The organism is Mycolicibacter sinensis, from assembly GCF_001667375.1.
In the GTDB taxonomy this organism is placed as follows: domain Bacteria; phylum Actinomycetota; class Actinomycetes; order Mycobacteriales; family Mycobacteriaceae; genus Mycobacterium; species Mycobacterium sinense_A.
Map to the genome: position 1 here is coordinate 1 of NZ_LZIN01000071.1, position 56,064 is coordinate 56,064.

Consider the following 56,064-nt stretch of genomic DNA (forward strand, 5'->3'; position numbering starts at 1 on the left):
GGGTCAAGTGCACCAGGTCCGGCCGGTCGGCGGCGAGCGCGGCCGCCGCCTCCTCGAGGGCGACCCGACCGGTTCCGTGCGGCGGCCGCCTACGCCCGCGGCAAACCGGGGGCCCGGGCACCCCCCCGGGGGGGCCGGGCGCCCCGGGGGGGGGGGGGGGGGGGGGGGGGGGGGGTGGGCCGGGGTGCGGGGGGGGGGGGGGCCGCCCCCCCCCCCGGCCCCCCCCCCCCCCGCACTCAGCCATCGGCTGCTACGGCTGCCACCAGGGCCGCAGTGGCAGGCCGCCGTCGTCGCCCCGCTCGTCGACCTTGACGGCCAGCACGTGGTGCAGCTGGAAAAGGTTGCGCTCGAAACCCAGCACCGAAGCGGCCATGTACAGCCCCCACACCTTGGCCCGTCCCAAGCCGACCTCGGCCACGGCCTCGTCCCAGTGGTCGACCAGGTTCTGACTCCAGGCGCGCAGCGTCTTGGCGTAGTGGTGCCGGAAGTCCTCTTCGTGCACCACCTCGAAACCGGTCTGCTGGACCTGGGTGATGATGCGGCCCGCCCCGGTGATCTCCCCGTCCGGGAAGACATAGCGGTCGGTGAAGGCGTCACCCTTGTAGGTCGAGTTGTCCGGCAACGTGATGCAGTGGTTGAGCAGCAGACCGCCGGGCCGGAGCTTGTCCTTGAGCGACCGGAAGTACACCGGGTAATTCTTCACCCCGATGTGTTCGGTCAGCCCGATAGACGAGATGGCGTCGAAACCGGTCTCCGGCACGTCGCGGTAGTCGCAGTGCCGTACCTCGGCGAGATCGGAGAGACCCTCTTCGGCGATCGCCTGCTGGGCCCACGCGACCTGTTCGGCTGACAGCGTGGCGCCGATCGCGTGCACGCCGCGGCGCGCCGCGTACCGCACCATGCCGCCCCACCCGCAGCCGACATCGAGCAGCCGGTCGCCGGCCTTGAGTCGCAGCTTGTCGAAGATCAGCCGGTACTTGTTCTCCTGCGCTTCCTCCAGGGTCGCGTCCGCGCTCGGGTAGATGGCGCAGGTGTAGGTCATCGACGGACCCAGCACCCACTCGTAGAAGGTGTTCGACACGTCGTAGTGGTGATGAATCGCGTCGGCGTCACGCGCTTTGGAATGGCGCAGGCCGGCCGCGGCGCGACGACGCCACTTGGCCGGCGCTTCCTCCGCAGGCGCCGCGATCGGCCGCAGATGCTTGAGACCGATCGAGCGGACGATGTTGAGCAGCGTCTGCGGCGACGGCTGGGTGAACTCGAGATCCGCCAGGGCGTTCAGCACTTCGTAGGGATTGCCCGGGTGCACGCCGCGCAGTTCCAGATCACCGGTGATGTAGGACCGGGCTATCCCGAGCTGACCGAGTGAGGTGGCCAAGTAGGTGGTGGCCCGCGGCGTGAGCAACTCCACGCCGAGCGGGGCGTCCTCGGGCCCGACGCTGCTGCCGTCGTAAGCGGTGATCCTGATCGGGGGCTCGCCGCCGCCGGCGAGCGCCAGCAAGATCTCGGCCAAGCCCATTTTTCCGGTCGTGCTGCGGGTGTGTTCCTTGTTGATCGTGGTCGTCACTAGCTGGCACCGCCTATGCGTCTCGAAAAACGAAGAGGGGTCCGCACGCGGTCTGGACGGGTGGGCGGCGCCGAGTCGAATCGGACCCGTCCTCCCCCTCAGCGCAGGCTACTGCCCAAACCGGCAATCCGCGCATCGTATTCGCTACGAAATCTGAAATAGCCGGATACCGGCACCGCTGATGACGAATAGCAGCCCGACGTGCTGTTTTGTGATACTTCTGGCAGACAAATTCATTTGCCAGGACGTCAATTTCCACCAATAAAAGCTAATTGAACATAATTTGAGACCGTCATCGGTCAATCCGGCTAAGACTTAGGTCCGCGCAGGTTTGGCGCGCTAGTCCGCCGCTGTCACCGCCACCAACGCCTCGGCGAAGGCCGCCAAGTCCGTCTCGGTGGTGTCGACGTGCGGCGAGATCCGCAGCACCGGCCCGGTCAGCTCCAGCGGTGCGCGTTCGACGCCGGCGGCGGTGGCGACGATCCGGTGCTCGGCGATCAGGGCGGAGCGCACCGCCACCGGGTCGGCACCGTCGGTCGGCGCCAGCGTGGTGATCGCGCTCGGCTCGTCGACCGGCTCGACCACCCGCCAGCCCGCCAACCCCGCCAGCGCCTGCCGGCTCAGCGAGCCGACCTCGGCCAATCGGGCCCGCACGGCCGCCGGCCCGGCTGCCAGATACTCCCCGAGAGCAGCTGAAAACCCCACCTGCGCAGCAACATTCTCGTCACCGGCTTCCGGCCCGGGCACCAGCAGACCGGCCAGTTCGGGCCGTACCGCCAGCGCCCCGACGCCCCGCGGGCCGGCCAGCCACTTACGTGAGGAGGAATAGACGACATCGGCGCCGACGGCGCAGTCGATCTGGCCCAGCGCCTGGGCGGCGTCGATCACCAGCGGCACCCCCGCTTCCGCGCACACCCCGACCAGGTCGGCCAGCGGGTGCACCAGCCCCCGGTGACTGCTGACCGGGGTCAAGTGCACCAGGTCCGGCCGGTCGGCGGCGAGCGCGGCCGCCGCCTCCTCGAGCATCACCCGACCGGTTCCGTCCGCCGGCAGCATCCGCCGGCGGAAACCGTGCGCCGCGATCAGCGCCAGGTTGGGCCCGTACTCGCCGGGTAGGCAGGCCAGCGTGCGACCGGCGGGCCATCGGGACAACAGGAGATCCAGCGCATGCCGCGAGCCGGTGGTGAACACCACTTCGGCGGCGGCCATTCCGGTCAGCGCGGCGAACGCGGCCCGCCCGGCGTCGAGCACCGGTGCGGCGGCTTCGGCGGCGACATAACCGCCGACCTCGGCTTCGTGGCGGGCGTGTTGCGCGGCGGCCGCCATCGCGGTGTAGCTCTGCCGCGAACAGGCGGCGCTGTCCAAGTGCAACCCGGCGACCGGCGGGCGCGCCGCGCGCCAGCGGTCGGCGAGGCTCATTTGGCCGCGAGGGACAGACCGAAATCGCCCGCCGCGTCGGTCCACCACCGCCGGCTCTGCAGCCCTGCGGCGGCCAACTCGGCGGCCACCTGCTCGCGCCGGAACTTGCACGACACCTCGGTCAGCATCTCCTCGCCGGCCGCGAAGTCGACGGCCAGGTCCAGTTCACCGATGGTGACGTGCTGATCGCTACCGGCCCGAAGCCACATCTCGATGCGCTGCTCCGCCGGATTCCACCGCGCGACATGGGCGAAGGCGTCCAGGTCGAAGTCGGCGTCGAGCTCCCGGTTGACCACGGCGAGCACGTTGCGGTTGAACGCCGCGGTGACGCCGGCGGCGTCGTCGTAGGCGCGCACCAGCCGTGCGGTGTCCTTGACCAGATCGGTGCCCAGCAGCAGCCCGTCGCCATCGTGCATCGCCGCGGCGAGGGCCGCCAGGAACTCCGCGCGCGGCCCGGGAGTCAGGTTGCCGATGGTGGAGCCCAGAAACACGAACAGCCGTCTGCCCCCGTCGGGGATCTGCGTCAGATGGTGTTCGAAATCGCCGCAGACGGCGTCCACCTGAACCCCGGGGTAGTCCCCGGCGATGGCCGCCCCGGCCGTTTCCAGCACGCCGGCATCGACGTCGAACGGAATGAACCGGCGCAGTGAACCGTTGGCGTGCAGCGCATCCAGCAGCATCCGGGTTTTCTCCGAGGTGCCGCTGCCCAGCTCGACCAGGGTGTCGGCACCGGACAGCTGCACCACCTCCGCGGAGTGATCACGCAGGATCTCCGCCTCGGCGCGGGTCGGGTAGTACTCGGGCAACCGGGTGATCTGGTCGAACAGCTCGCTGCCGACCTTGTCATAGAACCATTTGGGCGGCAGTGATTTCGGAGTCTGACGTAGGCCGTGGCGAACATCGGTGCGCAGCGCGGTGCGGGCGGCGTTGGCCGCCAGGTGGTTGGACAGTGAGACGCTCATCGGATCACCTCCAACGCGGTGACGCTGACCTCGCCGTCATGGGCGTCGACCAGGTGCCGGTCGGGTATGTCCACCCACCGCGGGTCGTCGTCGTAGGGTTCGCTGGCCAGTAGCACGCCGTCGGCGCTGTGCAGCATCGACAAGGTGTCCCCCCAGGTCGTCGCCAGCAGCCGGGAGCCGTTGGCGGCCAGTATGTTCAGCCGGGCCTGCGGGTCGGCCGCACCGATCTCGGCGACCAGCTCGCCGAGTGAACCAACACCGCGCTCAAAGACAGACGCGGCCAGTATCGCGCTGTCACAAACGGATTCGGCTCCAGAGCAGGTCGGCAATACCGCGGTGTTCACCACGCCGTTGTGCGACAGCAACCAGTTGCCGTCCGTGAACGGGGCGGCGGCACTGGCCTCGATCGGCATACCGACGGTGGCCGAGCGCACCGCGGCCACCACGCAGTGGCTCGACAATGCCGGAGCCACCGACGCGAACGAGGCATCGCCCCACAACGGCGACGCGCTACGCCACCGGCGCGGCACCGCGCCGTCGAAAAACCCCGCCCCCCACCCGTCGGCGTTGAGCAACCCGTGCTGCTGGCGGCGCGGCGCGTAGGACTGCACCAACAGCCCGCCCGGCGGTTCCAGAATCAACTCGGCCAGCGATCGCGGCCGGCCCAGCCAGCCCAGGTGCCGGCACATCAGGCGTCCCAGGCCAGTCGCACGCCGGCGAAGATCTGCCGCCGGTAGGGGTGATCCCAGTTGCGGAAGCTCGGCCGCAGGATCTCGGGCGCGACCGCCCACGAGCCGCCCCGCAGCACCCGATAGTCGCCGCCGAAGAACGGTTCCGAGTAGCGCTGGTAGATCATCGGCGCAAAGCCCGGCCACGGCTGCAGCGCCGAACTCGTCCACTCCCAGACGTCACCGAGCATCTGCTGCGCCCCGTAGGCCGACGCGCCGTTCGGATACGCCCCGACCGGAGCCGGGCGCAGCGCCGCGCCGCCGAGGTTGGCCAGCTCGGCCGTCGCCTCACCCTCGCCCCACGGGTGGCGGCGTCGGGCGCCGGCGCCGGGGTCCCAGGCGCAGGCCTTCTCCCATTCGATCTCGGTGGGCAGCCGGGCGCCGGCCCACGAGGCGTACGCCTGCGCCTCGAAGTAGCTGACATGCTGCACCGGTTCGTCGTCGGGAAGGTCCTCGACGCGGCCGAACCGGGTCCGGGAGGCGTGGTCGGGACTCCAGAATTGCGGCGCGCTCAGGCCGGCCTGCTCCCGGTGGTTCCAGCCTCGCTCGGTCCACCACCGGGGCTGCCGGTAGCCGCCGTCGTCGATGAACGCTCGCCATTCGCGGTTGGTCACCGGTACCCGGCCGATCCGGAACGCTGCCACCTCGACGCGGTGGGCCGGCCGCTCGTTGTCGAGCGCGAACGGCTCATCGGTGAGGTCGACGCCGAGCAGAAATTCGCCGGCGGGCACCAGAACCGAGGTCCCGGCCAGCTCGGGCCGACCGGCCGGCAGCGGTAGCCCCGCATCGAGCAGCGGCGCGCCGGTGCGCAGGTTCAGTGCCTGCAGCATGGTCTCGTCGTGCTGGTGTTCATGGCTGAGCACCAGACCGAACACGAAGCCGCCCTGGAACTCGCCGAATTCATCGGGGAGGGCGTCCAGTTCGTCGAAGACCTGGGATCGCACTGTGGCGCAATACTTCCGGGCCTGTTCCGGGCTCAGCAGCGGCAGGTCGACGCGGCTGGCCCGGGGATGGACGAACGCGTCATAGAGGCCCTCGACGTCGGCCGGCAGCGTGCCGGGCCGGGCCGGATCCCCGCCGCGCAGCAGCCACAGTTCCTCCTGCTGACCGATATGGGCCAGGTCCCACACCAGCGGGCTCATCAACGGGTCGTACTGGCGGTGCAGTTCGGTGTCATCGAAGTCGACGAGCGCCAGGGTGCGCTCGCGCGCACGGGTCAGGTCGCGAGTCAGCGTCTCCGGTGTGCTCACGACTGCCCTCGCGCCAGCCGGGCCACCATCGCCGGGACACCGGTGCGGCCCACCTCGTCGGCGACGTCGTCGGCTGGGCAGCGGGCTCGTTCGGCCAGCCCGAGCAGCCGGTCCATCCCGGCCCGCAGCGGCGCCGGCGCCTGATCGGCCACCAACTCCAGGCACCGGCGCGCGGCCTTGTGCAGGCGCGGGTCGGCCAGGCCGATCCGGGCGGCGACGTCCCAGGCGGTCGCGACGGGCTCGACGGCGTCGGCGGCGGCGTCGGCGGCGACCGGGTCGTCGAGCAGGGTCGCCAAGGTGAAGACGAGCGCCGGCCACAGTGCGTCACCAACGCTGTCGAGGTAGCGGATCTCCAGCCATCCGCGTGGGCGCACCGGCGGAAACAGGGTGGTCAGGTGGTAGTCGAGGTCTTTGACGCCGGCGCGACGGCCGCCCAGCAGTACCCGCCCGTCGGCCCAGTCGGCGAACGGCACGTAACGGCTGACCGGGCTGGCCTCCGGGGCATGCACCAGCATCACCGGCGCCTTCAGCGCGTACCGCGTCCAGTCCGCGGCGGGATCGGTGCCGTCCAGCCCCAGGACGGGGCCGCAGCGCGCCGAGTCCAGCCGGCTCCACACCCGTTGCCGGGTGGAGCGCCAGCCGGAGAATTCCCCGCCCAACAGCGGGGAGTTCGCGGCGATCGCGACCATGGTCGGGCCCAGCGCGTGCGCCAGCTGCACCCGGTCGGACCAGCCCGACCGCGGTCCGGCATCGAGGTTGAGCTGCACCGAGGCCGTCGACGTCATCATCGCCGCGCCGGCCGAGCCGGTGTGGCTGGCGGCGAAGAACTGCTCCATCGCCGCGTAGCGCGCGCCGGGGTTGACCCGACTCGCCGGCCGCAGCGGGTCGGCGCCGAGGGGCACCAGGCCCAGGCCGGCGGCGGCGAACGCCGAGCGCAGTACCGCTTGGTCGGCGGCCATCGCCTCGATCGCGGCGAGGGCACCCGGCAGCGGCGGGCCGGACAGCTCCACCGCGCCACCGGGTTCCACGGTGACCCGACTGCCGCCCGGCAACGCCGGCAGCGACGCCAGCACCTCGCCGATCTCGTTCCAACCGGGGCGGCGCAGCGGATCGGCCGGATCGAAGCAGTGCGCCTCGATCTCCAGGCCCACCCGGCCCAGCGGTGCATCGGTGAGGCAGCGGACAGCGATGTATTCGGCGGCTTCGGCGGCCCCGCGAAGTTCGGCCTCGTCGGGGCGCGGGTCATCGGCGCGGGACAGTGGTGTCGCCGCGACGAGCCCCATATATCAACCCCTCCGCCTGTTGACTTCCCCGACGCTACCGGAGTCGCCCGACAAGTTGACCGCCGTTTACTGGCCCAGGGAGTTCTGCATCGCCCCGGCCAGCACGTTCACCGCCGGCCCGGCGTTGCCGGACTGGCAGACCTTGGCCTGTAACAGCACGTTGGCCCGCAGGCGGGTCTGGTTGAAACAGCGGCGGTCGGTATCGGCCTCCTGCTTGGTCCAGCCGGCGTCGGCCGCGGCGGCCGGCCCGCCCTCGAACACCCACACCTGCGTGGCGCCGTTGTCCAGGTGCATCGCGGTGGTGCGTCCCGAGCACCCGGCGGTGCGGTCGGTCGCCCGGTGGAAGGCCCGCTCCGCAGCGGCCTCGGTGGCGAACACCCCGACCGCCTGTTTGACGAAGTGGGTCTGGTCGGTGGCCGAGGTCTGGGTGACCGCACTGTTGTAGGAGGCCAGGTCGGGATCGTTGTAGACCTCGGGCAGGCCGATGTCGGCCCAGTTGTTGCAGGCCGGGTCGTCGACCCAGAACGACTGGAACGGCGTCCCGGACACGCCTTCCCACCCCATCGGGGCGCCGACGACGTTGCCGACTGATCCTTTCGGCAGGACGGCATAGGACACCACGCCCGGGTCGGAGGGCCGTGCCGCGACCGCCGGGGCAGCTACGAGCCCCAGACCGGTCGCCACCACCAACGCCGCGGCGGCCCGCACGCTACACCGTCGCCGACACGATGAAGTCGGCGTTGCCGCGGGTGACGCGCGAGTACGGGCACACCTCGTGGGCCTGCGCCATCAGGTCGTCGGCGATGGCCTGCGACAGCCCCGGCAGATTCCCGATGATGGTTCCGGTCAGGCCGAAATCCTCGGTGGCGGTGTCCTTACCCAGGGCGACCTGGACGGTGACGTTGGTGGCGTCGTCCAGCGCGACGGCGGACCGGCGCGCCATCAGGCGCAGCGCGCCCAGGAAACACGCCGCGTAGCCCGCGGAGAACAACTCCTCGGGGTTGGTGCCCTCACCGCTGCCGCCCAGCTCGCGGGGCGGGCGGGTGTCCAGGTCGATGCGGCCGGTCGCGGAGCGGACGTGGCCGTCGCGACCACCGCCGGTCGCGGTCGACTCGGTGGCGAAAACTACGTTGATACTCATGGCTCGATCATGCCAGGACGGCGGCCCGCCCGTCAGGCAAGGTTGGCCCGCACCCCCGCCTCCACGGCGCGACCCAGGTCCGGATCGACGTTGTGCCAGTACTCGAACACCCGCGACAGCACCGGCTCCCGAACCCCGTTGGAAACATGTCCAATAATGTTGTCGGCCAGTCGCTTTCGTTGTTCATCATCGTAGACGTGTCGAACCAGGGTCCCGGCCTGGCCGAAGTCGTCGTCGTCTTCGCGCAGTGTGTACGCCGCGCGCACCATGTCACCGTCGGCGTGCCAGCGCACCTCGGCGGCGCGGGCCGGGTCGGCCACCGGCCCGCCGACCGAGTTCGGCGCGTATACCGGGTCACTCGCATTGCGGAACCGCATGGCGCCGTCCTTGGAGTAGGCGCGCACCTCCGTCTTCGGCGCATTGACCGGCAACTGGTTGTAGTTGGTCCCGATCCGGGCACGGTGGGCGTCGGCGTAGGAGAAGCCGCGGGCCAGCAGCATCTTGTCGGGGCTCAGTCCGGTGCCGGGCACGGTGTTGCTGGGCTCGAACGCCGCCTGCTCGATCTCGGTGTGGTAGTCGGACACGTTGCGGTCCAGCGTGAAGCGTCCGACGTCGATCAGCGGATAGTCGGCGTGCGGCCACACTTTGGTGAGATCGAACGGGTTGAGCCGGTAGGTCTTCGCCTGCTCGAACGGCATGATCTGTACCTTCACCGCCCAGCTGGGGTAGGCGCCGCGTTCGATCGCGTCGTACAGATCGCGCTGGTGGTAGTCGGCGTCGGCGCCAGCGAGCCGATCCCCCTCGTCCTGGGTGAGGCACTCGACGCCCTGATCGCTGATGAAGTGGTACTTGACCCAGAAGATCTCGCCGGCGGCATTGACCCAGCTGTAGGTGTGGCTGCCGTAGCCGTTCATGTGCCGCCAGGATTTCGGCAGGCCCCGGTCACCCATCAGATAGGTCACCTGATGCGCCGATTCCGGGGTGTGCGTCCAGAAGTCCCACTGCATGTGGTGGTCGCGCAGATTGCTTGCCGCCAGACGTTTTTGGGACCGGATGAAATGCTGGAACTTCATCGGGTCGCGGAAGAAGAAGATCGGGGTGTTGTTGCCGACGATGTCGAAGTTGCCCTCGGAGGTGTAGAACTTGAGCGCAAAGCCCCGCACGTCGCGCCAGGTGTCGGGGCTGCCGCGCTCGCCCGCAACGGTGGAGAACCGGATCAGCAGTTCGGTTTCGGCGCCCGGCGCGAACACCGCGGCGCGGGTGTAGGCGCTGACGTCCGCCGTCACCTCGAAGCGACCGAATGCGCCGCCGCCCTTGGCGTGCGGCTGGCGTTCCGGCGTGCGCTCCCGGTTGAACATCGCCATCTGCTCGAGCAGGTAGTGGTCCTGCAGCAGGATCGGGCCGTCCGGACCGATCGTCAGCGACTCGCTGTCACTCGGCGCCGGGGCACCGGCCTCAGTGGTGGTGTGGTGCTCGGTCATCGGTGTATCTCCATTTCAGATTGGCACACCCGGAGAGACCCGCGCGAATCCCCTTGGGATCGTGGGGCGTTGGTGTTCTGGGAACGACTAACGGTGCGGCGGGGGCGGCGGGCCGCCCGGCCCGCCCGGCCCGTTACCGGGACCGGCGGGACGGAAACCGGGCCAACCCGGTTCGTTGCCCGGACCGGCGGGCCCGAAGCCCGGGCCCATCGGCGGACCGTGATGCATCATGCATGGCCCGTGACGGTGTCCGTGCCAACCGCTATCGCTGAGGTAGGTGCCTGCGCAGAAGATCACCGCGGCGACGAACACGGTCCCGGCGATGATCACCACCCATGCTGCTGCCTGAAACAGCCGGTTCGGTTTGGCCGGTGGCGGCGGTGGCGGTGGCGGTGGGGACGCCGGCTCGGGGGCGGGTGTCTCGGTCATATCGGGTAATCATGCCGGAGAACCACGCCAGCCGCCCCCCTTTCAGGCGGCGGCTGGTTTGCTGGTGGCCGGATCGGCTACCGGCCGGGCGGGGGCGCCGGCTACTGGGTGACCGACGGCGGCAGCTCGCCGGGCCCCGGTCGTTCCGGACCCGGCCTCATCGGGCCCGGCCCGCGGTGCGGGCCCTGGTGGAACCCCTGGTGGAACATCGCCCCGTGGTGGGGCCCGTGGTGTTTGTGGTGGCAGTGGTGACCACGCATGCCGCCGCTGGCATACACGCCGGCGAAGAAGATCGACGAGACGATGAAGACGATCCCGGCGACGATCGCGACCCAGGCGGCGAGCCGGTAGACCCAGTACGGCTTCGGCTCGACCGGGCCGGGCGGCACCGCCGGGGGCCGGGTGGTTCCAGGTGTTTCACTCATGGTTGACATGGTGCGCCAGTAATCGCCGGGCCTCGCTAGGTGCCGGCTATGTGTCCGCTATGAACTTAAGGCGCTGACCAGGGCTTGAACGGGTTGACCGCGAACTGGATCACCCGGTACGGCGCCCGGTGACGCGGCTCGGTGTTCCACTGGCTGATGAACACCCGCAGCTCGTCCAGCGTCGAGCCCGGTGAGATGTAGCCGCCGTAGGGCTGGGCCAGCCGGTTGTCGAACGGCGAGGGCAGGGTCTCGACGGGCACCGGCGCGTCCGGCCACTCAGTGTGCTGCACCACCGTGGTCACCGGGGCGGTGCCTAGCCCGGTCGGCTCGTAGGCCACCCGGACTTCCATGTTCCCGGTGGTGCCGTTGAAGTAAGACAGCACCGGCTTGCCGTCGACCTGGCGCAGGCTCAGCTCGCCGATCTGGTCGTTCCACAACGGCGTGGGTTTGTGCCCCCAGCCTTTGTCGGCCGCCCAGCCCTGCCAGGCCGACCGGTCGGTGAACGCCTCCGGGGTGACCCGGTACAGCGTCACCGCCGCGCTGCGGTCAAAGTTGTTGGCGACGAGGTACACCCAGCCGGTGACCGAGTCCGGTGTCGGAACCGGGTCGTAGTAGCCGCTGATCTGGGATTGGCCGAAATTCTGATAGGAGGCCGGTCGCACCGAACCCGGTACCGTCTGCCAACCCGGTTGCACCGGATCGGCTTTCACCAGACGCGAGGTCTGGGGCACCAGCATCGTGGCGGTGGTCACCATCAGGTAGTTGGTCCGGTTGATCGAGACGATCCCGGCCGGCAGCTGCGTGCTGCCGGCCGGTGACGGGTCGGCCAGCAGCGGTCTGTCCACCCCGATCACCCCGGTGTAGCGCACCCCGGCGGGGTCGTCGACCGAGTCCGGATCGAGCCGCAACGCGATCGGGGAATACCAGCCGCCGAACCCGACACCTTGGCCGGCGAAGCTGTCCCCGCAGATCTGCAGCACCGCAGTGGGGAACTCCATGAACTCGCACAGGTCAGTCGCGCCGATGCCGTAATCGCCGGTGAGCGTGCCGGTTCCAGCGCTCGGCCCGATCCGGACCACCTGACCCTCGGCCAGCGGCCACAGCATCGGACGCGGGATCGGCGCGGGCGGTTCGGCATGTGCGGGCGGGCAGACCAACAGCGCGACGGCTCCCATCGAGCGTGCAACCATTGCGAAACTCCGCGCGGATTTTCGCAGCCGGTGCACGTTCGGCGCCTCGGGGCCGGGTCAGGCCGCGGAAGACGCAGCCAGCAGCTCGGCGATCTGAATCGTGTTGAGCGCGGCACCTTTACGCAGGTTATCTCCGGAGACGAACAACGCCAGGCCGCGCCCGTCGGGCGCGCCGGGGTCGACCCGGATCCGGCCCACCAGGGAGTCGTCGGCGCCGGCGGCGGCCAGCGGGGTGGGCACGTCGGTCAGCGTCACACCCGGTGCGGCCTTGAGCAGCTCGGTGGCCCGCTCCGGCGAGATCGGCCGGGCGAACTCGGCATTGATCGACAGCGAGTGCCCGGTGAACACCGGCACCCGAACGCAGGTACCACTGACCAAAAGGTCTGGAATACCGAGGATTTTGCGGCTCTCGGACCGCAGCTTCTGGTCCTCGTCGGTTTCCCCGGAACCGTCGTCGACGTAGCTGCCGGCCAGGGCGACCACGTTGAACGCGATCGGCGCGACGTAGGTGTTCGGCGCCGGGAAGTCGACCGCGCCGCCGTGGTGCACCAGCTGCTCGGCGCCGTCGGCGACCGCGCGCACCTGCCCGGCCAACTCCTGCACTCCGGCCACGCCGCTGCCCGAAACCGCCTGGTAGGTCGACACGATCAGCCGGGTCAGGCCCGCCTCGTCGTGCAGCGGCTTGAGCACCGGCATCGCGGCCATCGTGGTGCAGTTCGGGTTGGCGATGATGCCCTTCTTCAACGACACCCCGCGCACATCCCGGTCGAAGTTCACCTCCGAGACCACCAACGGCACGTCGGGGTCTTTGCGCCAGGCCGAGGAGTTGTCGATCACCGTCACCCCGGCGGCGGCGAAGCGCGGCGCCTGCACCTTCGACATCGCCCCGCCGGCGGAGAACAGTGCGATGTCCAGCCCGGTCGGGTCGGCGGTCTCGGCGTCCTCGACCTCGATCTCGGCGCCGCGGAACTCCAGCTTGCGCCCGGCCGAGCGCGCCGAGGCGAAGAACCGCAGCTGATCGACGGGGAAGTTGCGTTGTTCCAGCAGGTTGCGCATCACCTGGCCGACTTGGCCGGTGGCACCGACTACGCCTAATGCGACCATCTCAGCGCCCCGTCCCGGCGTACACCGTCGCCTGCTCGTCGCCGCCGAGGCCGAACGCCTCATGCAGCGAGACCACGGCCTTGTCCAGGTCCGATTCGGCCACCAGCACCGAGATCCGGATCTCCGAGGTGGAGATCAGGTCGATGTTGACGCCGTTGTCGGCCAGCGTCTCGCAGAAGGTGGCCGTGACGCCCGGGTGGCTGCGCATCCCGGCACCGATCAGCGACACCTTGCCGACATGGTCGTCGTAGAGCACCTCGGTGAAGCCGATCTCGGTCTTGCGGGACTCCAGCATCGCCACCGCGCCGGGCCCGCTGTCACGCGGGCAGGTGAAGGTGATGTCGGTCTTGCCGCCCTCGACCTTGGAGACGTTCTGCAAAACCATGTCGATGTTGATGTCGGCGTCGGCAACGGCACGGAAGATCTTCGCCGCGTAGCCGGGCAGGTCGGGGATGCCGACCACGGTCACCTTGGCTTCGCTCTTGTCGTGGGCAACTCCGGTCAGGAGGGCGTCTTCCATGGGGATGTCCTTGATCGATCCGGAAACGATGGTGCCGGGCTTGTCCGAGTAGGAGGACCGGACGTGAATAGGCAGGTGGTAGCGGCGGGCGTACTCCACGCAGCGCAGCATCAGCACCTTGGCGCCGCACGCGGCCAGTTCGAGCATCTCCTCGAAGGTGACCTTGTCCAGCTTCTGGGCGTTGGGCACGATGCGCGGGTCGGCGCTGAAGATGCCGTCGACGTCGGTGTAGATCTCGCAGACGTCGGCGTTGAGCGCGGCGGCCAACGCCACCGCGGTGGTGTCCGAACCGCCGCGGCCCAACGTGGTGACGTCTTTGGTGTCCTGGCTGACGCCCTGGAAGCCGGCGACCATCACCACCTGGTTCTCCCCGAGCGCGGCCTGCAGCCGACCCGGGGTGACATCGATGATCTTGGCCTTGCCGTGCACGCCGGTGGTGATCACCCCGGCCTGCGAGCCGGTGAACGAGCGGGCCTGGCAGCCCAGCTCCTCGACGGCCATCGCCACCAGGGCGTTGGAGATCCGCTCGCCGGCGGTGAGCAACATGTCCAGCTCTCGGGCCGGTGGGGACGAGCAGACCTGCTGGGCCAGCTCCAGCAGGTCATCGGTGGTGTCGCCCATCGCCGAACAGACCACGACGACGTCGTCGCCGACGTTCTTAGTCTCGACGATGCGCTCGGCGACGCGGCGGACCCGGTCGGCGTCGGCCACCGACGATCCGCCGTATTTCTGCACGACGAGCGCCACGGCTGTCCCTTCTACGTCCACGGGGTTTTGGGCCGACAATCAGGATACGGGGTCGGCCTCGCCGCGCTCACGCCAGCAGGATGGCGGCTTCACTACCGGCGCGGCTTCGCCCGACCATAGTCTGCCGTTTTCACGTGGCGCCTTTGCCGCGCTAAACTGGCCGACGTGCAGCGGGTGCTCCTTCTCGGACGCCGCGACGGGGTCTGATCCAGACCGGCCTCCCGTCGCGGGTGTTCGCGATGCGCCGGTCTTCAGGTCCCTCTGACAATCCCGGAGCAATCACCGTGACTACTTTCTCCAGCGCCGACTCCTTCACTTCGGGGCGCCCCATCACCAAGCCCGCCGGCCCGCCCAGCCCCGGCCAGCCCCCGTGGAATCAGCAGCGCGGTTCGGCGATGCCGGTGCAGCGCTACCGCAGCTTCGCCGAAGAAGTCGAGTCCGTCACCCTCAAAGACCGCACCTGGCCTGACACCGTCATCGACAAGGCACCGCTGTGGTGCGCGGTGGACCTGCGCGACGGCAACCAGGCGCTGATCGACCCCATGAGCCCGGCCCGCAAACGCCGCATGTTCGACCTGCTGGTGGCCATGGGCTACAAGGAGATCGAGGTCGGCTTCCCGTCGGCCAGCCAGACCGACTTCGACTTCGTCCGCGCGATCATCGAGTCCGGCGCGATTCCGGACGACGTCACCATCCAGGTGCTGACCCAGTGCCGCGACGAGCTGATCGAGCGCACCTTCGACGCGTGCGACGGCGCCAAGAACGTGATCGTGCACTTCTACAACTCCACCTCGGTTCTGCAGCGCCGGGTGGTGTTCAAAGCCGACCGGGCCGCGGTGCTGCAGATCGCCGTCCACGGGGCACGCAAATGCCTGGAGGAACAGGCCAAGCATCCGGGCACCCGGTGGCGCTACGAGTACTCCCCGGAGTCCTACACCGGCACCGAGCTGGAGTACGCCAAGGAGGTCTGCGACGCCGTCGGCGACGTGATCGAGCCGACTCCGGACAACCCGATCATCTTCAACCTGCCGGCCACCGTGGAGATGGCCACCCCGAACGTTTACGCCGACTCGATCGAGTGGATGCACCGCAACCTGAAGCGGCGCGACTCCGTCATCCTGAGCTTGCACCCGCACAATGACCGCGGAACTGCCGTCGCCGCAGCCGAATTGGGTTACCAGGCCGGGGCGGACCGGATCGAGGGCTGCCTGTTCGGCAACGGCGAACGCACCGGCAACGTCTGCCTGGTGACGCTCGGGCTCAACCTGTTCTCCCGTGGGGTGGACCCGCAGATCGACTTCTCCAACATCGACGAGATCCGCCGCACCGTGGAGTACTGCAACCAGCTCAACGTTCCCGAGCGCCACCCCTACGGCGGCGACCTGGTTTATACGGCGTTCTCCGGCAGCCACCAGGACGCCATCAACAAGGGCCTGGACCAGATGAAGGTCGACGCGGATGCCGCCGACTCCGACGTCGACGACATGCTCTGGCAGGTCCCGTACCTGCCGATCGACCCGCGCGATGTGGGCCGCACGTATGAGGCGGTGATCCGGGTCAACTCGCAGTCCGGCAAGGGCGGCGTGGCCTACGTGATGAAGACCGACCACGGGCTGGTGCTGCCGAGGCGGCTGCAGATCGAATTCTCCAAGGTGATCCAGCACCTGACCGACGGCGAAGGCGGCGAGGTCACCCCGAAGGAGATGTGGGACGCGTTCGCCGACGAGTACCTGAATCCGGTGCGGCCGCTGGAGCGGGTGCGGCAGCGGGTGATCGCCGCCGAGACCGACGACGGCACCGACCGCATCGAGGCCACGGTCTTGGTCGACGGGGTGGAGACCGAGATCGCCGGCGCCGGCAACGGCCCGCTGGCCGCGTTCGTCGACGCGCTGGCCCAGGTCGACGTGGATGTGCGCGTGCTGGACTACTCCGAGCACGCGATGAGCGCCGGCGAGGAAGCTCAGGCCGCGGCGTATGTGGAGGCATCCATCGGCGACAACTCCGTGTGGGGCGTCGGGATCGCGTCGTCGATCACCACGGCGTCGCTGCGCGCGGTGGTCTCCGCGGTGAACCGGGCGGCCCGGCTGGGCTGAGTCCCGCGGATAACTCCGGCCCATCAGCAACGCGCTCGGCCGGCATGGGAGTGTTGCCGCCTTTGAGCGACAACCGACGTTATGTCAGTTCAGAGGCGAACGGGCGGTCGACCTAACGCACGTTGTCGCTCAAAGGCGGGCACAAGCGATGCCCCTTCCCGCCCGTGACAGATGGGGCGCCGGTGCCCCAAGAAACGGAGTGCGCTCAGAACAGCGAGATCTGCTCGCCGGCCAGCCCGGCGTCGGCGAACTGCTCGATGCCGGTGCCGTCGACCACCCGGTCGACGCACGCCATGAAGTGCTCGTCGGTGACGGTCGGCACGCCGAGTTCCCGCGCCTGGTAGCCCTTGCCCTGCTCAGGGCGGTCGTTGTTGCAGATCACCAGTGAGGTAGTGGTGTCGACGACGTCACTGTAGGCCAGCCCGGCGTGCAGGATGCGTTCGACGAGTTCCTCGTGGGTGCGCCTGCACTCCGCCGCCAGCGCGACCCGCATGCCCTGCACCAGCGGGCGCCCCCGCACGTAGCGGCCGGGATTGAGGTAGGCGCACGGCATCCGCGACGCCAGGGCTTTCAGCGGCCGCAGCTCTTCGTGGGTGATCCGGCCGTTGGGCCACCGGCGGCGGGTGACCGGCCGCACAGGCAGCCAGACGTCCCGTTCCCGGGCCCGCTGCAGCGCCGGCTCCAGCACCCCGGCCAGCACCCGGGCGTCGTCGAGCGCGTCGTGGGCGCGGGTCTGGACGATGCCCCAGTGCGCGGCGAGGCTTTGCAGACGCAGGTTGGCCAGGCCCAGATCCAGGCGCCGAACCAATTCCAGCGTGCACATCACCGAGTCGACGGGCAGTTCGGCGCCGGCCATCTCGGCTTCGACGGCCAGGAAGGTGTAATCGAACGCCACGTTATGCGCCACCAGGGTGCGTCCGGCCAGCAACTCGGCGACCTCGTCGAAGACGTCGGCGAACCGCGGCTGGCCCGCCAGCATCTCGGCGGTGAGCCCGTGCACGTGCGTGGGGCCGGGGTCAGTGCCCGGGTCGACCAGGCTGGAGACCGATCGCTCGATCCGGCCGTCGGCGTCGAGTGCCAGGGCGGCGACGCTGAGCACGCGTGCCTGCCCGGGCCGAAACCCCGACGTCTCGACGTCGACGACGACCCAGCCGTCGCCGGGATCGCGGGCCGGGCGCCCCCACAGCGCACTCATGCCATGAGAATGGCACGCCGGGGTGACGTAACCGGGTCGCCGCCCAGCCGTGTCGCCGACTTAAGTCCCTGAGGGCGACCTACTGCGCCCGGCGCGAGCGCCGCGCTTGCGATCGCCCTAAACTCACGCAGTGATCACCGCCCGTGGACGCCTGGCCCTGGCCGTCGGCGCGAGCGCCCGATGGGCGTCGCGGATCACCGGCCGCGGCGCTGGTGCGATGATCGGCGGCCTGGTCGCGATGACACTCGACCGCTCGATCCTGCGTCAGCTGGGCACCGGCCGGCGCACCGTCGTCGTCACCGGCACCAACGGCAAGTCGACCACCACCCGCATGATCGCGGCCGCGCTGCGTGACCTGGGCCCGGTGGCCACCAACGCCGAAGGCGCCAACATGGACGCCGGGCTGGTGGCGGCGCTGGCCGCCGACCGCACCGCACAGCGCGCGGCGCTTGAGGTCGACGAGATGCACGTGCCGCATGTGGCCGATGCGGTCTCGCCGGCGGTGGTCGTGCTGCTCAATCTGTCTCGCGACCAGCTGGACCGGGTCGGTGAGATCAACGCCGTGGAACGCGCCCTGCGCACCGGGCTGGCCCGGCATCCGCAGACGGTGGTCATCGCCAACTGCGACGACGTGCTGATGACGTCGGCCGCCTACGACTCCCTTAACGTGGTGTGGGTCGCCGCGGGCGGCGGCTGGGCCGGTGACTCGGTCAGTTGCCCCCGCAGCGGCGAGGTGATCGTCCGCCGCGACGAGCACTGGCGCTCGACCGGATGCGACTTCGCCCGGCCCACCCCGCAGTGGTGGTTCGACGACGACTCGCTGTACGGGCCCGCCGGGCTGGTGCTGCCGATGCGGCTGTCCCTTCCCGGAAACGTCAACCGCGGCAACGCCGCCCAGGCCGTCGCCGCGGCCGTCGCGCTCGGCGCCGACCCGGTCAAAGCGGTGGCCGCCGTGGGCGCCCTCGACGAGGTGGCCGGGCGCTACCGCAGCGTGCAGGTCGGCGAGCACACGGTCCGGATGCTGCTGGCCAAGAATCCGGCCGGCTGGCAGGAGGCGCTGTCGATGGTCGATCACCAGGCCGCCGGGGTGGTGATCGCCGTCAACGGCCAAGTCCCCGACGGCGAGGATCTGTCCTGGCTGTGGGATGTGCGCTTCGAGCACTTCGAGGGTGTTCCGGTGGTGGCCGCCGGGGAGCGCGGCACCGACCTGGCGGTGCGGCTCGGCTACGCCGGTGTGTCACACACCCTGGTACACGACACCTGCGCGGCCATCGCGTCCTGCCCGCCCGGCCGGGTGGAGGTGGTCGCCAACTACACCGCGTTTCTGGCACTGCAGCGGAGGCTTTCGTTATGACGGTGCGGATCGGGCTGGTGTTGCCCGATGTGATGGGCACCTACGGCGACAGCGGCAACGCGGTGGTGCTGCGGCAACGACTGGCGTTGCGGGGCATCGCCGCCGAAATCGTCGAGATCACCCTGGCCGACCCGGTGCCGGAGTCGCTCGACCTCTACACCCTGGGCGGCGCCGAGGACTACGCGCAGCGGTTGGCCACCCGGCACCTGATCCGGTATCCGGGATTGCAGCGTGCCGCCGAGCGCGGGGCGCCGGTGCTGGCGATCTGCGCGGCCATCCAGGTGCTCGGGCACTGGTATGAGACCTCCGCCGGAGAACGCGTCGACGGGGTGGGGCTGCTCGACGTCACCACCGCACCGCAGGAGACCCGGACCATCGGCGAAGTGGTCGGCACCCCGCTGCTGGCCGGGCTGACGCAGCCGCTGACCGGCTTCGAGAACCACCGCGGTGGCACCGTGCTGGGTCCGGCCGCTTCGCCGTTGAGCCGGGTGACCAAGGGCGCCGGGAACCGGGCCGGCGACGGGCACGACGGCGCGGTGCAGGGCAGCGTCGTCGCCACCTATCTGCACGGGCCGTGCCTGGCCCGTAACCCGGAACTGGCTGACCTGCTGCTGTCGAAGGTGGTCGGCGACCTGGCGCCGCTGGAGCTTCCCGAAGTGGAGATGCTGCGCGCCGAAAGACTGAGCGCGCCGCGGCGCGCCTGACTACGTTTGCGACCATGAGCGATCCGAGCACCGTTGCCGACGCGGCGATCGGAATCTCCCAGCGGCTCTACGATCGCCTGGCCGATACCACCGCAGTCATCGAGGCACTGGTGGCCAAGGAGTCGCCGGATCTGACCGCGGACTCGTCGCTGCTCCAGCTGCTGCGCGAAACCGTGACGGCGAACGTCGAAACCTACTTCTCGGCCATCCGGCACAACATCCCGGTGGCCGATGTCGCCGCACCGCCTGTCGCTTTGGAGCACGCCCGCCGGCTGGCGCAGCGCGGGGTGCCGGTGAACGCGTTGGTACGGGGCTACCGGCTGGGCCACTCGATGGCGCTGCGGGTGGTGCTGGAGGAGATCCGTTCCGCCGACCTGGATCCCGATCTACGGCTGGATGTGCTCGGGGAGATGTCGACACTGATGTTCGGCTACATCGACGAGATGTCGCAACAGGTGTCGGCCGTCTACCAGACCGAGCGCGAACGCTGGCTGGAGAGCCGAAATGCGGTGCGCGCATTACGAGTCCGAGAGATTCTGGCCGGGGACAGCTTGGATGTCGACGCCATGACGGCCGCGATCCGCTATCCGCTGCGGCGAACCCACGTCGCGCTCGTCGTGTGGTATCCCGAGTCCGGCGGCGACAAGCTCGCTGCCGCCGAAGGTTTCATCAAGCAACTCGCCGAATCGGTTGCCGGACACGGCGCGCCGCTGTTCATCCCGGCTGACAGCGCCACCGGGTGGGCCTGGATCCCGTTGGCGTCGAACGCCGGTGCCGACGCGATGGCACAGATCCGTTCCTGCGCGCAGGCCGGTGAGCCCTGGGTGGCGATCGGTAATCCGCTGGCCGGAGTGCAGGGCTTCCGCCGGTCGCATCAGCAGGCGCTGGCCACCCACACCCTGGCGGTAGCCTCCGGCTCGGTCCGGGTCAGCGCGGCAAGCGATCCGGGACTGTCGGCCGCGGCGCTGCTCGGCGGTGACAACGTGGCCGCCGCACGAGCCTGGGTCGGTGAAACACTCGGCCCGCTGGCTTGCGCTACCGACGGCGACGAGCGGCTGCGCGACACGCTGCGGGTGTTCCTGCGGACCGGTTCCAGCTTCAAGGCGGCCGGCGAGCAGTTGCACTTCCACGTCAACACGGTGAAGTACCGCGTCCAGCGCGCGATCGAACGTCGCGGCCGCCCGATCACCGATGACCGGCTCGACGTGGAGATCGCGCTGCTGCTGTGTCAGTGGTACGGCGCCGCCGTGTTGTCCCCCTTGTCTCCCCAAGACGAATAACCGGCCGATTTCCGGTTCCGCGGGACGAGCGGTGAGCGGGCGCCGATACCTAACGTCGGCGACATGACTACCGAACTGAGTGACAAGCCAAAAATCTGGCACGACAAGAAACGACACCTGTGGCTGTTGGGTCTGTTCGTGCCCACCATGATGTTCCTGGTGCTGCCGCTGACGTGGGCGATGAACCAGGCCGGCTGGCAGACCGCGGCGCAGCTGCCGCTGTACATCGGGCCGATCCTGCTCTACGTGATCCTGCCGGTGCTGGACCTGTGGGTCGGGGCCGACGGGCAGAACCCGCCGGATGAGGTGATGTCCGCCCTGGAGAACGACAAGTACTACCGGTACGCCACCTACGCCTACATTCCCTTCCAGTACGCCAGCGCCATCCTGGGCGCCTACCTGTTCACCGCCTCGGACCTGGCCTGGCTCGGCTTCGACGGGTCGCTGGGCTGGCTGGGCAAGATCGGTGTGGCGATGTCGGCGGCCACGGTGGCCGGGGTGGGTATCAACACCGCCCACGAGTTGGGCCACAAGCGCGACTCGCTGGAGCGGTGGCTCTCCAAGATCACCTTGGCGCAAGTCTGCTATGGACACTTCTACGTCGAGCACAACCGCGGCCACCACGTGCGGGTGGCCACCCCGGAGGACCCGGCGTCGGCCCGGTTCGGCGAGACGTTCTGGGAGTTCCTGCCGCGCAGCACCTGGGGTGGCATCCGTTCGGCATGGGAGCTGGAGGCGGCGCGGATCCGTCGTACCGGCAAGAACCCCTGGAACCCGCGCACCTGGTGGGGCAACGACGTGGTCAACGCGCTGGCGATGTCGGTGCTGTTCTGGAGCGTGATGGTCGCGGTGTTCGGTGTCGCCTTGATCCCGTACCTGCTGATCAACGCTTTGTACGGCTCGTCGCTGCTGGAGTCGGTGAACTACCTGGAGCACTACGGGCTGGTGCGCCAGAAACAGGCCGGCGGCCGCTACGAGCGCTGCACCCCGCAGCACAGCTGGAACTCCGACCACCTGGTGACCAACTTGTTCCTCTACCACCTGCAGCGGCACAGCGACCACCACGCCAACCCGACCCGGCGCTACCAGACGCTGCGCAGCTTCGACGACTCGCCGAACCTGCCGGCCGGATATGGAGCGCTCATAGGGGTGACCTACTTCCCGCCGGTGTGGCGCAGGCTGATGGACCACCGGGTGCTGGAGCACTACGCCGGTGACATCACCCGGGCCAACATCCAGCCGCGGGTGCGGGCGAAGGTCCTGGCGCGGTACGGGGCGGTGGCCTGATGAACGACTACAAACTGTTCCGGTGCCTGCAGTGCGGCTTCGAGTACGACGAGGCGCTGGGCTGGCCGGAGGACGGCATCGCGCCCGGCACGCGTTGGGCCGACATCCCCGAGGACTGGAGCTGCCCGGACTGCGGCGCGGCGAAAGCCGACTTCGAGATGGTGGAGGTGGTTCGGCCGTGAGCGGGGTCGTCATCGTCGGGGCCGGACTGGCGGCGGTCCGCGTGTCAGAACAGTTGCGCCGCAACGGTTATGACGGTTCGATCACCATCGTCGGCGCCGAGGCCCATCCGCCCTACGACCGCCCGCCGCTGTCCAAGGGCATGCTGCGCGGCGAGGTCAAGGATGTGGCTTTGAAGTCGATGACGTTCTACGAGGACAACCAGATCTTGTTGCGGCTCGGTGTCGCCGCCCTGGGCGTCGACGTCTCGGGCCACACCGTGACGCTGGCCGACGGGCAGGCGCTGCGCTACGACCAGCTGGTGATCGCCACCGGCCTGCTGCCGCGGCGCATTCCGTCGCTGGGCGAGCTGGACGGCATCTGTGTGCTGCGGTCGTTGGACGACTGCGTGATGCTTCGGAAGCGGGCCGCGGGCGCCCGGCGCGCCGTGGTGATCGGGGCGGGCTTCATCGGCTGTGAGGTCTCGGCCAGCCTGCGCGGCTCGGGGGTGGAGGTGGTGCTGGTGGAACCCCAGCCCACCCCGCTGGCCTCCGTGCTCGGCGAGCAGCTGGGCGCACTGCTCACCCGGCTGCACCGCGCCGAGGGCGTCGACGTGCGCACCGGCGCGCAAGTGGTGTCGGTCTCCGGGCGCGACGGCGCGGAGTCGGTGACGTTGTCGGACGGCTCGGTGATCCCGACCGATCTGGTGGTCGTCGGGATCGGGTCGCGGCCTGCCTGTGACTGGCTGGCCGGCAGCGATGTCGCGGTCGACGACGGTGTGGTCTGCGATTCCGTCGGCCGTACCAGCGCCCCGGACGTCTGGGCGATCGGCGACGTGGCGAGTTGGGGCGCACAGCGCCGCGTCGAGCACTGGAGCAACGTTGCCGAGCAGGCGCGCAGCCTGGTGTCGGCGATGCTGGGATCGGCGGCCCCGGCCCCGGGCGTGCCGTACTTCTGGAGCGACCAGTACGACCTCAAGATCCAGTGCCTGGGCCACCCGCGGGCCGGCGACACCGTGCACCTGGTCGAGGACTTCGACGTTCAGGCCCGCCGGTTCCTGGCCTACTACGAGCGCGACGGTGTGCTGGCCGCCGTGGTGGGCGCGGGCGTCCCGGAGCAGATTCGCACGGCTCGCGGCAAGATCGCCGCCGGGGCGCCGATTTCCGAAGTGCTGCAACCGGTTTAAAGCTTTAAGGTCGCCAGCCGCGGGATCGCAGCGCCTCGGTGACGCGCGCGACGACGTCTTGGGCGTCGTCCTCGTTGATCACCCGGATGTTGATCCAGCCCAAGCGCTCGATCCGGTGCTGACGCTTGTGATCCCTGACGTATTGCGGGCGATCGGTCTGGTGGTGTTCCCCGTCGTACTCGGCGGAGACCCGATATTCCTCCCAGCCCATATCCAGCCAGGCGAACGGCCAATACCCCCGCTCGATCACCGGGATCTGGGTGGTCGGGGTGGGCAGGCCGGGGTCGACGAGCCGCAGCCGCAGCCGGGACTCCCGGGGTGAGGCGGCGCCGGTGTCCACCAGCGGAAGCGCCACCCGCAGCCGTCGTAAACCGCGTGCGCCTTTGTGATGCTTGGCGATCAGCAGCACATCCTCGGCGCTGAACGGGGTGGCCCTGCCCAGCGCGTCCAGTCGAGGTACCGCGGCGACTCTGGGCAGGTGGCGGCCCAGGTCGTAGGCGGTGCGGGCGGGTGTGGTGACCGGGATGCCGGCGCCTGTGGTGATTTCGTCTGCGGCGAGGGTTTCGTCGCGGGCGATAATGCCTTCCGGTGGGCGGGTAATCGGCCAGACCATCTCGATCGAGATATCACGGTCGACCCACTGGGCGCCATGCAAAGCCGAGGCTGCTACGCCCGCGATCACCCCTTTGCGCCCAGAACGCAGCCACGCCCCCTCGATCCGATCGCGCAGGGTGAGCTGATGGCCAACTGGGACGTAGACGTCGCGGAAGATTGCCCGATGCCAGCGGCGCAGCTCGTATTCGGTGAGGAGCCCCTGCGCCAGCGCTTCGCTGCCGATAAAGACGTTGCGCATGCGCGGAGCGTGCCACCAGGGGCCGACATCCCCGCGAGCCTGTCGTTAGCGCGAAAAAGTGCGAGTAGCGAGCACGGTAACTACAGGCTCGCGGGGGAAGGGGGTAGGCGCGCGGGGAAAAACCTAGGCCATGGCGCGGCGGCCGGTGAACGCCCGGCCCAGCGTCAGCTCGTCGGCGAACTCCAGGTCACCGCCCATCGGCAGCCCGGACGCCAACCGCGTCACCGAAAGACCGGGGATGTCGCGCAGCATCCGCACCAGGTAGGTGGCGGTCGCCTCGCCTTCGGTATTGGGGTCGGTGGCGATGATGACCTCGTTGACGTCGACCCCGTCGACCCGCTCCCCCACCCGATTCAGCAACTCACGCACTCGCAGCTGCTCCGGCCCGATCCCGCTCAAAGGATCCAGCGCGCCGCCGAGCACGTGATAGCGGCCGTGAAACTCGCGGGTGCGCTCGATGGCGGCGACGTCCTTGGGTTCTTCGACGACACAGATCTGGGCGAGATCCCGGCGCGGGTCCCCGCAGATCCGGCAGCGCACCGCGTCCGAGACGTTGCCGCACACCTCGCAGAACCGCACCCCGTCGCGCACCTTCGTCAACACGGAAGTGAGCCGATCGATCTCTGACGGCTCCACCGAGAGCAGATGAAACGCGATCCGCTGGGCACTCTTGGGGCCGATACCCGGCAGCTTGCCCAGCTCATCGATGAGGTCCTGGACCGGACCTTCAAACACCTAGGCCCCCGGCATGCCGAGCGCGTTGCCCATGCCGCCGGCCAGCGGGGAGAGCCGCTCCTGGGCCAGGGTCTGGGCTTTCTTCGACGCATCGGCGAGCGCGCCGACGATCAGGTCCTGCAGCGTTTCCAAGTCAGAGGGGTCCACGACCTTCGGGTCGATCTGCACGGCCAGCACCTCACCGCTGCCGTTGGAGGTGACCTTGACCAGGCCGCCGCCGGCTTCGCCGTGCACCTCGGTGACGGCCAGCTCCTGCTGCGCCTGCAGCAGTCGCTGCTGCATCTGCTGAGCCTGGGCCAGCAACGCCGACATGTCGGGCGGGCCTCCTGGTTGCATGACGTTCCCCTTGCGTTGTTGTGCGCGGTCTCGACTTGGTTGCGGCTTGGTATCAGCTCCAAGACCCGGCGCGTGTGAAACACCCAGCGTAGTCGGCCCCGGCCTACCTTGGCGGCGTGCGCGTACCAGTTCTCTCCCGTGTCGGCGTCGCGATCGCCACCGGCCTGGTGGTGGCCGCGGCGATACCGAACGCCCCGTTGTCCTCGGCGGCGCCGGGCAATATCGCCGGCATGATCGTCTTCCTCGACCCCGGGCACAGCGGCACCGCCGATCCCGCCGCCATCGGCCGCCAGGTGACCAACGGCCGGGGCGGCACCAAGAACTGCCAGACCAGCGGCACCACCACCAACTCCGGCTACCCCGAGCACAGCTTCGCCTGGGACACCACGCTGCGAATCCGCCACGCCCTCAACGCGGCGGGAGTGCGCACCGCGATGTCCCGCGGCGACGACAACGGGCCGGGGCCGTGCGTCGACGAGCGCGCCGCCATGGCCAACTCCCTGCACCCGAATGCGATCGTGTCCATCCACGCCGACGGCGGACCGTCCGCCGGTCGCGGGTTCCACGTCAACTACTCCGCGCCGCCGCTCAACCCGGCGCAGGAAGGCCCCGCGGTCCGGTTCGCCCAGGTGATGCGCGGCCAGTTGCAGGCCGCGGGCATTCCGCCGGCCACCTATATCGGCACCGACGGCTTGAAGGGTCGCGCCGACCTGGCCGGGCTGAACCTGGCCGAATACCCGTCGATCCTGGTTGAGCTGGGCAACATGAAGAACCCGGCCGACGCGGCCCTGATGGAAAGCCCGGCGGGCCGGCAACGCTACGCCGACGCCGTCGCCCGCGGCATCGCGGGTTACCTGAGCAGCCAGGCGGTGCCCCAACCGGCCCAATAGGCCTGGCGAGTCGGCTGCAGAGCAGGAGATCCGCCGCTACCGTAGGAGGTGATGTCCGTCCGGCCCCCTGACGCACCGATATCCCACACGCGCGGGGTGCAACGTCTGCTGGACAGCTACCGGGCGATTCCCGCCTCGGCCTCGGTCCGGCTGGCCAAACCCACCTCGAATCTGTTCCGGGCGCGCACCAAACGCGATGCGCCGGGTCTGGACACCTCGGGTCTGACGAGTGTCATCGGCGTCGACCTGCAGAACCGCACCGCCGACGTCGCGGGCATGTGCACCTACGAGGACCTGGTCGCCGCCACTTTGCCGTACGGGTTCGCGCCGCTGGTGGTTCCGCAGCTCAAGACGATCACCGTCGGCGGCGCGGTGTCCGGTCTGGGCATCGAGTCGACGTCGTTCCGCAACGGGCTGCCGCATGAATCGGTGCTGGAGATGGACGTGCTCACCGGCGCCGGCGAGCTGCTGACGGTGTCGCGGGACCAGCACGAAGACCTGTTCCGGGCGTTTCCGAATTCCTATGGCACGCTGGGCTATTCGACACGGCTGCGGATCGAGTTGGAGGCGGTCAAACCGTTCGTGGCGCTGCGGCACATCCGGTTCGACTCCCTGGATGAGCTGGTCGCCACCATGGACCGGATCATCGACACCGGTGGCTTCGACGGGGTCGCGGTGGACTACCTCGACGGGGTGGTGTTCTCCCCCGCCGAGAGCTACCTGTGTGTCGGAATCGAGACCGATACCCCCGGCCCGGTCAGCGACTACACCGGCCAGCAGATCTATTACCGCTCCATCCAGCACCCGCAGGGGATCAAAGACGACCGGCTGACCATTCACGACTACCTGTGGCGCTGGGACACCGACTGGTTCTGGTGCTCGCGGGCTTTCGGGGCGCAGCACCCCTCGGTGCGGCGCTGGTGGCCGCGCCGCTACCGGCGCAGCAGTTTCTACTGGAAGCTGATCTCCTACGACCAGCGGTTCGCTATTGCCGATCGGATCGAGAAACGCCACGACCGGCCGCCGCGCGAACGCGTGGTGCAGGACATCGAGGTCCCGCTGAAGCGCTGCGGGGAGTTCCTGGACTGGTTTTTTGCTCACGTGCCGATCGAGCCGGTGTGGCTGTGCCCGCTGCGGCTGCGCGCCGACGAGGACTGGCCGCTGTACCCGATGCGGCCCAACCGCACCTACGTCAACGTCGGGTTCTGGTCCTCGGTCCCGGCCGGCGCCACCGAAGGGGCCACCAATCGGCTGATCGAGGCGAAGGTGAGCGAACTCGAGGGCCACAAGTCGCTGTACTCCGACTCCTACTACACCCCCGCGGAGTTTGACGAGCTCTACGGTGGTGAAACCTATCGGTCTGTCAAACGGGCCTACGACCCCGACTCGCGGCTGCTGGACCTCTACGACAAGGCGGTACGACGACGATGACCACGTACAAGGAGCAGACCCGCACCGGCCGGCTGAGCCTGGCCGAGGTGCTGGAGACCCTGGCCACCGACGGTCACCTGCCGTTGCGTTTCACCGCCTACGACGGCAGCAGCGCCGGCCCCGACGACGCCCCCATGGGCTTGGACCTGCTCACCCCGCGCGGCACCACCTATCTGGCCACCGCGCCGGGTGATCTGGGTATGGCGCGCGCGTATGTCGCCGGGGACCTCGAAGCGCACGGCGTGCATCCCGGCGATCCGTACCTCCTGCTCAAGGCGCTGGCCGACGAACTGCACTTCAAGCGACCCCCGGCGCGGGTGCTGGCCAACATCGTCCGCTCGATCGGGATCGAGCACCTGGTGCCGATCGCGCCGCCGCCGCAGGAGGCCCTCCCGCGATGGCGGCGCGTGGCAGAAGGCCTGCGGCACAGCAAAACCCGGGACGCCGACGCCATCCACCACCACTACGACGTCTCCAACGCCTTCTACGAGTGGGTGCTCGGGCCGTCGATGACCTACACCTGCGCGGTCTACCCCACCCCGGACGCGACACTGGAGCAGGCCCAGGAGAACAAGTACCGGTTGGTCTTCGACAAACTGCGGCTGAGCCCCGGCGACCTGCTGCTCGATGTGGGGTGCGGCTGGGGCGGCATGGTGCGCTACGCCGCGCGCCACGGCGTGCGCGCCATCGGTGCGACGCTCTCGGCCGAGCAGGCCCGCTGGGCGCAGCGCGCGATCGCCGAGGACGGGCTCAGCGATCTGGCCGAGGTACGCCACTGCGACTACCGCGACGTCGGCGAGTCCGAGTTCGACGCGGTCTCCTCGATCGGGATGACCGAGCACATCGGCGTCGCCAATTACCCGGCGTACTTCGGTTTCCTCAGGTCCAAGCTGCGCACCGGTGGTCTGCTGCTCAACCACTGCATCACCCGGCGCGACAACACCGCCAATCCGACCGCGGGCGACTTCATCGACCGCTACGTGTTCCCCGACGGTGAGCTGGCCGGGTCGGGCCGGATCATCAGCGAGATCCAGGACGCGGGTATGGAGGTGTTGCACACCGAGAACATCCGGCACCACTACGAGCTGACGCTGCGGGACTGGTGCGCCAATCTGGTGGCGCACTGGGACGAGGCGGTCGCCGAGGTCGGCCTGGCCACCGCGAAGGTCTGGGGCCTTTACATGGCCGGTTCGCGGCTGGGCTTCGAACACAACGCGATTCAGCTGCATCACGTGCTGGCATGCAATGGCGACGACGATCGTTTATCGCTGCGCCCGTGGTGGCGGCCCTAGATTCGTCCGAACGGTCGAATAGCCGAACCCTCAGCCGGACTTGGCTAGGATGGGGTGTCGCTTAGACATCCATGTCCAGTGCCGAGGGGACCGATGGCCGAACGTGCCAAGAACCAGCGCCCGAACGGGACCGCCGGTTCGGATCGTGTTGCCCGGCGCCGGGACCGCCGCAAGGCGGAGATCGTCCGGACCGCGACGCTGCTCCTGGCCGAATCGGGTTATCAGGGAATGAATCTCGATGCCGTCGCCGAGCAGACCGATATCGCCAAGGCCACGCTGTATCACTACTTTCCGTCCAAGGACGTCCTGGTCGCCGCGGCCCTGGAGGCCACGACTCAGGAGGTGCTGGCCCGATTGACCGCCCGCGAGGCACAGCTCGGCACGGTCAGCGCCCGTGATCATCTGGCGGCGCTGATCGACGAACAGATCCGGATACTCACCGAAACCGCTCCGGAGGTGGCCGCGGTGTTCGCCTGGCCGCGCGGGTGGCCCGCCACTTTCGACGACGACATGAAGGACATGCGCCGACGCCACGACGCGGTGTTCCGCCGGGTGGTCGAGAAAGGTGTGGCGGCCGGTGAATTCAGTTGTCCCAATATCGATGTCGCTTTGCAATGCCTGCACGGGATATTGAACCAGTCGTCGGTATGGCTACGGCCCGGCGCCCGCGCGGATGATCGGGCCAAGATGCGCGCCGCAGTCGTCGACCGTGCGCTGCGGGTGTTCGACTAGACGGTGGGGCCGAAGTTGGGTGGACGCTTCTCCCGAAGGGCGGTGTAGCCCTCGACGACGTCCGGCCCCAGGAAGGTCAGCATCTCGTAGGCGGCCGATTGATCGAAGATCGGCCCGGCGTTGCGCAGCCAGTTGTTGAGCGAGCGTTTGGTGAGCCGGATCGCCTGCTGTGCACCGGTTGCCAGCACCTCGGCAACACGCAAAGCCTCGGGCAGCACGTCCTCGCGGGGAAGCGCCTTGGCCGCCAAGCCGATTCGTTCGGCTTCGGTTCCGGTGATCATCTCACCGGTGAGCAGGTAGTAGCGCGCCTTGGCCATTCCCGCCAGCAACGGCCAGATGATCGCGGCGTGATCACCGGCGGCCACCCCCAACTTGACGTGGCCGTCGCCGATGCGTGCGTCCTCGGCGACGATCGCCACGTCGGCGAGCAGGGCGACCACCGCGCCGGCGCCGACGGCGACACCGTTGATGGCCGACACGATCGGCTTGTCGCAGTTGATCATGTTGTAGACCAGATCGCTCATCTCGGTGAGCATGTGCGAGACGCGGTCGTAGTCACCGGCCATCCGCTCCACCATGGCGAGGTCGCCGCCGGCGCTGAAGGCCTTGCCCGCACCGGTGATCACCGCGACGCGGACGTCCGGGTCCGCGGCGACGTCGCGCCAGATCCGGGCCAACTCGGCGTGCATGCCCTCGTCGGCGGCGTTGTACTTCTCCGGCCGATCGATGGTGATGAGGAGGACGCCGTGGTCGCGACGGCTCAGGGTCAGCTGCTCATAGTCGGTGAAGGCCATCAACCGAAACTACGGTTATTCGACCGCCCGAGTCAATATTCGACCATATGGTTGGTTTTCTGTCACGCAGGGACGATAGTGGGGGGATATCCCGCGTCCTAGGAGGTCAACATGTGTTTCGAGAACAAGACCGTGGTGGTGACCGGCGCGGCCTCAGGGATCGGCCGGGCGATCGCGACGGGATTCGGCAGCCGCGGGGCGGCCGTCGTCGCCGTCGACCGGGACGCGCCGGGCTTGACCGAGACCGTGCAGCGGATCGGCGCGGCGGCCAGCGCCCACGTCGTCGATCTGGCGGATCCGGCGGCGATCGCCGGGTTGCGCGACGAGGCGGTGGCCGCCTACGGGCCGCCGGACATCATCGTCAACGCCGCCGGTTTCGACCGCGTCGAACCGTTCATGTCCAATGACGCCGCGTTGTGGGAGGCCCTGGTCGCGGTGAACTTTCTCGGACCGGTCCGGCTCACGCACGCGTTTCTGGAGCCGATACTGGCGCACGAACGCACCGCGAAGGTCGTCAACATCGCCAGCGACGCCGGACGCGTCGGCAGCCTGGGCGAGACGGTCTATGCCGGCACCAAGGGCGGCCTGATCGCCTTCACCAAGTCGCTGGCCCGGGAACTGGCGCGCCACCAGATCAACGTCAACTGCGTGTGCCCCGGTCCCACCGACACGCCGCTGTTCGCATCGCTTCCCGACAAGGTGCGCGACGGGCTGATTCGGGCCATCCCGTTTCGCCGGCTCGCGACCCCCGACCAGATCGCCGACGCGGTGCTGTTCTTCGCCTCCGAGTACTCCGACTACATCACCGGCCAGGTCCTCAGCGTCAGCGGCGGCCTGACCATGGCCGGCTGAGCAGTCAGCCGCGCCGCGCGAACGACGGCGCCCGTTCCGGGCGGACCCCGACGCCGACCAGGTAGGCCGGGATGGCCGAGAGCCAGGGAAGTCTGGCGAGAACCGTTCCGAAAGCCGCCGGCGGGCTGAGGTTTTTGCCGCGCAGGATCACGTTCAGCCCCCGGTGCAGCACCCGCTGAACCGACTGGGTGACGACGGTGGGCAGCGCTCGGCGCCGTTGCACGGCAGCCAGATCGCGCTGGGTGACGCGCCCATGCCGCAGCGGCTCGGCCAGGATGGTGGCGGCGGCCACCGCGTCCTGCACCGCCAGGTTGATGCCGACACCGCCGACCGGAGACATGGCGTGTGCGGCGTCGCCGATGCACAGCAATCCGTCGACATGCCAGTGCTTGCGCAGCCGATTCACCTTCACGTCAAGGTGTTTGACGTCGTCCATCGTCGCCAGCGCTGACACGTCCGCCTCCGGGATGAGTTCGACGACGTCACGCCGAAACGCTTCGATACCGCGCTCCCGCAGTGCCGCCGCCTCGTCTTTGCGTGCCAGGTAAGCGACCTGGAAATAGCCCCGACGCGGAATCATGAGCGCGCCGCGGCCCGACCCGAGGCGCGGCATCAAGGTGGGTTCTGCGGCGTCCTCGTTCGGCAGCCGGAACCACCACACGTCGAAGTTCACCGGAAATTCGCGTGCGGTCAAACCGGCTTCGTGCCGGGCGATCGACCACCGGCCGTCGCAGGCCACCGTCAGCCCGGCACGCAGTTCGCCAGGGCCGTCAGGGCCCTGGTAGCGCACGCCGACCACCCGACCGTTCTCGTGCAGCAGCCCGGTGACCTCGGTTTGCATCCGCAGGGTGAAAGTCGGTTCCGTCTGGGCGGATTCGGCGAGTAGGTTGAGCAGATCCCACTGCGGCACCATGGCGATATAGGGGTGCGGCTGGCGCCGTAGCCGCCCGAAGTCCACCACCGTGACGCCCTGCCCGGCCACGTCGAGGACAACCTGGTGGATCTCGCTGTAGGCCAAGCCGGAAAAGCGTTCCCACAATCCGAGCTCGTCAAGCAGCCGCAGCGTGGTGGGATGCACTGTGTCGCCGCGGAAGTCGCGCAGGAAGTCGCCATGCTTCTCCAGCAACGTCACCTCGACGCCGGCGCGGGCCAGCAGCAGCGCGAGCACCATGCCGGCGGGGCCGCCGCCGATGACGGCGCAACCGGTGGACTCCGTCATCAATGGCCACCGATGCGGCGCGCACCCAGCTCGCTTTGCAGCAGCTCCAGGGCCGCCTCTTCGGGGTCACGGCGCGGCGCCGGGTCGGAGCGCTCGGCATCCGCCTCGGCGAGCATGGCCTCTTCGTCGGCTGCCCGCTCCGCCTCCGCGGTGACGGGTGCGGGCGCGGCGGGCGACGCGGTTTCTGGTGGCGCGGCCCCGGCTTCGCAGCGCACCCGCCAGTTCACCCCGAGGGCGTCCTTGAGCGCCTCGACGATGACGTCGGCGTTGCGCTGTTCGCAGAGCCGCTTGGCCAGTGGAGCCGACTCGTGGGTGAGCACCAGGGTGTTGCCGTCCACGGCGCGCACGGTGGCGCCGGCCAGCATCACCTCGGTGGTGCGGCTGCGCTGACGAACCTTGTCGCGCACTGTGGTCCACATCGCGCGCACGGCGGCCGCGTCGGGTTCTCCCGGGGTCACCGCGGCCGGTGGTGGCGGTGGCGGTGCAGGTTCGGGTGGCGGCGCGGGATCGGGTTCCGGGGCGGCCGCGGGTTCCGGGGCGGCCGCGGGTTCGGGCTCCGGCGTGGGGTCGGCCGCCGGCGCCGGCGCGGGCGCAGGGGCCGGCTCGGGAGCCTGCGAACGGCGGGTGAACTGCTTGGCCGAGGGCGACGAGCCGGCGCTCGGCTGGGCGACTGCACCCGGGATCGACATGTCCAGCCGGCTCTCGATGCGCTCGATCCGCTGCAGCAGCGCGGCTTCGGTGTCGGCGGCCGACGGCAGCAGCAGCCGGGCGCAGACCACCTCCAACAGCAGCCGCGGGGCCGTCGCGCCGCGCATCTCCCCCAGCCCGGCGTGCACCACCTCGGCGTAGCGGGCCAAGGTGGCCGACCCGAGCCGGGCGGCCTGCTCCTGCATCCGTTCCAGGATGTCTTCGGGGGCGTCGACCACGCCTTTGGCCACCGCGTCGGGAACCGCTTGCAGCACGATCAGGTCGCGGAATCGCTCCAGCAGATCGATGGCGAACCGGCGCGGGTCATGGCCGGCATCGACTACCGCCTCCACGGCCCCGAACAGCGAGGCGGCGTCCCCGGCCGCCAGTGCGTCGACCGCGTCGTCGATCAGGGCGACGTCGGTGGCGCCCAACAGGCCCAGCGCCCGCTGGTAGTGGACGTGGCTGATGTCGGAGTCGTCCTTCTGCGACCCGGCCAGCAACTGGTCGAGCACCGAGAGGGTGTCGCGGGGCGAGCCGCCGCCGGCGCGGATCACCAGCGGGTACACCGCGTCGTCGACGACGACGCGCTCCTGCTCGCAGATCCGCTCGATCAGCTCACGCATGGTCCGCGGCGCCAGCAGCCGGAACGGGTAGTGGTGGGTGCGCGAGCGGATGGTCGGCAGCACCTTCTCGGGTTCGGTGGTGGCGAACACGAAGATCAGGTGGTCGGGCGGCTCCTCGACGATCTTGAGCAGCGCGTTGAATCCCGCGGTGGTCACCATGTGCGCTTCGTCGATGATGAAGATCCGGTACCGCGACTGGGCCGGCGCGTAAAACGCCCGGTCCCGCAGATCCCGGGTGTCGTCGACACCGCCGTGGCTGGCGGCATCGAGTTCGACGACGTCGATGCTGCCCGCACCGTTGGGCGCCAGTGCCACGCAGGAGTCGCAGGTCCCGCACGGCGTGGGCGTGGGCCCCTCGGCACAGTTCAGCGAGCGGGCCAGGATGCGCGCCGACGACGTCTTGCCGCAGCCCCGCGGCCCGGAGAACAGGTAGGCGTGGTTGATCCGGCCCGCCGACAACGCGGTGCACAGCGGTTCGGTGACGTGCTCCTGCCCCACCACTTCGGCGAACGTTGCCGGCCGGTATTTGCGGTAGAGCGCCACGCCAGCAGGGTACTTGCTCGGGCCGACGGCGGTGCAGGCCCGCCGGACTGCGCGCTACAGCTTCGGGCGCAGATAGCCCAGGGTGTTGTAGGCGGGGTTGAAGTCGCGCCAGTTCAACGTCACGAACAACCGGCCGCCGGAGTTCTGGTCGGCCGTCTCGTACCGGAACGGGAAGCCGGTTCGATCGACGGCGGTGACGACCGCGGCATGCCCGTGTTCGCTGACGAATCCACCCGGGCCATAGACCACGATGTCCCCGACCTGCGGCTGATTCACTCCGCCGTCGAACGGGATCTGGTCGAAGTAGTGCCCCAGGCCGTTGGTGGGGAAGTGTTCGTAGAGGTCGAAGGCGTTGCCGCTGGGGTCGGTATTGCGCCAGGGGAAGCCCAGCGCCTCGATGTAGTGCTGGATAAGCGGATAGCACTGACCGTCGCCGTACATCACCGGATTGCCCAGTGCGGCATCGGCGGCGTCGCGCCGGTAGACGTCGAGTGCCTCGGTCATCTTGGGCGGCAACACATCGGCCTGGGCCTGCACCGGAGAGGGGCCGGGCGCCGGACCCGGCACTGCATACGCCGCTGGCGGCTGGCCCAGCACGACGAAGCTTATGGCCAGTGCGCAGGCCCCGGCACCGTTCAGGATTGCCATTGCTTCGCCCCCGGCTCGAATTGCAGTTGGCTCATCGACGCAACCTCCCCAATCTAGGTCAGCCCCACCGGCGGCGAGGACATACAACTGCCCGCGCCGTCGCCAAACGTGTAATGGTTGCGAAAATCCGGTTCGTTGGATTTTCGCAATGAGTACACGTTCGGCGAGAAGAGGGGCCGGCCCCGCGGCTCAGCCCAGCATTGATTCGACCGCGGCCAGCAGCGCGCAGGTGGCCAGGCCGTCGACGGCGTCGCGCAGGTCGTCGGTGGACGGGAACGACGGGGCGATCCGGATGTTCTTGTCCTCGGGGTCCTTGCGGTACGGGAACGACGCGCCCGCCTCGGTGACGGCGATGCCGGCGTCCTTGGCCAGCGCCACGGTGCGCCGCGCGGTACCCGGCAGCACGTCGAGGCTGATGAAGTAGCCGCCCCTGGGGTTGGTCCACGACGCGATCTTGGAGTCGCCGAGCCGGCTCTGAAGAATCTCGGCGGCCATCTCGAACTTGGGCGCCAGGATCTCCTGGTGGCGGCGCATGTGCAGCCGCACGCCGTCGGCGTCGCCGAAGAACCGCAGGTGGCGCAGCTGGTTGACCTTGTCCGGCCCGATCGAGCGCTTGCCCGCGTACTGCAGATACCAGGCGATGTTGCCCAGCGAGCCGCCGAAGAAGCTGACGCCGGCGCCGGCGAAGGTGATCTTCGAGGTGGAGGCGAACACGTACGGCCGGTTCGGGTTGCCCGCGGCGGTGGCCAGTCCGAGCACGTCGATCTGGTGTGGGAACTCGGTGGTCAGAGTGTGCACCGCGTAGGCGTTATCCCAGAACAGCCGGAAGTCGGGTGCGGCGGTCTGCATCTGCACCAGCCGGCGCACCGTCTCCCAGGAATAGGTGATACCGGTCGGGTTGCCGAACACCGGCACCGTCCACATGCCCTTGATCGCCGGATCGGCGGCGACGAGTTCCTCGATCAGATCGACGTCCGGGCCGTCTTCGCGCATCGGGACCGGGATCATCTCGATGCCCAGGGTCTCGGTGATCGCGAAGTGCCGGTCGTAGCCGGGCACCGGGCACAAGAATTTGACGACCGGCTCCTGGCTCCAGGGGCGCGGTGAGTCGACGCCGCCGTGCACCATCGAGTAGACGACGACGTCGTGCATGAACTCCAGGCTGGCGTTGTTGCCGGCGATCAGGTTGGGCACCGCGATGCCGAGCAGCTCGCCGAAGATGGCCCGCAGCTCAGGCAGGCCGTGCAGGCCGCCGTAGTTGCGGGTGTCGGTGCCGTCGTCGTCGCGGTAGTCGTCGGGCCCGGGCAGCGCCAGCAGGCCGTTGGCCAGGTCGAGCTGCTCGGGCGCCGGCTTGCCGCGGGTCAGGTCCAGAGTCAGCTTCTTGGCCTGCAGTTCGGCGTAATCGCGCTGGTAACGCTCATGTTGAGCGACCAAGTCGGCACGGTTGAGGTTCTGCAACGACACGGGGGCGCCTTTCACGTCGAAGGCCTGAGACGTAAGGGGACCCCGCGCACCCGCCAGAGCCCATTGACCCTTGCTGCCTTCCGGCCCTGGGGGAGTTCACAGGATAGACGCCGCGCGGGGTCCACCGGAAAGTCTAGCGGTGGTCGCCAGCGCGGCGAAGCCGGGCGCAGTGCGCCACCGCCGTCGGGCAGCGGCGGTCGGGACGAGGAGCGCGCGGCCCCGGCGGGAGTCTCCGCTACCATTGCCGACGGAGGATTCGCCTAGTGGCCTATGGCGCTCGCCTGGAACGCGGGTTGGGTTAATAGCCCTCAGGGGTTCAAATCCCCTATCCTCCGCACCCGACTCACTACTGAGGAACAGGGGAGGTGGCGTGAGTCGCACCGTCGCCACGGTTTGGCACGCGTCGCTCTCGACTCTCGCCGCCATTGTGTACTTCTTGTTCGTCCTGCCCCGGTGGTGGGAGCTGACCGACTTCACCTCGCACGTGCTGGGCACTGTGCTGCGGATCATCCTCGGGCTGCTGGTCGCGGTGACCGCGCTGCCGGTGGCGGCCACCTTGAAGCGCGCCCGCAAGCCGGAGTACGGCACGCCGCAGTTGGCGCTGACGCTGCTGACCGGCTCGATCGTGGCGCACATCGTGGCCGGGACGCTGATCGCGGGGGCCGCGATCAGCGAGATCTGGCTGTCGCTGGACAGCGCCGGGATGTGGTTGTTCGGGATTTACGGCGCGGCCGCCGCGATCGCCCTGCTGGGGATCGGCGCGTTCTACCTGTCGTTCGTCGCCGAGATGCCGCCGCCCCCGCCCAAACCGATCAAGCCCAAGTCGGAGAAGCAGCCGAAGCGACGGCTCCGGCGTGGCAAGAAGACCGTTACCGCCGAGGACGAAGACGAAGACGCCGACGAGGAGGCCGACGAAACCGAGCCGGCCGAGGCTGACGAAACCGACGAAACCGCGGCCGACGAGGCTGACGAGACCGACGAAACCGAGACCGACGAAACCGAGACCGCCGCCGAGGAGATCCTCGAGTCGGCGGGTGACGAGTCCACCGAGCCGGCGCTGAGCGGCGTCGAGGAGAAGCTGCGGCCCTCCGGCAAGCGCCGGGCGAAGAAGAGCACGTAGGCCAGCCCCACCCGGCTAACCTTTTGCGCTATGACCGAGAATCTCGGTGCTTTCGCCGATGCGGCACGGGCGCGAGAAGAACAGCTCGCCAACCGGCTGGCGGCGTCGGTGGCCGCCGATAAGCAGCTGCAAACGATCCTGCGCGAGGCCGTGCAGCACAACTCCAGTTCGCGCCAGCGCCTCGATGCGCTGGAGTCCGAGATCCGGCAGGCCGCAAGCGCCTGGCCGGGCCTGGACACCCCCGCCGGGTCTCGCCAGTTCCAGCGGTTTCTGAACGGCAAGACCCGCGAGATCCACCGGATCGTCTCCGATGCCGCCGCCGACAGCGAGCGCCGGGCGGGCCTGGTGCGGACCTTGACTCAGCGCTACGAACTCGGCGGTGACGACGGCGCGGATCCGCATATCCGGCTGGTGGACAACGAGATTCCGGCCGATACCCCACCACCGCACGACCCCACCATCGACGGGCGCGGCAGCGAACCGGTGCCGGAGACCCAAGACGGCTCGCCCTACGACTTGGGCGCCACGATCCCGGGCACCGGCATCGTCATCACCGGCGACCCGGAAACGGGGCACCCGCGGCTACACATTCCCGGGCAACCCGACATCGACAACCCGTTCCCCACCGACGAGGGGTTCCGGGCGCTGCCGACCGGTACGGCGATCGGCCCGAACGGCGAGCAGTACGCCTTCTACAGCGTGCGCCCCTACGGGCCCGGGACCTCTCCGGACAACTACATCGCCCCGGAGTCACGGGTGCAGAATCTGGCCGACCCCGCAACGGATTTGGGACCGCTCATGGGCACCACGCTCGGCTCGGACACCAAAGTGGGCATCTCGCAGGCCAGCGGGGCCTACGACGCGGCGTCGGGACGGATGATCATTGTTGGCAACATCGGTCAGGACGGTCAGCGCGCGATGTGGCAGTCCGACCCCGTCGCCCCCGGCGCCCCGCCCAACGCCTGGATGAACAGCCTGCAGCAGGTCGGCGCCTTCGACAATCTGGGGGCGGGCAACCGGGAGAACCAGATCGTGGCGCTCCCGCAGGGCGGATACCTGCTGACCAGCGCCAGCGACGGCGGCCAGGTGGTAGGCGTGACCGCGGGCAGTCCCCAGGGGTTGCTGCAGGCGCCGTCGCATGAAATCACCGGCCCCGGGCTGATTTCCAGCCCCGGCAATCAGCCGGCCGTTCCCTATGGCCCGAGCATCGTCAACGTCGAGACGCTTCCGAACGGGCAGGAGCAGGTCACCATGCGGATCAGTACCTGGCCGACCCCGGAGGGCTGGCCGGTGGGGCCCGATGCCCCGCCGCCGCCCTATCATCCGCGGACCTACACGACGACGTTCAACGTCAACCCGTAGGGCGCTAAAAGGCGGAGCTTCCCGCCGGCCGCAGCACGAAGCCGTGATGTCCCAGCGAGGTGTCCAGGCAGGCGACGAGTTGGTCGGCGCCCACCGCACAGGTCACGTTGCCGTAGGAGACCTTCTGCCCCACGCCCAGGAAGGCGCCGTTGGAGAACTGCCGGCCGCAGGTCGTCGATTCGCGGTTCAAGCGCAGCCCGGCCGCACCCTGGGAGCGCACGGTGCCGATCACACATCCGCCGGGCACCGGCGCACCCGAACTCAGCGGTGCGTTGGCCATGCCCGGCATGTCGCCGTCGCACATGATCGCCTGCGAGGAGCCCGCCGGCGGTTCGATAGCGTCGAACTGGCACGCGATGTTGTAGGGGGTGGCGAAGTTCACCCAGCGCCCGGGTCCCTTCGGGCCGGTGCTGAGGTAGTCGTCGACCGGGACCGCGGTGAAGTCATCCAGGTTGGGAAAGCCCGCAGGTTGGGCGTGTACCGGTGAGCCCTGCCCGGCCATCAGCAGACCGCCCGCCAAGCCGGCGAGGGCCAGAGCCTGCGTGACTCGGCGGATGAGCATCGGCATGGTTACGGCTTGGGCGCCCAGTCCCACACCGACATGTCGTCGCGCGGGTACTGGCTGCAGGCTTCGGTCGACTTGGCGACGACACCCTTGTTGTTGAAGAAGATCTTGGCGTGGTTGGGCCAGGACACCGTCAGCGGGTCGGCGAAGTTCGTCGCCAGTTCCTCGGAGTAGGCCCGGCGCTGCTCGGGGCTGAGCGAGAAGAACCAGTGCATCTTGTCGATAGCGGCCTGCTGCACCTGCACCGGCTTGTTGTGCATGTCGATCATGTAGCGCTCGTAGTAGATCGGCGACAGGTCGCGACTGGCAGCCAGCATCTGCTCGGCGCTGCAGTCGGTGCGGATCACCCGCCGCGGGATCGGAAAGTCGTCGGTGGCGTCAGCGGCGGCGGTCGCGGGGAACAGGGCGGCGGCGAAACCGGCGACGAAGGCCAGCGCGACCCCGCGCCGAATTGGGCGATGCGTACGCATGGAATCCACTGTAGCCATTATCCCGTTCTTTCCCTATGTCGGTTTGCGGCGACAATCCCCGCTGGTGAGACCGCTGCGCCGGGTGAGACGGATGCAACGGCACAGGGCTGCGGAATTATCCGAACTCGACAGGCAATGCTACATAACTTTAGCCGGGCTACCTAACTATTCTCCCGCCCTGGCCGCATGGGCTCGCTCACAACCGAGCACCGGTTGTGTTCGCCCCGCTTCAGGCCTGCGGACGGGAGAACTCCTCGGTCGACTCGGCGTCGCGTTGGTCGTCGGCGGCTTCGCGCTGCCGGGCGGCTTTGCCGCCGACGTGCGGCAGCACGTTGATCGGCCACCAGAACCAGCGGCCCATCAGCGCCGCGATCGACGGCGTCATGAACGCCCGCACGATCAAGGTGTCGAACAGCAGCCCGAGGCCGATGGTGGTGCCGATCTGCCCGATGATGCGCAGGTCGCTGACGGCCATCGAGGCCATGGTGAAGGCGAACACCAGGCCGGCCGCCGTCACCACCTTTCCGGTACCGCCCATCGCCCGGATGATGCCGGTGTGCAGCCCGGCGTGGATCTCCTCTTTGAATCGCGATACCAGCATCAGGTTGTAGTCCGAGCCCACGGCTAGCAGGACGATCACTGACATCACCAAGACCAGCCAGTGCAGTGGCATACCGATGATGTGCTGCCACACCAGCACCGACAGCCCGAACGACGCCCCCAGTGACAGCGCGACGGTGCCGACGATCACCAACGCCGCGACCAGCGCGCGGGTGATGATCAGCATGATGACGAAAATCAGGCACAGCGAGGCGATTCCGGCGATCAGCAGGTCGTAGTAGGAGCCGTCGTGCATGTCCTTGAACAGCGCCGCGGTCCCGCCGAGATAGATTTTCGCGTCCTCGAGCGGCGTTCCCTTGAGCGCCTCCTCGGCGGCCGTGCGGATCTGGTCGATACGCGCAATGCCTTCGGCGGTAGCGGGATTGCCCCGGTGCGAGATGATCATCCGGACGGCCTTGCCATCCGGGGACAAGAACATCTTCATCGCCCGCTGGAAGTCGGGGTTCTCGAACACCTCCGGCGGCAGGTAGAAGGAGTCGTCGTTCTTGGACTCGTCGAACGCCTTGCCCATCGCGGTGGCGTTGTCGCCCATCTCGTCCATCTGGGCGAAGATCCCGGACATGGTGCTGTGCATCGTCAGCATCATGGTCTGCATGGTCGCCATGGTGTCGATCATCGGCGGGAAGGTGGTCAGCATCTCCGGCATGAGCTTGTCCATGTCGCCCATGTGCGCGATCATCTTGTCCATGCTCTCGCTCATCTGATCGACACTGTCGACCATGTCGAACGCCGAGCGCAGCGAGAAGCAGATCGGGATGTCGTAGCAGTGCGGTTCCCAGTAGAAGTAGTTGCGGATCGGCCGCCAGAAATCCTCGAAATCGGCGATGTGGTCCCGGATGTCGTAGATCTGGCCCTGCAGCTCGTCCATGTCGACCACCATCTCGTGGGTGATCCCGGCCAACCGGCTCATGTAGCCGAGCATCTGGCGCATGGTGGCGATGGTCTCCCCCATCGCGTCGGCCTGGGTGAGCATGTCGTCCATGCGCTTCTTCTGGAACTGCATGGTCGCCATCTGACCGGCGTTCTGCATGCTGATCTGGAACGGGATCGAGGTGTGTTCCAGCGGGGTGCCCTGCGGCCGGGTGATCGCCTGAACCCGGGAGATCCCGACGACCTTGAACACCGCCTTGGCCAGTTTGTCGATGACCAGGAAGTCCGACGGGTTGCGCAGGTCGTGATCGGATTCGATCATCAGCACCTCCGGCATCATCCGGGACTGCGAGAAGTGCCGGTCGGCCGCGTTGAAGCCCTCGTTGGCCGGGATGTCGGTGGGGATGTATTTCCGGTCGTCGTAGGCGGGCTGATAGCCGGGGAGCGCGAGCAGGCCGACGGCCGCAACGGCCAGGGAGGCGACCAGAATCGGCCCCGGCCACCGGACGATCGCCGTGCCCAGCTGCCGCCAGCCCCGGGTGCTCATCTTGCGCTTCGGCTCGAAAAGGCCGAACCGGCTGCCGACGGTGATGATCGCCGGGCCCAGCGTCAACGCGGCGAGCACCGAGACGACCATGCCGACCGCACACGGGATGCCCAGCGAGACGAAGTAGGGCATGTGGGTGAAGTGCAGGCAGAACACCGCCCCGGCGATGGTGAGGCCGGAACCCAGGATGACGTGCGAGACGCCGTTGAAAGCCGTGTAGTAGGCGGTTTCTGGGTCCTCGCCGTTGTGGCGGGCTTCGTGGTATCGGCCGATCAGGAAGATCGCGTAGTCGGTGCCGGCGGCGATCGCCAGCGAGACCAGCAGGTTGACCGAGAACGTCGTCAGCCCGACCAGGTGGTGATGACCCAGAAAGGCCACCACTCCGCGTGCGGCGGACAGTTCCAGGCCGACCGTGGCTAGCAGCAGCACCACGGTGGTGATCGACCGGTAGACCGCCAGCAGCATGGTCAGGATCACCGTGATGGTGACGGCCATCATCCGCAGCATGGACTTGTCGCCGGCGGAGTTCATGTCGTTGGCCAGCGCCGCGGTGCCGGTGACATAGACCTTCAGCCCTGGCGGTTTCTGGACCGAGTCCACGATGTTGCGGACCGACTCCACGGACTCGTTGGCCAACGCCTGCCCGATGTTGCCGACCAGGTTCAGCTGCACGTAAGTCGCTCTGCCGTCGGCGCTTTGGGCACCGACCGAGGTCATCGGGTCGCCCCAGAAATCCTGGACGTGCTGCACGTGCGCGGTGTCGGCTTCGAGCCGCTTGACCATCTCGGCGTAGTACTCGTGTTCGGCGTCGCCGAGTTCGTGGTCGGCCTCCAGCACGATCATCGCGGTGCTGTCGGAATCCGACTCCTGAAAGACCTTGCCCATCTCGGTCATGGCCTGCATGGATGGGGCGGTGGTCGGACTCGCCGAGACGGCGTTCTCCTTGCCGATCTGTTCCAGCGACGGCACGGTGACGCTGAGCAGCACGATCAGCCCCAGCCAGGCGAGGATGATGGGCACCGACAGCCGGCGGATGGTGCGCGCGACGAATGTCCGCTGAGGAGGTCCGCCCGCGCCGTCGGTTATGGGCGAACTCATGCCGCCTTCAGCAGACAGAAGGTGTAGGCGTTGACCTCATTGGAGATGCGTTCGGCCTTCACCTCCCCATCCACGGTGATCCGGCAGCCGATGCTGTTGCTATTGCCTTGCGCCATAATGCTTCCCACCACTGCCGGCAAGGTGGTGACGATTTCGAGCTGCCACGGCAGCGCGGCGTCGGAAACGCGTTGCGGTTCGGAGTTGACGTCGAAGTAGCTGATGTCGGCCACGGTGCCCGGCGGGCCGAAGATCTCGTAGGTCAACCGCTTGGGATTGAAGGGCTTGGTCTCGTCGATCTGGCCGTCGGCGTAGGTCGGCCGCTTCTCGGATCCGAACAGGCCATGGATACGCGTCACCGTGAACCCGGCGACAGCGACCACGGCCAGAATCACCAGGGGTATCCACACCCGACTCAGCACCTTGAAAATCGGAGTCCCCTTCAGCTAGCACCTTTGGGTACCCTAACCCAAGTCCACGTGCGTAAACGCACGCTACAGCACGGTCCGGAGCTGTCGCAACGCACATTGCGTGCGTTATCCTCGCGCCGTGCGGCAGGTCCCATTTCAACGCGCTCGTAGCGAAGAAAAGAAGCGGCAGCGGGCAGAAGCGCTGGTGGAAGCCGCCCGTGCGGTGGCGCTGGAGGCCGGTGTCGCGTCGGTGACGTTGACCGCGGTGGCCAGCCGCGCCGGGGTGCACCACTCAGCCGTGCGCCGCTACTTCAGCTCCTATAAAGAGGTGCTGCTCCGTCTGTCCGCCGAGAGCTGGCAGCGCTGGTCGGAGTCGGTCTGCACCGACTTGGACCAGCCCGGTCCGATGTCGCCGGAGCGGGTGGTCCAGACCCTGGTCAGCGGGCTGGTCGCCGATCCGTTGTTCTGCGACCTGCTGTCCAACCTGCACCTGCATCTGGAGCACGAGGTGGACGCCGAGCGGGTGATCGAGGTGCGACGGGTCAGTGCTGCCGCGGTGATGGCCAGTGCCGGTGCGATCGAACGGGCGCTGCCCGCGCTGGGGCCGAAAGGTGCGCTGGATCTGCTGTTGGCGGCCTATTCGCTGGGGTCGGTACTGTGGCAGGTCTCACACCCGCCGCCGTCCCTGACCGAGGCCTACGCCGACGAGCCGGAACTGGCGCCCGGCTGGGACCTGGACTTCGGCACCGCGCTGACCCGGCTGCTCACCGCGACCTGCATGGGGCTGCTGGAGCAGTCAGCCTGACTTCTCCCGGCTGGGCTGCACCCGCTTGGGCTCCCCGGGCATCTTCGGATAGTTCGGCGGGTACGGCAGGTCACCGAGGCCACGCGCTTCGTCGGCGACGACCATCTCCAGCAGCGGCTCGAGGGATTGTTCGAGATCATCGATGGTGTGCCAAGGGTCGCCGCGACGTGCCACCAGGTCGGGCACGGTGGCGATGGTGTAGTCGTCGGGGTCCACTGCGCTGTTTGAGGCGAGTTCGCCCCAGGTCAGCGGCGTGGAGACGGTGGCGATCGGGGTGGCTCGCACCGAGTAGGCCGACGCCATGGTGCGATCGCGGGCGTTCTGGTTGAAGTCCACAAAGATTCGCCGACCCCGCTCCTCCTTCCACCAGGAGCAGGTGGCCAGCTTCGGTGCTCGGCGCTCGATCTCGCGGGCCAGCGCGATCCCGGCCCGGCGGACTTCGATGAAGTCCCAGTCGGTCTTGATCCGCAGGTAGATGTGCAGGCCGCGGCCTCCGGAGGTCTTGACGTAGCCGACGAGTCCGAGCTCGTCGAGCAGCGGGCGTACCACCTCCAGGGCGACGGCGCGGGCCTGCGCGAAGCCGGTGCCCGGCTGCGGGTCCAGATCGATGCGCAGCTCGTCGGGGTGGTCGGTGTCGGGACAGCGCACCGGCCACGGGTGGAAGGTGACGGTGCTCATCTGCACCGCCCACAGGACGTCGGCGGGCCGGGTGACCTTGAGGGCGTCGGCGGTGCGGCCGGAGGGGAACGTCACCCGGCAGGACTCCACATCGTCGGGATGCCCCCGCGGCAACCGCTTCTGGTAGACCTCGGCGCCTTCGATGCCGTCCGGGAACCGCTGCAGATGGGTGGGCCGGTCGGCCAGTGCCTGCAGCAACGGCCCGTTGGCCACCGCCAGGTAGTAGTCGGCCAACGCCCGCTTGGTGCCGGCGGCGCCGAGCCGGGGAAAGTACACCTTGTCGCCGCTGGTGAACCGGACGGCGGTGCCGGCCACATCCAACTCCTCGGCGGCGGCCACGTCAGCTCTCCAGCACGTCGGCGAGTTCGTAGTTCAGCGGGACATCGAGCTGGTCGAAGGTGCAACTGGCCGGGTCGCGATCGGGGCGCCAGCGCAGCAGTTTCACGGTGTGCCGGAAGCGCATCCCTTCCATCTGGTCATAGGCGACCTCGGCGACCCGCTCGGGCCGGATCGGGATCCACTGCTTGTCGGCCTTGGTGTTCCACCGGCTGGGCTCGCCCTCGCGGACGTCGCCGAGGCGCAGCGGCTCCAGCTCAGCCAGGAGCTTGAGCCGGTCGGCGTCGGTGAACGAGGCCGCGCCGCCGACCATCGCCAGTTCGCCGTCGGGGCGGTACAGGCCCAACAGCAACGAGCCGATGCCGGCGCCGCTCTTGTGGATGCGGTAGCCCATGACGACGCAGTCGGCGTCGCGGCGGTGTTTGACCTTGACCATCTCGCGCTTGCCGGGCAGATACCGCCCGTCGGTGCGTTTGGCGACCACGCCGTCCAGCCCGGCCCCTTCGAACGTGGTGAGCCAGTGCGTGGCCTGCTCAGGGTCGGCGGTGGCGCGGGTGACGTGGCAGCTGGGACCACCGGTGATCAGCTCCGTCAGCGCCTCGCGCCGCACCCGGAACGGTTCGTCGAGCAGTGAGGCCTGCCCGGTGGCCAGCGCGTCGAAGCCGATGAACTGCGCCGGGGTCTGCTCGGCCAGCATCCGCACCCGGCTCTGGGCGGGGTGAATCCGCTGGCTCAGCGACTCCCAGTCCAGCCGGGTGCGTCCGCCGATCTGACGGGGTACCACCACCTCCCCGTCGAGCACGCAGCGCGGCGCGACCTCGGCGCGCAACGCGTTCAGCAGTTCGGGGAAGTAACGGCCCAACGGCTTGCCGTTGCGCGACTGCAGCAACACCTCGTCGCCGTCACGAAAGACGATGGCGCGAAAGCCGTCCCACTTGGGTTCATAGGACCAGAGGCCGGGTTGGTCGGGAACCTTGGCCGCCGCCTTGGCGAGCATCGGATCCACCGGCGGCGCCACGGGCAGGTCCATGCTGTCCATCAAAACCCCGCCGAGTGTGCGGTTTCATCCGCGACACACCGGAGTTGGCGGATAGAAACGCACATTCGACGGGCGGGGCGGGACTGGCATAGGACCTTCAACGGCGCAGGAACTCCACGATGTGGCCGGCCAGCTCCTCGCCGGCGTCCTCCTGCAGGAAGTGGCCGGCGTCGTGGATCACCGGGTGGGCGCGGCCGCGCGCGCCGCGCATCTCGCGCTGGAAGATCGGACCCATCGCCCCGGTGATCGGGTCACCGTCACTGAACGCCACCAGCATCGGGGTCTCCGAGGCGCACAGCGCGGCCCACGCCGACCGGTTGGCCGGGGCGGCCGGGTCCTCGGGGGTGGTCGGGATCAGCGACGGCATGGTGCGCGGGCCGACGCAGTAGCTGTCGTCGGGGAACGGCGCGTCGTAGCCGGCTCGCACCGCGTCGCCCATCGGCTTGCGGCACCCCGACTGCACGAACCATCCGACGTCGATCGTCGGCGCGTTCTGGATCGCCTCCCGGAAGCGCCACCAGATCTCCGGCATCGGGATATCCCCGGTGGGCAGCCCGGTGTTGGCCACCACGACGCGGGCGAACCGATCCGGGTTCTCGGCGACCAGCCGCAGTCCGATCAGCCCGCCCCAGTCCTGGCCGACCAGCGTCACCCGCTGCAGATCCAGCACGTCGAACGCCAGCGCCCGCATCCACTCGACGTGGCGGGCGTAGGTGTGGTCTTCCGCGCGGGTCGGCTTGTCCGAGCGCCCGAATCCGACCAGGTCCGGACAGATCACCCGGTGGCCGGCCTCGGCCAGGATCGGCATCATCTTGCGATACAGATACGACCACGACGGCTCGCCGTGCAGCATCAGGATCGGGTCGCCCTCGTCCGGGCCGTCTTCCACCCAGGCCACCCGCAGGGTGCCGCCGTCATCGTCGTCGAGGTCGCAGAACTGGGGCGAATAGCCGAAGTCGGGAAGGTTGACGAACCTGTCGTCGGGGGTACGCAGGGTCTGCATGAGGCGACACTACCGTGACGGTATATACCCCGTGGGGTATAGTGGAGGTATCTACGGCGACCAAGGAGGTCTCAATGTCCGTCGCGATGAGCACCGCGGTTTCCGGCGTCGACTTCGACACGGTTACCGCCAAGACGCGAGAATTACTGAAAGACAACGGTTTCGGTGTACTGACTGAAATCGACATGCAGGCGACGCTGCGGGCCAAGCTCGGCGAGGAAATGGAGCGCTACTTGATCCTGGGCGCTTGTAACCCGCCGCTGGCACACCGCGCGGTGACCGCCGAGAAGCGCATCGGGGTGCTGCTGCCCTGCAACGTGGTGGTTCGCGAGGACCCACAACGCCCCGGCACCGTCCTGGTCGAGGCGATGAACCCGCAACTGATGGCCCAAGTCGTCGACAATCCGGCGCTGGCGCCGATCGCCGACGAGGTAACCGAGAAGATCCGCACCGTCATCGATACCCTGGCTGGTGCGTTGCGTACCGCCTGAGAGGAACCGCTGATGTGCTACCCCGTGCCGTGTCGGGTCTGCGGCAAGACCACCTGGGACGGCTGCGGCGAGCACATCGCCGACGTGCGTGCGCAAGTGCCACCCGAGCAGTGGTGTGCGGGGCACGCCGAGTCGCAGGCCCCGCGGCGTTCCTGGTTCCGCCGTTAACCGTTAAGCGCAGCCAGCAGCCGGTCCAGCAGCGGACGCTGGCCGGCCAGCAACTTGGTGCGCGCGTGGGCGACGGTGAACCAGCCGACCCGGTCGACCTCGGGAAACTCCCGCAGCTTGCCTGACCGCGGTGGCCACTCCAGTTCGAAGGTGTTGCTGCGGGCGTCTGTGACATCGAGGTCGCCGCGCACAGCAAACGCCGTGACCACTTTTCCGCCGGCCTGTCGCACCACACCGAGATCCAGTCGCTCACCATCTGGTGGATCCAGTCCGATCTCCTCGACGAATTCACGTCGCGCGGTGACCCACGGGTCCTCGCCGTCGGGTTGCTCGCCCTTGGGGATCGACCACGCCCCGTCGTCCCGGCGTGCCCAGAACGGCCCGCCGGGATGGGCGATCAGCACCTCGACGGCGCCGTCGGGTCCCGACCGGTAGAGCAGCAGCCCGGCGCTGCGCTTGGCCACGGGTCAGACACCCACCGCGCGTTCCAGGTCTGCCAGCGCGGTGTCCAGGTGCCCGAGCAGGCGCTGCAGGTGCGGAACCGAGCGGCGGCAGCCGACCAGCCCGAAGTCGAGGTTGCCGGCGTTGCTGACCACGGTCATGTTCAGCGCCTGCCCGTCGAGGGCGATCGACAGCGGGTAGTTGCCGTCCAGGCGGGCGCCCCGCCAGTACAGCGGCTCATCCGGGCCGGGCACGTTGGAGATGACGATGTTGAACGGCGGGGGCGCCGCCGAGACGAACCCGGGGATCGCCGTCAGAGCCAGCGGCGCCATGTTGGCGGCTGACAGTGCCAGCGCCTGAGCACGCGGCAACTCGCTGAACACCTTCTTGTTGCGGCGCATCGATTCGCTGATGGCCTCCAGCCGCTGCGCCGGGTCGGTGAGATCGGTGGCCAGGTTGCACAAGATGGTGCCGACCATGTTGCCGCCGGAATCGGCGTCGGCGTCGCGGCGCAGGCTGACCGGCACCATCGCCACCAGCGGATGCTCGGGCAGGGCGCGGTGCTCCTCGAGGTAGGCCCGCAGCGCCCCGGCGCACATCGCCAGCACCACATCGTTGACGGTCACCCCGGCGGCCCGTTTGATCGCGATGACGCGCTGCACCGGCCAGGACTGCGCCGCGCACCGGCGGGCCCCGCCGATCTTGACGTTGAGCATGGTGCGCGGGGCTTCGAACGGCAGGGTCAGCTGCTGTTCCAGCAGGGCAGCGCGCGCCAGCTTCACCGTTGACGGGCCCAGGGCAGCAACGTCTTTGGCGATTCCAGCCAGCTGCCGCAGCCGAGACGGGGCATCCGGGCGCGGCCGCGCCGGCGGCGCAAGCGACCAGGGGGTGCGCAGATCTGCGTCCCGCGGATCGACCGACAGCGTGCGCTGTAGCAGCCGCAGCAGCGACACCCCGTCGATCAAGCTGTGGTGGATCTTGACGTATACCGCGAACCGGCCGTCGTTGAGGCCCTCTACCAGGTGGGCCTCCCACAGCGGGCGGTGCCGGTCGAGCAGGCTGCCGTGCAACAGCGACGTCAACTCCAGCAGATCGCGCACCCGGCCTGGAACCGGCAGCGCCGAACGCCGCATGTGGTACTCGACGTCGACGTCGTTGTCGAAGGCCCAGCCCACGTTGGCGAACCCGCCGAGCAGCCTCGCCGGACGTTTACGGAACGCCGGCTGCAGATCACGGGCGGCCAGCAGCCCCTGGTAGATCTCGCCGACGAATTCCAGCCCGGCCCCCTCCGGGGGCTCGAACAGCATCAGGCCACCGACATGCATGGGATGCTCGCGGCTCTCGGCCAACAGGAAGACCGAATCGGTCGGTGACATCAGCTGCATCGATCCATTACACCCCGGCCGGGCCGTTGTCCGCTTGCTAGTCTTTGGCGGTGCGCCGCCGGACCATTGCCTGTGTCGCCTTCACCGCTTGTTTCGTGGCGACTACCGCCGGTGCGCCCACCGCGCCCGCCAACCCCGACGACGTGGCCGTCGCTGGCAGGACGGTGTTTCTGGATCCGGGCCACAGCGGCGCCACCGACGCCTCGATCACCCGGCAGGTGCCCAACGGACGCGGCGGCACCAAGCCCTGTCAGACCAGCGGGACCGCCGCCGACGACGGCTACCCCGAGCACAGCCTGAACTGGGATGTGACCAACCGGATCCGCGCGGCCCTCAGCCAGTTGGGCGTACACACCGAACTCTCGCGAACCGACGACACCTCGGTTGGGCCGTGCATCGACGCGCGGGCCGCCGCGGCCAATGCCGCACGCCCGGATGCCATCGTGTCGATCCACGCCGACGGCGGACCGGCCTCGGGCCGCGGCTTTCACGTCAACTACTCCAGTCCTGCGCTCAATGACGCCCAGTCCGGCCCGGCGGTGCGGCTGGCCGGCGCCGTCCGCGACTCGCTGGCGGCCGCGGGCATCCCCGAGTCCAGCTACCTCGGCGCCGACGGGCTGTATGGCCGGGCGGATCTGGCCGGGCTGAACCTGGCCGAATATCCCGCGGTGCTGGTCGAATTGGGCAATATGCGCAACGCCGACGACGCGGCGTTGTTGGGCAGCCCCGACGGGCGCGCCCGGTATGCCGCGGCCGTCACCAGTGGGATCGTCACGTTTCTGCGCGGGTGACGATGTCCAGATTGGTTGTCGCGCTCACCACCATGCTGCTGGTGCTGACCGGCTGCGCGGACAGCAGCCCGCCCACGGTGGTGGCCGGCCGGGCGGTGTCGATGCTCTACGACCCGGGCCGGGTCGGCGGATTGCCCGCCGCCAATGGCCCCAGCGGCCCGCGCGGCGATGTCCCGCCGGTGACCGCCAGGTTGGGCAACAGCGACGGCGGACAGATCGACCGGTTGGCGCTGCTGGCGATCGACGACATCGAGGACTTCTGGACGCACCACTACGGCCAGTCGCTGCGTGGCCGCTTCACGCCGGTGTCGACACTGGTGTCCTACGACTCCACCGACCCGAACTCTCCGGCGGTGTGCGGCGGCGATGTCTACCACCTGCCCAACGCGATGTACTGCCGCCGTGCCGACACCATGGCCTGGGACCGGGCCAAGTTCATGCCGACGGCCCGAAAGTACTTCGGCGACATGGCGATCAACGGCACCTTGGCCCACGAGTATGGGCATGCCCTGCAGGCGATGGCGCACATCGTCAACCCGTTCACCCGAACCCTGGTGCGCGAGCAGCAGGCCGACTGTTTCGCCGGGGTGTATCTGCAGTGGGTGGCGGCGGGCAAGTCGTCGCGCGCGCAGTTGAGCACCGGAGGCGGACTCAACCATGTGCTGGCCGGGCTGATCGTGATCCGCGACCCGGTCTCGACGCCGGACAACCCGGTGTCGGTCTCCGACGAGCACGGCACCGCGCTCGACCGGGTCGGCGCCTTCCAGACCGGCTTCGACGGCGGCGCGGAGATGTGCGCCCAGATCGACACGGGCGAGATCCGCAAGCGCCGCGGGAATCTGCCACGCTCGCTGTTCGATTCGGAGAACCCGCAAAGCGACCTCACCATCGACGAGGGCGTGTTGTCGACGCTGACGGAGCAACTGGGGCAGATCTTCGGCTTGTCCCGCCCACCGAAGCTGGCAACGTCGGGCAAGTGCCCCAGCGGCCATGAGCCCGACCCGGTGGCCTACTGCCCGGAGACCGACACCATCGTCGTCGATATGCCCGGACTGCAGGACATGAGCGCACCGACGGATCAATCGACGATGGGGATGCCGCAAGGCGACAACACCGGATTGTCGGCCGTGACGTCACGCTATGCGCTTGCGGTGCAAAGTGAACGCGGTGTCGGTCTGGAGTCGGCGACCGCCGCGCTGCGCACAGCGTGCCTGACCGGGGTGGCCCAGCGCCGGATGGCCGAGCCGATGACGTTGTCGTCGGGACCGGGCCTGACGCTGGCCGGCGGTGACCTGGACGAGGCCGTGACCGGGCTGCTGATGAACGGGATAGTCGCCAGTGACGTCGACGACCACACCGTGCCGGCCGGATTCACCCGGATCCTGGCGTTCCGGTCCGGGCTGCACGGCGATATCGACGGCTGCTTCGAGCGGTTCCCGTGATGGGGGCGCGATGAACCGTCGCGACGAACCGCCCGAACCGCCCGAACCGCCGGAGCGGCGGACCAGGCCGATCCCGCGGCCTTCGCAGCCGCCGCGCGGGCCTGCGCAGCCGCCCTATCGGCCTGCACAGCCGCCCCACCGGCCGGCGCAGCCGCCCCACCGGCCGGCGCAGCCGCTGCGCGGGCCCGCGCAGCGTCCCGAGCAACCGTGGTATCTGGAGTTCCGCCGGCCGCCGGCCCCGCAGCAACCGCCGCGGCCGGCCCCTCCTCCCCCGAAACCTGCTGGCCCGCAACGTCCGTCACAGCGGGTCGTGCTGATCGGCGCGGGCGTCACCGGGCTGCTCGCGCTGGCGCTGCTGCTGACGCTGGTGCTGCGCGGCGTGGTCGGCGGTTCCGGGACGGTGCAACTCGACGTCGGCCACGCCCAAGACGGGGTGCGCGGGGTGCTCACCGATCCGATCAACGGCTACGGGCGCGAGCAGGTGGGCGACGTGCGCTGCAACAACGGGGTCAACCCGACCGTCCGCAAGGGCGGCACGTTCACCTGCGCGGTCACCGTCGACGGCGCCCGACGTCAGGTGCTGGTGGAGTTCACCGACAACGCGGGGACCTACGCGGTGGATCGGCCGCGGTGAATGCTGTGCGGCCAACGTGCGCGTTTGTACGCCGCTCCCAGGGAGTCGGCGTACAAACACGCACGCTCGGCGCGGGTTTGCTATGGCGGTGGCGGAGGGATTTGAACCCTCGGACGGGGGTTACCCGTCACACGCTTTCGAGGCGTGCTCCTTAGGCCGCTCGGACACGCCACCGCGGGACAGCCTACCCAACGACGGTGCCCTCAGCCCAATCGCTGCCGGGCGAAGAACTCCTCCAGTGGTGCAGCACACTCTTGCGCCAGCACGCCGCCGCGCACCTGCGGGCGGTGGTTGAGCCGGCGGTCGCGCACCACGTCCCACAGCGAGCCGACCGCCCCGGTCTTGGGCTCGAAGGCCCCAAACACCAGCCGCGCCACCCGGGCGGCCACCAGCGCCCCCGCGCACATGGTGCACGGCTCGAGGGTGACGGCCAGGGTGGCGCCGGTCAGCCGCCAGCCGTCGCCGAGCGCGAGCGTGGCCTCGCGGATCGCCAGCATCTCGGCGTGCGCGGTCGGGTCACCGAGGGATTCGCGGGCGTTGGCGGCCCGGGCCAGCACGGTGCCGTCGGGGCCGAGTACCACCGCTCCCACCGGCACGTCGCGGGGCCCGGCCTGCCGGGCCGCCGCCAGTGCCGCGCGGATCAGGTCCTCGTCGGTGGGGGTCACCGATGGCGTCGCGGCAGGGCCGCCGAGAGCTGCTCGTCGAACCCCATCTCGGCGGCGATCCGGTGCAGTTGGTCGTCGACGGCCAGGTCGGACTCGTCGAGGATGACCCCGAGCACCGCGGCGGGCAGCCCGATATCGGAGAGCAGGCCCAGATCGCCCTCTTCGAACGGCTCGGAGTCCTCCAAGTCCTCGGCGTCGATGTCGGCGTCCAACTCTTCGAGGACCTCGTCGGCGATGTCGTAGTCCAGCGCGGCCGTCGCATCCGACAGCAGCAGCCGGGTGCCGGCCGGCCCCGGGCGGACGATCACGAAGAATTCGTCGTCGACGTTGAGCAGACCGAAAACCGCGCCGGCGCTGCGCAACTCACGCAGTTCCGTCTCGGCCATCGACAGACTGGTCAAGGCCGCGGCACGCATCGACGTGCAGCGCCACTTGCCGTCTTCGCGCACAACAGCCACCCCGAAGCCGTCCAGCGTGTCCGCCGGCCGGCCCTGTGCGGACGCGCCTTGTGCTCCCATGGCCGCCTACGGTAGTCGCCGTTTACGCCCTTGACCAGCGTGTGCCAACCTGGAGGGGTGGTGGCGAGTGCAGGGAAAACTCCGGTATGCGTATTGGGACTCGGCTTGATCGGCGGTTCGGTGCTGCGGGCCGCCGCGGCGGCCGGGCGGGAGGCGTTCGGCTACAACCGCTCCGCGGACGGGATGAAGGCCGCAGTCGCCGACGGCTTCGACGCCACCACTGACCTGGAGGCGGCGCTGACCCGGGCCGCCGACACCGGTGCGCTGATCGTGCTGGCCGTCCCGGTGCCGGCGCTGTCGATACTGCTCAACCACGTCCGCCGGCTGGCACCCTACAACCCGCTGACCGACGTCACCAGCGTCAAGCAGCCGGTGCTCGACAGCGTCGCCGCCGCCGGACTGCAGGCCCGCTTCGTCGGCGGCCACCCGATGGCCGGCACCTCGCACTCGGGCTGGCCCGCCGGGCACGCAGACCTGTTCGAGGGAGCACCGTGGGTGATCAGCGTCGACGACCACGTGGACCCGACGGTGTTCGCCGAGGTGCTGGACCTGATCCTGGACTGCGGCTCGGTGGCGGTGCCGGCCCGCTCCGCGGATCACGACGCCGCCGCGGCCGCGATTTCGCACCTGCCGCACCTGCTGGCCGAGGCGCTGGCCGTCACCGCCGCGGACGTGCCGCTGGCGTTCGCGCTGGCCGCCGGATCGTTCCGGGACGGCACCCGGGTCGCCGGGACGGCACCGGATCTGGTCCGGGCGATGTGCGAGGCCAACTGGCTGCAACTGCTGCCGGTGCTCGAGCGCGCCATCGCGCTGCTGGCCGACGCCCGGGATTCGCTGGCGGCCGCCGATTCGGTGGCCGAGCTGGTCAATCACGGGCACGCCGCCCGCACGCGCTACGACAACTTCCCGCGCCACGAGATCGTCACCGTCGTCGTCGGCGAGAACGACTGGCGCCGCGAGCTGGCCGCCGCCGGCCGGGCCGGCGGGGTGATCAGATCCGCGCTGCCAATCCGGGATAGTCGATGACGAACCCGTCGCCGTCGACGGTGATGGTGGTGCCGTCGGGATCGGTGCCCGGGGTCAGGACCGTGATGCCGGCGTCGGTGCTGCGGTAGCTGGTGGCCGCCGCGACCACCGACATCTCCGGCAGCCACAGGTAGACCGTCGGAAGGGTGACCGCGGCCGTCCGCTCGTGTAGTCGGGCCCGCCGGATCGGCAGCGTATTGAAGAACGGGCTGAACACCACGTCGACGTCCAATGCCCCGTCGAAGCCGGCACGCGACTGGCCGCGGGCGTCGGTGATCAGCCACATGTTCTCTTCGTCGCGGGCGATCACCAGCTGGCGGTCACGTTCGGCCACCGTGACGGTCAGCCCCAATCGTTTGGTGGCCCCGGACTCGTCGGTCTGCAGGTCGTAGTAGGCGCTGAACGCCGGGTGGGTGTCGGTGGCCGCCGCCACGATCCGGCCGTTAGCCTTGAGCCGGTTGCCCGACAACTGCACCCGCACCGACTCCATCCGCGGGACGTCGGGCGCGCGCCAGGTCAGGATCGCCGGCCACGAGCCGGACGGGGCTGCGCTCACCGCACTACCGTAAGCGACCGCCCGGCGATCCGCAGCCTCCTGCCCGGCGCGCAATCTGACCGGAACCCGTTTATAACCGCACCCGAACGGGCAAGATGGCACCCATGAGCAGCGACCCCACCGTGCCCGTCGACCCGTCGCATGGCGAATCCGGTGCACCGCCGCCCGCGGGCCGGATGCCGTTGACCCGCACCGGCGCGTTGTGGAGCGCCCTGATCGTCGGTTTTCTGGTGTTGATCGTGCTGCTGGTGTTCATCACGCAGAACACGGAGACCGAAACGCTGAGCTTTTTGGCCTGGACGTGGTCACTGCCGAAGGGCGTGGCGATCCTGCTGGCGGCGGTCGGCGGCGGGTTGATCACCGCGTTGGCCGGCACCGCGCGGATCTTCCAGCTGCGGCGCGCCGCCAAGAGGACGGCTC

57 protein-coding genes, 2 tRNA genes and 1 other RNA gene (1 of these 60 only partly in view) are annotated in these 56,064 nt (G+C 69.1%); 23 read left to right on the forward strand and 37 right to left on the reverse strand.

All coding sequences use genetic code 11. The features are described from left to right. Nucleotides 1-250: 250 nt before the first annotated feature. The 14 genes from A5771_RS13465 to A5771_RS13530 form a co-directional block, all read right to left on the reverse strand. A complete protein-coding gene (locus A5771_RS13465) occupies nt 251-1,519 on the reverse strand; it encodes a class I SAM-dependent methyltransferase (protein ID WP_064855804.1) in 1,269 nt (422 codons plus the stop codon). A gap of 387 nt (nt 1,520-1,906) precedes the next feature. After that, nucleotides 1,907-2,986: an ergothioneine biosynthesis PLP-dependent enzyme EgtE gene (egtE, locus tag A5771_RS13470; RefSeq protein WP_064855724.1), complete on the reverse strand. Its 1,080-nt coding sequence runs from the start codon at nt 2,984-2,986 to the stop codon at nt 1,907-1,909. After that, entirely contained in the window at nt 2,983-3,948 is a 966-nt protein-coding gene (gene egtD / locus A5771_RS13475) for an L-histidine N(alpha)-methyltransferase (protein WP_064855725.1), read from the reverse strand. Before egtD ends, egtE begins: the two co-directional genes overlap by 4 nt. Then, complete coding sequence (egtC, locus tag A5771_RS13480) at nt 3,945-4,637, reverse strand: ergothioneine biosynthesis protein EgtC (RefSeq protein ID WP_064855726.1); 693 nt, start codon at nt 4,635-4,637, stop codon at nt 3,945-3,947. The genes egtD and egtC overlap by 4 nt, the downstream gene beginning before the upstream one ends. Then, nucleotides 4,637-5,926, reverse strand: a complete 1,290-nt coding sequence (egtB, locus tag A5771_RS13485) for an ergothioneine biosynthesis protein EgtB (protein ID WP_064855727.1) — start codon at nt 5,924-5,926, stop codon at nt 4,637-4,639. Before egtB ends, egtC begins: the two co-directional genes overlap by 1 nt. Further along, complete coding sequence (egtA, locus tag A5771_RS13490) at nt 5,923-7,209, reverse strand: ergothioneine biosynthesis glutamate--cysteine ligase EgtA (RefSeq protein WP_064855728.1); 1,287 nt, start codon at nt 7,207-7,209, stop codon at nt 5,923-5,925. The genes egtB and egtA overlap by 4 nt, the downstream gene beginning before the upstream one ends. Nucleotides 7,210-7,275: 66 nt before the next feature. Then, on the reverse strand, nt 7,276-7,917 hold the full coding sequence (locus A5771_RS13495) for a sensor domain-containing protein (RefSeq protein ID WP_064855729.1): 642 nt from the start codon (nt 7,915-7,917) through the stop codon (nt 7,276-7,278). A gap of 1 nt (nt 7,918) precedes the next feature. Further along, nucleotides 7,919-8,350 carry an Ohr family peroxiredoxin gene (locus A5771_RS13500; protein WP_064855730.1) on the reverse strand — a complete coding sequence of 144 codons (432 nt, stop codon included), beginning with the start codon at nt 8,348-8,350 and terminating at the stop codon, nt 7,919-7,921. Nucleotides 8,351-8,382: 32 nt separating this feature from the next. Beyond that, on the reverse strand, nt 8,383-9,831 hold the full coding sequence (locus A5771_RS13505; protein ID WP_064855731.1) for a catalase: 1,449 nt from the start codon (nt 9,829-9,831) through the stop codon (nt 8,383-8,385). A gap of 87 nt (nt 9,832-9,918) precedes the next feature. Next, entirely contained in the window at nt 9,919-10,260 is a 342-nt protein-coding gene (locus tag A5771_RS13510) for a hypothetical protein (protein WP_064855732.1), read from the reverse strand. A 101-nt stretch (nt 10,261-10,361) separates the two neighbouring features. Further along, nucleotides 10,362-10,685 (reverse strand): hypothetical protein, encoded by a 324-nt coding sequence (locus tag A5771_RS13515; RefSeq protein WP_064855733.1) that lies wholly within the window; start codon nt 10,683-10,685, stop codon nt 10,362-10,364. Nucleotides 10,686-10,750: 65 nt separating this feature from the next. After that, nucleotides 10,751-11,875: a DUF4185 domain-containing protein gene (locus A5771_RS13520; protein ID WP_064855734.1), complete on the reverse strand. Its 1,125-nt coding sequence runs from the start codon at nt 11,873-11,875 to the stop codon at nt 10,751-10,753. Nucleotides 11,876-11,932: 57 nt separating this feature from the next. Beyond that, nucleotides 11,933-12,979, reverse strand: coding sequence for an aspartate-semialdehyde dehydrogenase (locus A5771_RS13525; protein WP_064855735.1), 1,047 nt, complete (start codon nt 12,977-12,979; stop codon nt 11,933-11,935). A gap of 1 nt (nt 12,980) precedes the next feature. Continuing rightward, nucleotides 12,981-14,246, reverse strand: a complete 1,266-nt coding sequence (locus tag A5771_RS13530) for an aspartate kinase (RefSeq protein WP_064855736.1) — start codon at nt 14,244-14,246, stop codon at nt 12,981-12,983. A 239-nt stretch (nt 14,247-14,485) separates the two neighbouring features. On the opposite strand from A5771_RS13530, the gene leuA reads away from it, so the two are divergent. Further along, complete coding sequence (gene leuA, locus A5771_RS13535) at nt 14,486-16,339, forward strand: 2-isopropylmalate synthase (protein ID WP_234783049.1); 1,854 nt, start codon at nt 14,486-14,488, stop codon at nt 16,337-16,339. Nucleotides 16,340-16,544: 205 nt separating this feature from the next. Here the strand turns inward: leuA and A5771_RS13540 are convergent, their stop codons facing one another. Further along, on the reverse strand, nt 16,545-17,534 hold the full coding sequence (locus tag A5771_RS13540; protein WP_064855738.1) for a DEDDh family exonuclease: 990 nt from the start codon (nt 17,532-17,534) through the stop codon (nt 16,545-16,547). Nucleotides 17,535-17,664: 130 nt separating this feature from the next. Between A5771_RS13540 and A5771_RS13545 the strand changes: the two genes are divergently transcribed. The 6 genes from A5771_RS13545 to A5771_RS13570 all read left to right on the forward strand — a co-directional run bounded on the left by A5771_RS13545 (nt 17,665) and on the right by A5771_RS13570 (nt 23,504). Next, nucleotides 17,665-18,888: a Mur ligase family protein gene (locus A5771_RS13545; protein ID WP_064855739.1), complete on the forward strand. Its 1,224-nt coding sequence runs from the start codon at nt 17,665-17,667 to the stop codon at nt 18,886-18,888. After that, nucleotides 18,885-19,592, forward strand: a complete 708-nt coding sequence (locus tag A5771_RS13550) for a type 1 glutamine amidotransferase (protein WP_064855740.1) — start codon at nt 18,885-18,887, stop codon at nt 19,590-19,592. The genes A5771_RS13545 and A5771_RS13550 overlap by 4 nt, the downstream gene beginning before the upstream one ends. A 14-nt stretch (nt 19,593-19,606) precedes the next feature. Then, nucleotides 19,607-20,872: a PucR family transcriptional regulator gene (locus A5771_RS13555; RefSeq protein ID WP_064855741.1), complete on the forward strand. Its 1,266-nt coding sequence runs from the start codon at nt 19,607-19,609 to the stop codon at nt 20,870-20,872. A gap of 63 nt (nt 20,873-20,935) precedes the next feature. Next, nucleotides 20,936-22,159: an alkane 1-monooxygenase gene (locus tag A5771_RS13560; RefSeq protein ID WP_064855742.1), complete on the forward strand. Its 1,224-nt coding sequence runs from the start codon at nt 20,936-20,938 to the stop codon at nt 22,157-22,159. Further along, nucleotides 22,159-22,341 carry a rubredoxin gene (locus A5771_RS13565; RefSeq protein ID WP_064855743.1) on the forward strand — a complete coding sequence of 61 codons (183 nt, stop codon included), beginning with the start codon at nt 22,159-22,161 and terminating at the stop codon, nt 22,339-22,341. Before A5771_RS13560 ends, A5771_RS13565 begins: the two co-directional genes overlap by 1 nt. Beyond that, entirely contained in the window at nt 22,338-23,504 is a 1,167-nt protein-coding gene (locus tag A5771_RS13570; RefSeq protein ID WP_082947219.1) for an NAD(P)/FAD-dependent oxidoreductase, read from the forward strand. The genes A5771_RS13565 and A5771_RS13570 overlap by 4 nt, the downstream gene beginning before the upstream one ends. A gap of 4 nt (nt 23,505-23,508) precedes the next feature. Here the strand turns inward: A5771_RS13570 and A5771_RS13575 are convergent, their stop codons facing one another. From A5771_RS13575 to A5771_RS13585, 3 genes are all read right to left on the reverse strand, one after another. Beyond that, nucleotides 23,509-24,357: a hypothetical protein gene (locus A5771_RS13575; RefSeq protein ID WP_064855744.1), complete on the reverse strand. Its 849-nt coding sequence runs from the start codon at nt 24,355-24,357 to the stop codon at nt 23,509-23,511. A gap of 123 nt (nt 24,358-24,480) precedes the next feature. Further along, entirely contained in the window at nt 24,481-25,092 is a 612-nt protein-coding gene (gene recR / locus A5771_RS13580; RefSeq protein ID WP_064855745.1) for a recombination mediator RecR, read from the reverse strand. Next, nucleotides 25,093-25,428: a YbaB/EbfC family nucleoid-associated protein gene (locus tag A5771_RS13585; protein ID WP_082947220.1), complete on the reverse strand. Its 336-nt coding sequence runs from the start codon at nt 25,426-25,428 to the stop codon at nt 25,093-25,095. 116 nt (nt 25,429-25,544) lie between these two features. Between A5771_RS13585 and A5771_RS13590 the strand changes: the two genes are divergently transcribed. From A5771_RS13590 to A5771_RS13605, 4 genes are all read left to right on the forward strand, one after another. Next, on the forward strand, nt 25,545-26,318 hold the full coding sequence (locus tag A5771_RS13590; RefSeq protein ID WP_064855747.1) for an Rv3717 family N-acetylmuramoyl-L-alanine amidase: 774 nt from the start codon (nt 25,545-25,547) through the stop codon (nt 26,316-26,318). A gap of 51 nt (nt 26,319-26,369) precedes the next feature. Then, nucleotides 26,370-27,749, forward strand: coding sequence for an FAD-binding oxidoreductase (locus A5771_RS13595; RefSeq protein WP_064855806.1), 1,380 nt, complete (start codon nt 26,370-26,372; stop codon nt 27,747-27,749). Then, on the forward strand, nt 27,746-29,041 hold the full coding sequence (locus A5771_RS13600; RefSeq protein WP_064855748.1) for a class I SAM-dependent methyltransferase: 1,296 nt from the start codon (nt 27,746-27,748) through the stop codon (nt 29,039-29,041). The genes A5771_RS13595 and A5771_RS13600 overlap by 4 nt, the downstream gene beginning before the upstream one ends. A 93-nt stretch (nt 29,042-29,134) precedes the next feature. Next, nucleotides 29,135-29,773 (forward strand): TetR/AcrR family transcriptional regulator, encoded by a 639-nt coding sequence (locus A5771_RS13605; protein WP_064855749.1) that lies wholly within the window; start codon nt 29,135-29,137, stop codon nt 29,771-29,773. Here A5771_RS13605 and A5771_RS13610 read toward each other — a convergent pair. Continuing rightward, nucleotides 29,770-30,567, reverse strand: coding sequence for an enoyl-CoA hydratase/isomerase family protein (locus A5771_RS13610; RefSeq protein WP_064855750.1), 798 nt, complete (start codon nt 30,565-30,567; stop codon nt 29,770-29,772). The genes A5771_RS13605 and A5771_RS13610 overlap by 4 nt on opposite strands. 111 nt (nt 30,568-30,678) lie before the next feature. On the opposite strand from A5771_RS13610, the gene A5771_RS13615 reads away from it, so the two are divergent. Further along, nucleotides 30,679-31,419 (forward strand): SDR family NAD(P)-dependent oxidoreductase, encoded by a 741-nt coding sequence (locus A5771_RS13615; RefSeq protein ID WP_064855751.1) that lies wholly within the window; start codon nt 30,679-30,681, stop codon nt 31,417-31,419. A gap of 4 nt (nt 31,420-31,423) precedes the next feature. On the opposite strand, the gene A5771_RS13620 is transcribed toward A5771_RS13615, so the two are convergent. From A5771_RS13620 to ffs, 5 genes are all read right to left on the reverse strand, one after another. After that, complete coding sequence (locus A5771_RS13620; RefSeq protein WP_082947221.1) at nt 31,424-32,638, reverse strand: FAD-dependent oxidoreductase; 1,215 nt, start codon at nt 32,636-32,638, stop codon at nt 31,424-31,426. Continuing rightward, entirely contained in the window at nt 32,638-34,494 is a 1,857-nt protein-coding gene (locus A5771_RS13625) for a DNA polymerase III subunits gamma/tau (protein WP_064855752.1), read from the reverse strand. The genes A5771_RS13620 and A5771_RS13625 overlap by 1 nt, the downstream gene beginning before the upstream one ends. Nucleotides 34,495-34,548: 54 nt before the next feature. Beyond that, a complete protein-coding gene (locus A5771_RS13630; RefSeq protein WP_064855753.1) occupies nt 34,549-35,142 on the reverse strand; it encodes a CHAP domain-containing protein in 594 nt (197 codons plus the stop codon). Between the two features lie 189 nt (nt 35,143-35,331). Continuing rightward, entirely contained in the window at nt 35,332-36,606 is a 1,275-nt protein-coding gene (locus A5771_RS13635; RefSeq protein ID WP_064855754.1) for an aminotransferase class I/II-fold pyridoxal phosphate-dependent enzyme, read from the reverse strand. A gap of 31 nt (nt 36,607-36,637) precedes the next feature. Then, nucleotides 36,638-36,732: signal recognition particle sRNA small type (gene ffs / locus A5771_RS13640), an RNA gene on the reverse strand. A gap of 123 nt (nt 36,733-36,855) precedes the next feature. On the opposite strand from ffs, the gene A5771_RS13645 reads away from it, so the two are divergent. From A5771_RS13645 to A5771_RS13655, 3 genes are all read left to right on the forward strand, one after another. Continuing rightward, a tRNA-Ser gene (locus tag A5771_RS13645) sits at nt 36,856-36,941 on the forward strand. A gap of 35 nt (nt 36,942-36,976) precedes the next feature. After that, entirely contained in the window at nt 36,977-37,726 is a 750-nt protein-coding gene (locus A5771_RS13650) for a hypothetical protein (RefSeq protein ID WP_064855755.1), read from the forward strand. A 30-nt stretch (nt 37,727-37,756) separates the two neighbouring features. After that, a complete protein-coding gene (locus tag A5771_RS13655) occupies nt 37,757-39,088 on the forward strand; it encodes a DUF4226 domain-containing protein (protein WP_064855756.1) in 1,332 nt (443 codons plus the stop codon). 4 nt (nt 39,089-39,092) lie between these two features. Here the strand turns inward: A5771_RS13655 and A5771_RS13660 are convergent, their stop codons facing one another. From A5771_RS13660 to A5771_RS13675, 4 genes are all read right to left on the reverse strand, one after another. After that, a complete protein-coding gene (locus tag A5771_RS13660; RefSeq protein ID WP_064855757.1) occupies nt 39,093-39,656 on the reverse strand; it encodes a hypothetical protein in 564 nt (187 codons plus the stop codon). 2 nt (nt 39,657-39,658) lie between these two features. After that, nucleotides 39,659-40,123: a DUF5078 domain-containing protein gene (locus A5771_RS13665; protein ID WP_064855808.1), complete on the reverse strand. Its 465-nt coding sequence runs from the start codon at nt 40,121-40,123 to the stop codon at nt 39,659-39,661. Nucleotides 40,124-40,352: 229 nt separating this feature from the next. Next, the gene (locus A5771_RS13670) at nt 40,353-43,259 is read right to left on the reverse strand and encodes an RND family transporter (RefSeq protein WP_207545446.1); all 2,907 of its coding nucleotides are present in this window, start codon (nt 43,257-43,259) and stop codon (nt 40,353-40,355) included. After that, complete coding sequence (locus tag A5771_RS13675; RefSeq protein WP_064855758.1) at nt 43,256-43,678, reverse strand: MmpS family protein; 423 nt, start codon at nt 43,676-43,678, stop codon at nt 43,256-43,258. Before A5771_RS13675 ends, A5771_RS13670 begins: the two co-directional genes overlap by 4 nt. A gap of 109 nt (nt 43,679-43,787) precedes the next feature. Between A5771_RS13675 and A5771_RS13680 the strand changes: the two genes are divergently transcribed. Next, nucleotides 43,788-44,471 (forward strand): TetR/AcrR family transcriptional regulator, encoded by a 684-nt coding sequence (locus tag A5771_RS13680; RefSeq protein WP_109401134.1) that lies wholly within the window; start codon nt 43,788-43,790, stop codon nt 44,469-44,471. Here A5771_RS13680 and A5771_RS13685 read toward each other — a convergent pair. The 3 genes from A5771_RS13685 to A5771_RS13695 form a co-directional block, all read right to left on the reverse strand. Then, on the reverse strand, nt 44,463-45,488 hold the full coding sequence (locus tag A5771_RS13685; RefSeq protein WP_064855760.1) for a DNA polymerase domain-containing protein: 1,026 nt from the start codon (nt 45,486-45,488) through the stop codon (nt 44,463-44,465). The two genes, A5771_RS13680 and A5771_RS13685, sit on opposite strands and share 9 nt — an antisense overlap. Nucleotide 45,489: 1 nt before the next feature. Continuing rightward, complete coding sequence (locus A5771_RS13690) at nt 45,490-46,524, reverse strand: ATP-dependent DNA ligase (protein ID WP_064855761.1); 1,035 nt, start codon at nt 46,522-46,524, stop codon at nt 45,490-45,492. Between the two features lie 97 nt (nt 46,525-46,621). After that, nucleotides 46,622-47,527, reverse strand: coding sequence for a haloalkane dehalogenase (locus tag A5771_RS13695; RefSeq protein WP_064855762.1), 906 nt, complete (start codon nt 47,525-47,527; stop codon nt 46,622-46,624). Between the two features lie 74 nt (nt 47,528-47,601). Here A5771_RS13695 and A5771_RS13700 point away from each other — a divergent pair, with 74 nt between their 5' ends. Both A5771_RS13700 and A5771_RS23395 read left to right on the forward strand, forming a co-directional pair. Next, the gene (locus A5771_RS13700; protein ID WP_064855763.1) at nt 47,602-48,018 is read left to right on the forward strand and encodes a DUF302 domain-containing protein; all 417 of its coding nucleotides are present in this window, start codon (nt 47,602-47,604) and stop codon (nt 48,016-48,018) included. 12 nt (nt 48,019-48,030) lie between these two features. Next, on the forward strand, nt 48,031-48,186 hold the full coding sequence (locus tag A5771_RS23395; protein WP_165606098.1) for a hypothetical protein: 156 nt from the start codon (nt 48,031-48,033) through the stop codon (nt 48,184-48,186). Here the strand turns inward: A5771_RS23395 and A5771_RS13705 are convergent. Next, the gene (locus A5771_RS13705) at nt 48,183-48,650 is read right to left on the reverse strand and encodes an NUDIX domain-containing protein (protein ID WP_064855764.1); all 468 of its coding nucleotides are present in this window, start codon (nt 48,648-48,650) and stop codon (nt 48,183-48,185) included. The genes A5771_RS23395 and A5771_RS13705 overlap by 4 nt on opposite strands. Nucleotides 48,651-48,653: 3 nt before the next feature. Further along, complete coding sequence (locus A5771_RS13710) at nt 48,654-50,012, reverse strand: WS/DGAT/MGAT family O-acyltransferase (protein ID WP_064855765.1); 1,359 nt, start codon at nt 50,010-50,012, stop codon at nt 48,654-48,656. 95 nt (nt 50,013-50,107) lie between these two features. Here A5771_RS13710 and A5771_RS13715 point away from each other — a divergent pair, with 95 nt between their 5' ends. The 3 genes from A5771_RS13715 (at nt 50,108) to A5771_RS24020 (ending at nt 52,879) form a co-directional block, all read left to right on the forward strand. After that, nucleotides 50,108-50,803 carry an Rv3717 family N-acetylmuramoyl-L-alanine amidase gene (locus A5771_RS13715; RefSeq protein WP_064855810.1) on the forward strand — a complete coding sequence of 232 codons (696 nt, stop codon included), beginning with the start codon at nt 50,108-50,110 and terminating at the stop codon, nt 50,801-50,803. 2 nt (nt 50,804-50,805) lie between these two features. Then, nucleotides 50,806-52,245 (forward strand): neutral zinc metallopeptidase, encoded by a 1,440-nt coding sequence (locus A5771_RS13720; protein WP_064855766.1) that lies wholly within the window; start codon nt 50,806-50,808, stop codon nt 52,243-52,245. 310 nt (nt 52,246-52,555) lie between these two features. Next, nucleotides 52,556-52,879: a DUF4333 domain-containing protein gene (locus A5771_RS24020; RefSeq protein ID WP_064855767.1), complete on the forward strand. Its 324-nt coding sequence runs from the start codon at nt 52,556-52,558 to the stop codon at nt 52,877-52,879. A gap of 83 nt (nt 52,880-52,962) precedes the next feature. On the opposite strand, the gene A5771_RS13730 is transcribed toward A5771_RS24020, so the two are convergent. The 3 genes from A5771_RS13730 to A5771_RS13740 form a co-directional block, all read right to left on the reverse strand. Further along, a tRNA-Ser gene (locus tag A5771_RS13730) sits at nt 52,963-53,053 on the reverse strand. 29 nt (nt 53,054-53,082) lie between these two features. After that, complete coding sequence (locus A5771_RS13735) at nt 53,083-53,544, reverse strand: nucleoside deaminase (RefSeq protein WP_064855768.1); 462 nt, start codon at nt 53,542-53,544, stop codon at nt 53,083-53,085. Further along, on the reverse strand, nt 53,541-54,062 hold the full coding sequence (locus A5771_RS13740) for a tRNA adenosine deaminase-associated protein (protein ID WP_064855769.1): 522 nt from the start codon (nt 54,060-54,062) through the stop codon (nt 53,541-53,543). Before A5771_RS13740 ends, A5771_RS13735 begins: the two co-directional genes overlap by 4 nt. Nucleotides 54,063-54,119: 57 nt before the next feature. Between A5771_RS13740 and A5771_RS13745 the strand changes: the two genes are divergently transcribed. After that, nucleotides 54,120-55,088 carry a prephenate dehydrogenase gene (locus A5771_RS13745; RefSeq protein WP_064855770.1) on the forward strand — a complete coding sequence of 323 codons (969 nt, stop codon included), beginning with the start codon at nt 54,120-54,122 and terminating at the stop codon, nt 55,086-55,088. On the opposite strand, the gene A5771_RS13750 is transcribed toward A5771_RS13745, so the two are convergent. Then, nucleotides 55,054-55,644: a putative glycolipid-binding domain-containing protein gene (locus A5771_RS13750; protein WP_064855771.1), complete on the reverse strand. Its 591-nt coding sequence runs from the start codon at nt 55,642-55,644 to the stop codon at nt 55,054-55,056. The two genes, A5771_RS13745 and A5771_RS13750, sit on opposite strands and share 35 nt — an antisense overlap. A 104-nt stretch (nt 55,645-55,748) precedes the next feature. Between A5771_RS13750 and A5771_RS13755 the strand changes: the two genes are divergently transcribed. After that, nucleotides 55,749-56,064, forward strand: the 5' portion of a protein-coding gene (locus A5771_RS13755; protein WP_064855772.1) for a LapA family protein. Its footprint extends 8 nt past the window's final position; 316 of the gene's 324 nt are visible here — the first part of the coding sequence; it begins with the start codon at nt 55,749-55,751; its stop codon lies off the right edge, out of view.

Bases quoted from the DNA above. Each gene is read 5' to 3' on its own strand.
- A5771_RS13465 (WP_064855804.1), bottom strand. From the start codon at position 1,519: ATGGGCTTGGCCGAGATCTTGCTGGCGCTCGCCGGCGGCGGCGAGCCC.
- egtE (WP_064855724.1), bottom strand. From the start codon at position 2,986: ATGAGCCTCGCCGACCGCTGGCGCGCGGCGCGCCCGCCGGTCGCCGGG.
- egtD (WP_064855725.1), bottom strand. From the start codon at position 3,948: ATGAGCGTCTCACTGTCCAACCACCTGGCGGCCAACGCCGCCCGCACC.
- egtC (WP_064855726.1), bottom strand. From the start codon at position 4,637: ATGTGCCGGCACCTGGGCTGGCTGGGCCGGCCGCGATCGCTGGCCGAG.
- egtA (WP_064855728.1), bottom strand. From the start codon at position 7,209: ATGGGGCTCGTCGCGGCGACACCACTGTCCCGCGCCGATGACCCGCGC.
- A5771_RS13500 (WP_064855730.1), bottom strand. From the start codon at position 8,350: ATGAGTATCAACGTAGTTTTCGCCACCGAGTCGACCGCGACCGGCGGT.
- A5771_RS13505 (WP_064855731.1), bottom strand. From the start codon at position 9,831: ATGACCGAGCACCACACCACCACTGAGGCCGGTGCCCCGGCGCCGAGT.
- A5771_RS13510 (WP_064855732.1), bottom strand. From the start codon at position 10,260: ATGACCGAGACACCCGCCCCCGAGCCGGCGTCCCCACCGCCACCGCCA.
- A5771_RS13515 (WP_064855733.1), bottom strand. From the start codon at position 10,685: ATGAGTGAAACACCTGGAACCACCCGGCCCCCGGCGGTGCCGCCCGGC.
- A5771_RS13520 (WP_064855734.1), bottom strand. From the start codon at position 11,875: ATGGTTGCACGCTCGATGGGAGCCGTCGCGCTGTTGGTCTGCCCGCCC.
- A5771_RS13525 (WP_064855735.1), bottom strand. From the start codon at position 12,979: ATGGTCGCATTAGGCGTAGTCGGTGCCACCGGCCAAGTCGGCCAGGTG.
- leuA (WP_234783049.1), top strand. From the start codon at position 14,486: ATGCGCCGGTCTTCAGGTCCCTCTGACAATCCCGGAGCAATCACCGTG.
- A5771_RS13540 (WP_064855738.1), bottom strand. From the start codon at position 17,534: ATGAGTGCGCTGTGGGGGCGCCCGGCCCGCGATCCCGGCGACGGCTGG.
- A5771_RS13550 (WP_064855740.1), top strand. From the start codon at position 18,885: ATGACGGTGCGGATCGGGCTGGTGTTGCCCGATGTGATGGGCACCTAC.
- A5771_RS13555 (WP_064855741.1), top strand. From the start codon at position 19,607: ATGAGCGATCCGAGCACCGTTGCCGACGCGGCGATCGGAATCTCCCAG.
- A5771_RS13560 (WP_064855742.1), top strand. From the start codon at position 20,936: ATGACTACCGAACTGAGTGACAAGCCAAAAATCTGGCACGACAAGAAA.
- A5771_RS13565 (WP_064855743.1), top strand. From the start codon at position 22,159: ATGAACGACTACAAACTGTTCCGGTGCCTGCAGTGCGGCTTCGAGTAC.
- A5771_RS13575 (WP_064855744.1), bottom strand. From the start codon at position 24,357: ATGCGCAACGTCTTTATCGGCAGCGAAGCGCTGGCGCAGGGGCTCCTC.
- A5771_RS13585 (WP_082947220.1), bottom strand. From the start codon at position 25,428: ATGCAACCAGGAGGCCCGCCCGACATGTCGGCGTTGCTGGCCCAGGCT.
- A5771_RS13595 (WP_064855806.1), top strand. From the start codon at position 26,370: ATGTCCGTCCGGCCCCCTGACGCACCGATATCCCACACGCGCGGGGTG.
- A5771_RS13600 (WP_064855748.1), top strand. From the start codon at position 27,746: ATGACCACGTACAAGGAGCAGACCCGCACCGGCCGGCTGAGCCTGGCC.
- A5771_RS13605 (WP_064855749.1), top strand. From the start codon at position 29,135: ATGGCCGAACGTGCCAAGAACCAGCGCCCGAACGGGACCGCCGGTTCG.
- A5771_RS13610 (WP_064855750.1), bottom strand. From the start codon at position 30,567: ATGGCCTTCACCGACTATGAGCAGCTGACCCTGAGCCGTCGCGACCAC.
- A5771_RS13615 (WP_064855751.1), top strand. From the start codon at position 30,679: ATGTGTTTCGAGAACAAGACCGTGGTGGTGACCGGCGCGGCCTCAGGG.
- A5771_RS13620 (WP_082947221.1), bottom strand. From the start codon at position 32,638: ATGACGGAGTCCACCGGTTGCGCCGTCATCGGCGGCGGCCCCGCCGGC.
- A5771_RS13630 (WP_064855753.1), bottom strand. From the start codon at position 35,142: ATGGCAATCCTGAACGGTGCCGGGGCCTGCGCACTGGCCATAAGCTTC.
- A5771_RS13655 (WP_064855756.1), top strand. From the start codon at position 37,757: ATGACCGAGAATCTCGGTGCTTTCGCCGATGCGGCACGGGCGCGAGAA.
- A5771_RS13660 (WP_064855757.1), bottom strand. From the start codon at position 39,656: ATGCCGATGCTCATCCGCCGAGTCACGCAGGCTCTGGCCCTCGCCGGC.
- A5771_RS13665 (WP_064855808.1), bottom strand. From the start codon at position 40,123: ATGCGTACGCATCGCCCAATTCGGCGCGGGGTCGCGCTGGCCTTCGTC.
- A5771_RS13670 (WP_207545446.1), bottom strand. From the start codon at position 43,259: ATGAGTTCGCCCATAACCGACGGCGCGGGCGGACCTCCTCAGCGGACA.
- A5771_RS13690 (WP_064855761.1), bottom strand. From the start codon at position 46,524: ATGGACAGCATGGACCTGCCCGTGGCGCCGCCGGTGGATCCGATGCTC.
- A5771_RS13695 (WP_064855762.1), bottom strand. From the start codon at position 47,527: ATGCAGACCCTGCGTACCCCCGACGACAGGTTCGTCAACCTTCCCGAC.
- A5771_RS13700 (WP_064855763.1), top strand. From the start codon at position 47,602: ATGTCCGTCGCGATGAGCACCGCGGTTTCCGGCGTCGACTTCGACACG.
- A5771_RS23395 (WP_165606098.1), top strand. From the start codon at position 48,031: ATGTGCTACCCCGTGCCGTGTCGGGTCTGCGGCAAGACCACCTGGGAC.
- A5771_RS13710 (WP_064855765.1), bottom strand. From the start codon at position 50,012: ATGCAGCTGATGTCACCGACCGATTCGGTCTTCCTGTTGGCCGAGAGC.
- A5771_RS13720 (WP_064855766.1), top strand. From the start codon at position 50,806: ATGTCCAGATTGGTTGTCGCGCTCACCACCATGCTGCTGGTGCTGACC.
- A5771_RS13740 (WP_064855769.1), bottom strand. From the start codon at position 54,062: ATGGGAGCACAAGGCGCGTCCGCACAGGGCCGGCCGGCGGACACGCTG.